Here is a 57,213-nt window from a genome sequence, read left to right as displayed (position 1 = left end):
CGCCACGGGCCAGCACGGAAGCGGTTTTGCCCAGCTCCGACGCGCCCTGCTCGGAGCAATAGATGATCGAGGAACGCTTCTGGAAATCGTAAACGCCCAGGGGCGAGGAAAACCGCGCAGTGCCGGACGTCGGCAGCACGTGGTTGGGGCCAGCACAATAATCGCCCAGCGCCTCTGACGTGTGACGGCCCATAAAGATAGCGCCCGCGTGGCGAACATGCGGCAGCCAGGCTTCAGGGTCAGCGACCGACAACTCAAGGTGTTCTGGGGCGATGCGATTGATGACCTCCAGCGCTTGTTGCATGTCGGCCACTTTGATCAATGCGCCGCGCCCTGTGATGGAGGTCTTGATGATCTCGGCGCGCTCCATGGTCGGCATCAGTCTGGCGATGCTGTCCGCGACTTTGTCGAGAAAATCGCCATCGGTGCTGATCAGAATCGCTTGCGCGTCTTCGTCGTGCTCGGCCTGGGAGAACAGGTCCATGGCGATCCAGTCCGGATCCGTCTGGCCGTCGCACACCACCAAAATTTCCGAAGGCCCGGCGATCATGTCGATACCGACTTGACCGAACACATGCCGCTTGGCCGTGGCGACATAAATGTTGCCTGGGCCGACGACCTTATCGACCTGCGGCACGCTTTCGGTGCCGTACGCCAGCGCAGCAACGGCCTGCGCGCCCCCGATGGTGAACACCCGGTCAACGCCGGCGATGCAGGCAGCCGCCAGCACCAGTTCATTGAGCTCGCCGCGTGGCGTCGGCACCATCATCACCACTTCGCCCACGCCTGCGACCTTCGCCGGGATGGCGTTCATCAGCACGGAGGATGGGTAGGATGCCTTGCCGCCGGGTACGTACAACCCTGCGCGGTCCAGCGGCGTGACTTTCTGGCCCAGCACCGTGCCATCGGCTTCGGTGTAGCTCCAGGAGTCCTGTTTCTGTTTTTCGTGATAGATGCGCACGCGGTCGGCGGCTTTTTCCAGCGCTTGGCGCTGGGCCGGGGTGATGCGTGTGAGCGCCAGTTCCAGACGTTCACGGGGCAGAATCAGCTCTGCCATCGATGCTACTTGCAGGCCGTCAAAGCGCTGCGTGTACTCCACCAGCGCTGCATCGCCGCGCTCACGCACGTTTTTGATGATGTCCAGGACCCGCTGATTCACCGAGTCGTCTGACACACTTTCCCAGCTCAGCAGATGATCCAGATGTCGTGCGAAATCCGGGTCAGCAGCGTTGAGTCGGCGAATGTCGGTGGAAGTGGTCATGGCGGGGCCTCAATGATTGGCGAATACTCGGGTGCCGTTTCTGGACGAATCCATAAACTACCAAGCTATCCGCGCGGGCACCTGAGATTTTGGCTATGACACGGATAGTTGGGCGCGGCCTGGGGCCACGCTATCGGTCAGCCGCGGTGTCGCGACTCCACTGCTTCACGCAGGGTGTCGATCAACGCCTGAATGCGGGCGTGCTGCATTTTCATGGAGGCCTTGTTGACGACCAGACGAGAGCTGATATGGGCGATCAACTCTTGAGGTTCAAGGCCGTTGGCACGCAGCGTGTTGCCGGTGTCGACGACATCGATGATCTTGTCGGCCAGCCCTACCAGCGGTGCCAGCTCCATCGAGCCGTACAGCTTGATGATGTCGACCTGACGACCTTGTTCGGCGTAGTAGCGCTTGGCGACGTTGACGAACTTGGTGGCCACACGCAGACGCCCCTTGGGTTCGGTAGCCCCCACAGCGCCTGCGGTCATCAGTTTGCATTGTGCGATCTGCAGGTCGAGAGGCTCGTACAGGCCCTGACCGCCGTATTCCATCAGAACATCCTTGCCCGCGACGCCCAGGTCAGCCGCACCGTGCTCGACGTAAGTCGGCACATCGGTGGCGCGAACAATCAGCAGGCGCACATCGGCCTGAGTCGTCGGGATGATCAGCTTGCGGCTCTTGTCCGGATTTTCGGTCGGCACAATGCCCGCAGCAGCGAGGAGCGGCAACGTGTCGTCAAGGATACGGCCCTTGGACAATGCGATGGTCAACATGGGAAACGTGAGTCCTTATCAGGAAACTTGCGTCGGATCGCAATCGGCGCCCGACAACCTCCGAGCCGGCGATGGCCCGAAGTGTAACGAATCAGAAAGTGATACTCGGCTTCGGCATCAGGCTCCGGCGTCTGCGGTGATCAAGATCACGCACCAGATGCCGGAGCCGGACAGCCCGCGCGGATCGACTAGCCCGGAACGCGACGGATCTTCGCGCCCAGCATCTGCAGCTTCTCTTCGATGCACTCATAACCACGGTCTATGTGGTAGATGCGGTCGATCAGAGTGTCGCCTTCAGCGATCAGCGCCGAGATGACCAGGCTGGCAGAAGCCCGCAGGTCGGTTGCCATCACTGGCGCGCCCTTGAGTTTCGTGCAGCCCGTGACGATGGCGGTGTTGCCCTCGACCTGAATCTGCGCGCCCATTCGGTGCATTTCATACACGTGCATGAAGCGGTTTTCGAAGATCGTTTCGATGACCGCGCCAGTGCCTTCGGCAATCGCGTTGAGCGAAATGAACTGCGCCTGCATGTCGGTCGGGAAAGCCGGGTACGGCGCGGTGCGCACGTTGACGGCCTTCGGACGCTTGCCGTGCATGTTCAGCTCGATCCAGTCCTTGCCGGTGGTGATTTCTGCGCCTGACTCACGCAGTTTTTCCAGCACGGCTTCAAGGATGGTCGGATCGGTGTCCTTGAGCTTGACGCGACCGCCCGTGGCAGCAGCAGCCACCAGGTAGGTGCCGGTCTCGATCCGGTCAGGCATGACTTTATAAGTCGCCGAACCCAGACGTTTCACACCGTCGATGGTGATGGTGTCGGTGCCTGCGCCAGACACTTTCGCGCCCATGGCATTCAGGAAATTCGCCAGGTCGACCACTTCAGGCTCACGGGCGGCGTTTTGCAGCACGCTGCGACCGTTGGCCAATGCAGCGGCCATCATGATGTTTTCGGTACCGGTCACGCTGACGGTATCGAAGAAGAAGTGCGCACCGCGCAAACCGCCTTCCGGCGCCTTGGCCTTGATGTAGCCGCCTTCAACGTCGATCACTGCACCCATGGCTTCAAGACCGCGGATGTGAAGATCCACCGGACGCGAACCAATGGCGCAACCGCCAGGCAATGCCACTTCGGCCTCGCCAAAGCGAGCGACCATCGGGCCGAGCACCAGGATTGACGCACGCATGGTTTTCACCAGCTCGTACGGGGCAATCAGGGTCTTGATGGTGCGTGGATCGATTTCAACACTGAGCTTTTCGTCAATGATCGGCTCGATGCCCATGCGGCCAAACAGCTCGATCATCGTGGTGATGTCGTGCAGGTGTGGCAGGTTCTGCACGGTGACCGGCCCATCGGCCAGCAATGTAGCGGCAAGAATCGGCAGGGCAGAGTTCTTTGCCCCGGAAATACGGATTTCGCCATCAAGACGAACGCCGCCAGTAATAATCAGTTTGTCCATTAGAATCTCGACGCCAATTGGTTCAGGTGCGCTCGGCCCATGCAGCGCGGCTGAAGAATTTCATGGTGACCGCGTGGATGCTGCCATCGGCGATCCAGGGGTTCAAATGCGCATAGATCTGCTGTTGGCGCTTGACTGGACTCAGTGTAGCCATCTCATCGCTGATCACGTTCAGCTGAAAGTTGCAGCCTTCGCCTTCAACTTCGACCTGAATCTGCGGCAACTTACCTTCAAGGAAGCTTTTCACTTCTACGGCCTGCATGCTTAACCTCAATCGGCGCCCTACGCGCGGGGGTCGGCCATCATACAAAAAAGCCCTCTCGTTGCGAACCCTACTTTGTAGGAGACGGACGAGGGGCTTGATCGATAACGGGTATCAATGATGCTGGAGCAGTTCGGTCAGTTCCGAGACCTTGGCGATTTCCTGCATGTCTTCCGGCAGGGCACGCACGCTCACTGTCTTGCCTGCTGCCGCACCGTCACGCATGAAACCCAACAGCAGGGCCAGGCCCACGCTGCTGGATTTCTCTACGCCTGCGCAGTCGATCACCAGGGCAGGCGCATCGCTGGCCTTGATGAGATCCGCGCCCTGCTTGCGCAAGGCGGGACCTGTCCGGTAGTCAATCACGCCAACGAGCCTGATTTCACCCGGACCACCGAGCAGAACGCTTGCCTGGCTCATTTAGTGGTCTGTTCGGACTGGGACGCTTCTTTGGCTTTGGCCACTTCGCCGGCCCAACCATTGATGGTCTTGTCCAGATCGTTGCCGTTGCGCTGCATGGCGTCTGCGAACTGATCACGGAACAGCTTGCCGATGTTGATGCCATTGATGATGACGTTGCGCACTTTCCACTCGTCATTGAGCTTCACGAGGGTGTAGGAAACGGGATAAACCGCGCCGCCGGTGCCCTTGACCTGCATGTCAACGGAAGTGCGGTCAGCCGCTTCTTCCTTGGCAGGAGAGACGGTGATGCCCTGGTTGTTGTATTCCAGCAGGGCGTTGCCATAGAACTGAATCAGGCTGCGCTTGAAGTTTTCCTGGAAGCGCTTCATTTGGTCAGGCGACGCATTACGGGAGTACTTCACCGTCATGATGCTTTTCGAGATGCCGTCCGCGTCGATGACCGGACCTACAATGCCGTTGAGCGCATCGTAGAACGCGCTTGGGTTGGTTTTGTATTCTTCTTTATGGGCGGCCAGATCGCTCAGCAAGCGCTTGGTCGTGTCGTCCACCAGATCATGGGCAGACTGGGTCGATACGGCAGCACTGGCCAGCATCGGCAGGGCCGCCAGCAAAACCAACAGCCCACGGCGCAGAATTGAAATCATGAAAAAAACTCCTTATTTGGCGTCTTTGCTGACGGTATTCATCAGAAATTTACCGATCAGGTCTTCGAGAACCAGCGCTGACTGCGTGTCGTGAATGGTGCTGCCGTCTTTAAGCAACTTGTCGTCACCACCCACGCTAATGCCGATGTACTTCTCGCCCAGCAGGCCTGCCGTAAGAATCGAGGCAGTGGAGTCGATGGGCAGGTTATTCACGCCCTTTTCGACTTCCATCGTCACACGGCCAGTGAAGGTATCGCGATCCAGATCGATGGCTGTGACCTTGCCGATGGTTACACCGGCCATGGTCACCTTCGCTCTGACAGTCAAACCGGCCGAATTGTCGAAGTAGGCGTAAAGTTTATAGTTGTCGTTGGTCGCGCTGGCTGTAAGACCGCTGACGCGCAGGGCCAGCAACAGCAAAGCCAGTATCCCGGCCAGCAGGAACAGGCCTACACCGGTTTCGAGGGTGCGGTTTTGCATCAGAAGTCTCCAAACATCAAGGCGGTCAAAATAAAGTCCAGGCCCAACACGGCCAATGAGGCATACACCACGGTTTTAGTCGTGGCCCGACTGATCCCTTCTGAAGTGGGCTCGCAGTCATAGCCTTGGAACACGGCAATCCAGGTGACCACGAAAGCAAAAACCACGCTTTTGATGACACCGTTGAGCACATCGTCAGTAAAGGAAACGCTGTTCTGCATGTTCGCCCAGAAGGAGCCTTCGTAGACGCCCAACCAGTCGACTGCGACCCAGGAGCCGCCCCAGATACCAACGACGCTGAAAATCATGGCCAGCAACGGCAGCGAAATGAAGCCTGCCCACAGACGCGGCGCGACGATGTATTTCAGGGGATCGACGCCGATCATTTCAAGACTGGACAGCTGCTCGGTGGATTTCATGTTGCCGATTTCAGCCGTCAGCGCAGAGCCGGCACGACCTGCAAACAGCAAGGCTGTCACCACTGGGCCCAGCTCTCGCAACAGCGTCAATGCGACCATCTGCCCGACGGCCTGCTCCGACCCGTACTTGGCCAGAATGCTGAAACCCTGCAGGGACAGCACCATGCCGATGAAGACGCCGGACACAACAATGATCGCCAGCGACATCACGCCAACCGAGTAAAGCTGACGGATCAATAACTGAAAGCCGCCGCCTATCCCGCCTCGCCCCAGCAAGGCATGGACCAGAAAAATCCCCGAACGTCCAAGCACTGCAACAATATCGATCGCCGCTCGCCCCATCAGGCGGATGCGATCCATTAACGACTTTCTGCGCATCAGCGCTTCCCCAAAAGATCTTCGCGATAATCCGCTGCCGGATAATGAAACGGGACAGGTCCGTCAGGATCGCCGGTCATGAATTGACGTATCCGCGGATTGTCCGACTCCATCAACTCCGCTGGCGTTCCCTGCCCGAGCACTTGCCCGTCACCGACCACATACAGGTAGTCAGCGATGCTGGCGGTCTCGGCAAGGTCGTGTGAGACCACGACACTGGTGATCCCGAGGGCATCGTTGAGCAACCGGATCAGGCGAACGAGCACCCCCATCGCGATCGGATCCTGGCCGACGAAAGGTTCGTCGTACATGAGGATCTGCGGATCCAGGGCAATCGCACGGGCCAGCGCGACACGACGTTTCATGCCGCCGGACAGCTCGTCGGGCATGAGTTCGACCGCGCCACGCAAGCCAACGGCCTGCAATTTAAGCAGGACGATGTCGCGGATCATGTCTTCGGGCAGCTCTGTATGAACGCGCAGAGGAAAGGCGACGTTTTCGAACACATCGAGATCAGTGAACAGCGCGCCGCTCTGAAACAGGACGCCCATCTGCTTTCGCGCATCGAAAAGATCGCTGCGGGAAAGATTTGGCAGGTTCTGACCATTGACCCAGACTTCGCCACTGCTCGGGCGGAGTTGCGCACCCATCAGCCGCAGGAGTGTCGTCTTGCCACTGCCTGACGGCCCCATGATGCCGGTGACTTTGCCCCGGGGAATGTGGATATCCACATTGTTGAAGATGCTTCGCGCACCGCGTTTGAAGGACACACCCTTCAATTCGACCGCGTAGGCGTTATCGGCACTCATCTAAACTCCTTGCGATACAGCCTGTCTCTCAGATGCCGCGTCCTTGACGAACGACACACTGTCTGGAGGGCCGAACAAGCGGCGAACTATACCACCGCTCCAACGTGTCGCCCAAGCGCGATACCTGCAACATTTTGAATGAAGACGAATATTGCAATTGCGCAGGAAGATTCCTGCATGGATCAACACCCTGTCTGGCACAAAGCCTGACAGAGCACTGCCTCTATAAACAAAGAGCGACAATGATGGGTGAGGGTTTTCAACATTGCCGTTATAATCGCCGCCTTTTCACCAGACCTACCTCTTTACGACATGAGCCAGTCCAGCGACCTGATTCAATCTGCCCAGCGCACGATCCGCCTTGAAGTAGAAGCCGTGGAAGGCCTGCTTGCGCATATAAATGCGGACTTCGTCAGCGCGTGCGAGATGATTCTGGCGAGCAAGGGCCGCGTAGTCGTAGTCGGCATGGGCAAATCCGGCCATATCGCCAGAAAGATCGCTGCCACGCTTGCGAGCACGGGCACACCTTCATTTTTCGTCCATCCCGCCGAAGCCAGTCACGGCGACATGGGCATGATCACCTCCACCGATATCATCCTCGCGCTGTCGAATTCCGGCACAACCGCCGAAATCGTAACGCTGCTGCCGCTGATCAAACGCCAGGGCATCAAGATGATCAGCATGACGGGCAATGCCGAATCGACCCTGGCAAAGGCCGCCGAGTTCAACCTGAACACGCACGTGGTACACGAGGCCTGCCCTTTGAATCTGGCGCCGACCTCCTCGACCACTGCTGCGCTGGCCATGGGCGATGCGCTGGCCATCGCTCTGCTCGATGCCCGCGGCTTTACCGCCGAAGACTTTGCATTCTCGCATCCGGGTGGCGCACTGGGCCGACGCCTGTTACTCAAAGTTGAGCACGTGATGCACAGCGGCGAGCATCTCCCGCAAGTGGCCCGCGGCACCTTGCTGCGCGATTCGCTGATGGAGATGACCCGCAAGGGGCTGGGCATGACTGCTATTGTCGAAGCCGATGGCCGCCTCGCCGGGATCTTCACCGACGGCGATTTGCGTCGCACGCTGGATCGCCCCATTGATATCCGGCTGGCCAGCATCGACGAGGTCATGACCGAACATGGCAAGACCGTCCGCCCTGATATGTTGGCGGCCGAGGCACTGAAAATCATGGAAGACAACAAGATCGGGGCCTTGATCGTGGTTGACGAAGACGACCGTCCCGTCGGCGCGTTCAACCTGGGTGACCTTCTGCGCGCTGGAGTGATGTAAATGAGCCACGACACAAAAGATTTGATGCAACGCGGCAAGCACATCAAGCTGGCGGTGTTCGATGTCGATGGCGTGCTGACCGATGGCCGCCTGTATTTCCTTGAAGATGGCAGCGAATTCAAGACTTTTAATACGCTGGACGGCCAAGGCATCAAAATGCTTATTGCGTCTGGCGTCACGACTGCCATTATCAGCGGCCGCAAGACGCCGGTCGTTGAGCGCAGGGCCAGGAACCTGGGAATCGCTCACCTGTACCAGGGTCGCGAAGACAAGCTGGTTGTGCTTGACGAGCTGTTGTCCCAGTTGGGCCTGAACTACGAGCAGGTGGCGTACCTGGGCGATGACCTGCCGGACCTGCCGGTGATTCGCCGGGTGGGATTGGGCATGGCGGTTGCCAGCGCGGCCGGCTTTGTCCGCCAGCATGCACACGGGGTTACTCAGGCACGCGGCGGCGAAGGCGCGGCCCGTGAGTTTTGTGAGCTGATTCTGAGCGCTCAGGGCAATCTCGAAGCGGCTCATGCCGCCTACTTATAGAAGTCCACTATGTTCAGTAAAAAAATTCGTACGTTTCTGATATTCGGCGTGCTGGCGGTGCTGCTTGCTGCTGCCGGCTACTGGAACATCAGTCCGGAAAGCTTCATGGATCAGCCCAAATCCGCGGTGGATGAGAGCGCCATCGACTTCTACGCCATCAATGCCCACAGCGTTCAGTTTCTCCCGGACGGTGGCATGCAATACGAAATGACGGCCGACAAGGTCGAACACCTCAAGGCATCCGACGTGACATTGCTCACAACGCCGAACCTTGAGCTGTATCGCGGCTCGACCTTCCCATGGCATGTCGAAAGCAAGACTGCCGAGGTGTCGCCGGGGGGTGATCACGTCGAGCTCATCGACGCCGTGCGTATCAACCGCACCGATGAAAAGAGCCGCACCACTATCATTACCAGCAGCCGCATGACCGTATTCCCTCAGAAGCAATATGCGGAGACCCAGCAAGCCGTTAGAATCGACGGCCTGGGCGGGGTGACCACAGCCACCGGCATGAAAGCATATTTGAAAGACAGCAGGATGAACCTGCTCTCCAATGTAAGAGGACAGTATGACGCTCGTTAAAACCCTTCCTTTATTGCTCGGCCTGGGCGCAGCACTGGGAAGCGCGAGCGCCTGGTCTTTGCCGACAGACCGCGATCAGCCCATCCACATTCAGTCGGACGACGCGCAACTCGATGACAAACAGGGCGTTGCCACCTACAAAGGCAATGTGATCATCACCCAGGGCTCGATGAAGATCACGGGCAATACCGTGACCATCACCCGTAACGCTCAGGGCGAAGTCGACGTGTTCACGTCCGTCGGCAACCTGGCGTACTACGAGCAGAAGCCTTCCGTGGACAAGCCGATCGTTCAGGCTTACGGCGTGACCATTCAGTACTTTGCGGCCCAGGATCGCATCGTGCTGATCGACAAGGCGAAGGTCATCAACGACGGCAACACGTCCGAAGGCGAGAAAATCGTCTATGACACCGTGAAGCAGGTGGTCAACGCCGGCCGCGCCAACGGCACGAAGATCACGACGCCGCGGCCACGGATCGATATGGTTATCCAGCCGAAAAAGAAAACCGACCAGCAGAAGGCCCAGTAATGGCAACGCTGAAAGCTCAGCATCTGGCTAAAAGCTACAAGGGTCGTCAGGTCGTCCGCGATGTGAGCCTGTCCATCGAAAGCGGTCAGATCGTCGGTTTGCTGGGGCCTAACGGCGCTGGCAAAACCACCTGTTTCTACATGATCGTCGGCCTGGTTCAGGCCGAACAGGGTCGTGTGCTGATCGACGACCAGGATGTCAGCCACCAGCCGATGCATGGCCGGGCCCGCGCGGGCATCGGCTATCTTCCTCAGGAAGCGTCGATTTTCCGCAAGCTGTCCGTTGCCGATAACATCATGGCGATTCTGGAAACACGCAAGGAACTGGATCGCCCGGCACGCCGCAAAGAACTGGAGAGTTTGCTGCAGGAATTCCACATCACGCACATCCGCGACAACCTGGGCATGAGCCTGTCAGGTGGCGAGCGCCGCCGCGTCGAGATCGCACGGGCCTTGGCGACCTCCCCCAAGTTCATCCTGCTCGATGAGCCGTTTGCCGGGGTCGACCCGATCTCCGTTGGCGACATCAAGCAAATCATTTATCACCTCAAGGCCAAGGGCATCGGTGTCTTGATCACCGATCACAACGTCCGCGAAACGCTGGATATCTGTGAAACAGCGTACATCGTCAATGATGGTCAACTGATCGCTGAAGGCGACTCGGACACCATTCTGGCGAACCAGTTGGTGAAAGAGGTATACCTCGGCCACGAGTTCCGCCTGTAAGCGTTGCGATGACGGCCGTCTGACGGGGGAGCGGGAGTACCGCGCCATCCTCCGATCAACTTAATTGTCATCGCACCCTAGGCAAACACCCTGGTTTCAGGCATATAATTTGCTTAAGTTGGCGCCTCAGCGCCCTGTAGTGGATGGCGCGCGTATGCGCCGGCGAACGAATAAGGTGTTTAGCCCCTGCCATGAAACCTTCGCTAGTCTTGAGAATGGGCCAGCAGCTGACGATGACGCCGCAGCTGCAACAGGCCATCCGCTTACTCCAACTGTCGACTCTGGATCTCCAACAGGAAATTCAGGAGGCACTGGAGTCCAACCCTATGCTCGAGCGCCAGGAAGAAGGCGACGATTTCGATAATGCAGACCCTATGGCTGACAATATCGAGCAAAAACCCAATCCTGATGTGCAGGAACCGACCTACCAGGAATCCGCCCCCACCGTCGACAACCTCGAAGACGGCGAATGGAGCGAGCGCATTCCCAACGAGCTGCCCGTCGATACCGCGTGGGAAGACGTTTACCAGACCAGCGCCAGCAGCCTGCCCAGCAATGATGACGACGAGTGGGATTTCACCACGCGCACCTCGGTGGGCGAGAGCCTGCAGAGCCACTTGCTGTGGCAGCTCAATCTGGCGCCGATGTCGGACACCGACCGCCTGATCGCAGTGACGTTGATCGACTGCATCAACAATCAGGGTTACCTGGACGAATCCCTCGACGAACTGCTCGACGCCTTCGATCCAGAGCTGGATATCGAACTGGATGAAATCGAAGCCGTCCTGCGCCGCATCCAGCAATTCGAACCCGCCGGTATCGGCGCCCGCAACCTGAGCGAGTGCCTGCTGCTGCAATTGCGCCAATTACCGGCGAAGACCAAGTGGCTGGCCGAAGCGCAGCGTCTGGTCAGCGACTACATCGACCTGCTGGGCAGTCGTGATTACGCTCAGTTGATGCGCCGGATGAAGATCAAGGAAGACGATCTTCGTCAGGTCATCGAGCTGGTGCAAAGCCTGAATCCGCGTCCGGGCTCGCAGATCGAATCCACGGAAGCTGAATACGTGGTGCCCGACGTGATCGTGCGCAAGCACAACGAACGTTGGCTGGTCGAGCTCAATCAGGAATCGGTGCCCCGCCTGCGCGTCAATCCGCAGTACGCGGGATTCGTGCGCCGGGCCGATACCAGCGCAGACAACACCTTCATGCGCAATCAGCTGCAGGAGGCGCGCTGGTTCATCAAGAGCCTGCAGAGCCGCAACGAGACACTGATGAAGGTGGCCACGCAGATTGTCGAACATCAGCGCGGTTTCCTCGAGTATGGCGACGAGGCGATGAAGCCGCTGGTGCTGCATGACATCGCCGAAGCGGTGGGCATGCACGAATCGACGATTTCGAGGGTCACGACCCAGAAGTTCATGCACACGCCGCGCGGCATTTACGAACTGAAATACTTCTTCTCCAGCCACGTCAGCACTTCTGAAGGCGGTGAATGTTCGTCCACGGCCATTCGCGCAATCATCAAAAAACTGGTTGCCGCCGAAAATCAGAAAAAGCCATTGAGTGACAGTAAGATCGCTGGTTTACTGGAGGCACAAGGCATTCAGGTGGCCCGACGCACAGTCGCGAAGTACCGCGAATCTCTAGGGATAGCGCCTTCCAGTGAACGCAAGCGATTGATGTAGAGGGGTCACACGCCACAGCGTTCCAGCGGCAGGCAACACAGCCTGCCTCTTAATGCACTGGCAACGAAGGAGAAGCTGTATGCAAGTCAACATCAGTGGACACCAACTTGAAGTGACCAAGCCCCTGCGTGAATACATCGAGCTGAAACTCAAGAAGCTCGAAGGGCATTTTGACAAGATTACCAATGTGCAGGTGACGATGGCCGTCGAGAAACTCAAACAGAAGATCGAGGCCACACTGCATATCCCTGGTGGAGAGGTGGTTGCCAATGCGGAGCATGACGATATGTACGCGGCGATTGACCTACTCACTGACAAGCTCGACAGACAATTGCTCAAGCATAAGGAAAAGCAGCAAAGCATCCTCAAAGGTGCGGCCGCTCGCTGACACTCCCTACTCATGATCCGACTTGAAAATATCCTGACCCCTGGCCGTTCCCGCGTGAACGTGCCAGGTGGCAGTAAAAAAGCTGTACTCGAAGAGATTGCCAAAGTGATTGGGCAGCAGGTGCCCGAGCTTGACCAACAAACCGTCTTCGAGAGCCTGATAGCCCGTGAAAAAATGGGCTCCACTGGTTTCGGCAATGGCATTGCCATCCCGCATTGTCGCCTCAAGGGCTGTTCAAGCCCGATCAGCGCACTCCTCCACCTCAGTCACCCGGTCGATTTCGACGCCATTGACGGCGCGCCGGTGGACTTGCTCTTTCTCCTGCTGGTCCCTGAAGCAGCGACCGATGAGCACCTGGAGCTTCTACGCCAGATTGCCAGCATGCTTGACCGCAAAGAAGTGCGCGAACGGCTTCGCACAGCGCCAAGCGGCGAAGCACTCTATCAAGTGGTACTCGACGAGCAGACCGGGCACTAATCATGCGCATGATCATCGTCAGCGGCCGCTCTGGCTCAGGCAAGAGTACGGCTCTGGATGTGCTGGAAGACAGCGGCTTCTACTGCGTCGACAACCTCCCTGCCGGTCTGCTTCCCGAGCTGGCGGATCGTGCACTGATCCACAGTGAACTGGCTGAACCGCTGCTGGCGGTGTCCATCGATGCCCGCAACCTCCCCAGCCATCTGACCCGTTTCCCAAAATTGCTTGAAGAGGTACGGGGGCGTCATATCCAGTGCGATGTGCTGTTTCTGGATGCTGACGAGCCGACCTTGCTCAAGCGTTTCTCCGAGACCCGTCGTCGCCATCCGCTCAGCAACGCTACCCGCTCGCTGGCCGAAGCCATTCGTGACGAGAAAGCCTTGCTCGGGCCGATCATCGACCTGGCCGACTTGACCATCGACACCACCAGCCTGAACCTCTATCAGCTGCGTGATGCCCTCAAGCTGCGCCTGTTGAACAAACCCGAACCGGGCACCGCCTTCCTCGTTGAATCTTTCGGTTTCAAACGGGGCATGCCCGTGGACGCTGACCTGGTGTTCGACGTGCGGTGCCTGCCCAATCCCTACTGGAAACCCGAGTTGCGTGAGCAATCCGGGCTCGATAAGCCGGTGGCCGATTACCTGGCAGCGCAGCCGGACGTCGAAGAAATGTTCCAGGACATCTTTGCCTACCTCAACAAATGGTTGCCACGCTTTGCGGCCAGCAACCGCGCTTACGTCACTATCGCCATTGGCTGCACCGGCGGGCATCACCGCTCTGTCTACTTGACCGAGCGACTGGGCCAGGTCCTGCAACAATCGCTCAAGAATGTCCAGGTTCGCCACCGCGACCTAAGCTGAAAGGATCCCCTCTGCGATGCCCGCTCTCCACATCACCATCATCAACAAGCTAGGCTTGCACGCCCGCGCTGCCGCCAAATTTGTCGGCGTCGCAGGCAAGTACACCTGCCAGATCCGCGTCGGTCGGAGTCCTGAGAGCATGGTGGATGGCAAAAGCATCATGGCCGTGATGATGCTGGCGGCAGGGAAAGGCACTGAGCTGCAACTGAGCACCGAAGGTGAAGACGAACAACCGGCGCTGGATGCGTTGGTTGAGTTGATCAACAACAAGTTCGACGAGGGCGAGTGACGTCGCTTGTCGCCGCGCCCTTCTGATCAGTTGTTCGATCCCATGAAAAAGCCCCGACTCGCAAGAGCCGGGGCTTTTTCGTACAGGCGACAGAGCAATGACTATCAGCCCTTCTTCACAAACTCTGACTTGAGCTTCATGGCGCCGATGCCGTCAATCTTGCAGTCGATGTCGTGATCGCCGTCGACCAGACGGATGTTCTTCACTTTGGTGCCGACTTTGACCACCAGGGATGAACCCTTGACCTTGAGGTCTTTGATCACGGTGACGGTATCGCCGTCCTGCAGGGTATTGCCGACCGAATCCTTGATGACTTTGACATCGTCAGCCGCTTCGACGGCGCTGTCAGTCGTCCACTCGTGGGCGCATTCCGGGCAAACCAACTGGGTGCCGTCTTCGTAGGTGTACTCGCAATTGCATTTTGGGCACGGTGGTAAGGTCACGACGATTCTCGCATCAGCAGATAATAGGCGCAGGATTATAAGGGTTTTTAACCGGCCACGGGGCTCGTGTTCAAAAGCTTGAGAGAAACGTGCACGCGGGCAGTCACACCAGATAAGCGTCCGCAGTGGGCGTCACTGACAGCGTGGTGAAGAAGATGAACGACACTTATGACCTGCAGCGATTTGTCGAGGCACAACAGGGCGTGTTTGAGGACGCGCTGGCGCAACTGCGCAATGGCCGTAAAACAACGCACTGGATGTGGTTTGTCTTCCCGCAGCACAAAGGACTGGGCCACAGTGACATGGCGCAGCGTTATGCGATCTCGGGTCGTGACGAAGCCCTGGCCTATCTGTATCACCCGCAGCTGGGTCCACGGCTTGAAACCTGCAGCCGCGCATTGATCGAATGGCGTGAACGTTCGGCAAGGGAGATCATGGGCTCGCCCGATGACCTGAAATTGCGATCCTGCATGACGCTGTTTGCCAGCGTCGCGCCGGACAACAACACGTTTCAGGACGTGCTTGAGGCGTTTTTTGCGGGGGAACCCGATCCGAAGACAATGGCGATTGGGACTAAAGGCTTAGCGACACTGTAAGTCTGTGGGAGGGAGCTTGCTCGCGATAGGGCCAGTACATCCGCCGCATCGAGTCGGCGCCCAGTGTCATCGCGAGCAAGCTCCCTCCCACAGCTCGATTTCACCTAAGGATATGTTTCTGGCGGCAAAGGATTAAGCGCGCTTGATACTTAACCCAACGCAGTGTCCATCACCATCATCACGCAGAACCCAGAGACTAGCCCCAGGCTGGCGATTCGGTGGTGACCATTGCGCCGCGATTCAGGGATGATTTCGTGAGTCACCACCAGCAGCATCGCACCAGCGGCCAAGGCCAGGCCGATGGGCAGCAACAGTTCGGCGATCGCCACCAGCCAGGCGCAGAGCACGGCAAACACCGGTTCTACCAGGCCTGAAGCGGCGCCAATCAGAAACGCCTTGAAGCGCGACATCCCGGCGCCCGCCAGTACCAGCGCAATCACCAAACCTTCCGGGACATCCTGAATCGCGATGCCCATGGCCAGACTGTCAGCGTGCGCCAGACCACCGCCCGCCGACACACCCACCGCCATGCCCTCCGGGATGTTGTGCGCGATGATCGCGATCACGAACAGCCAGATATTCGACGGGATGGCCGGGTGTTCCAGCGACGGCGGAAGGTTTGAATCCTGCCGCGAGACAAGGCTGTCCACCACAAACAGTCCGACGGCGCCCAGCATGATGCCGAAGCTGATCAGCCCACCGGCGCCCCAGGGCGTGAACCCCAAGCCTTCGGCAGCGCTGAGGCCCGGCACGATCAGCGAGAACGCTGTGGCGGCGAGCATGATGCCGGCACCAAAGCCCAGCAATCCGTCGGACACCGCGATCGGCATGCCACGAATCACCAGCACCGGCACGGCGCCCAGCGCGGTCCCCAATGCGCAGATCGCGCCGCCCTCCAGGGCCCTCAGCATCCGCGGTTCAAGGCTCAGCCACGAGAAACCCTGAGCGATCAGTAGCCCCATACCGGCGAGGACCAGCATCAAGCCCAACGCCAGACGAAGCAATCGCCCACTGCTGATCGTGAGTAATTCCGAACGCATAAACCGCCTTACTGCCTGTTGTTATCGAAAGTTAAGCCAGTGCCGCCTGATATTTGCGGGCAACTTCGGCCCAATTGACGACGTTATAGAACGCATTGATGTATTCAGGCCGACGGTTCTGATAGCGCAGGTAGTACGCGTGCTCCCAGACATCCAGCCCCAGGATTGGCGTGTTGCCGCTCATCAGTGGACTGTCCTGATTGCCGCTGCTTTCCACGATCAGTTTCTTGTCCGGGGTCACGCTCAACCACGCCCAACCGCTGCCGAAGCGGGTCAGTGCAGCTTTGGTGAACGCCTCTTTGAACGCCTCGAAACCGCCAAGTTGATCATCGATTGCCTTGGCCAGCGCGTCGGAAGGCAGGCCACCGCCATCAGGGCTCATTACTTCCCAGAATAGCGAGTGGTTGGCATGTCCGCCGCCCTGATTGATCACCGCCGGGCGGAGTTTTTCTGGCAACTGCTGCACGCCGGCGACCAGTTTCTCAATCGGCCACTGCGCGTATTCAGTGCCTTCAACGGCTGCGTTGAGGTTGTTGATGTACGTCTGGTGGTGCTTGCTGTAGTGAATTTCCATGGTTTGCGCATCGATGTGCGGTTCCAGGGCATCGTAGGCGTACGGCAAAGCAGGCAACGTAAATGGCATTTCAATGAACTCCGAATGAAAGGCTGCCTGCAACGGTGGAATTCTGAACGAGCGAAGAACGCGAATGTTCACCACTGCTGCTGAGCAGACGTTGGGTACGGGGGTATTCGCCGTGTTCGTTGATGAAGCCCAACAACTCGGCGTAAGTCTTATGACTGTGATTGAACGCTGCTTGACGCAAAGCAGGTGACAAACGGGGGGTTTGAATGGCAAGCAGCAGCCGCTGGTGGGCAGAACAGAGATACTCGGCGCTTTCTTCTGGCTGCTTGAGGGCCAGGTGCAGATCGGCCAGGTTGTGGTGTGAAATCACGAACGCCGCCACCGCTTCGTCGGCCACACTCCAGCGCTCAAACAGCACTTGGGCCAACGCCAGGGCTTGCAGATAAAGCTCTCGGGCCTCGATCAGCTCTCCGGCATTGAAGCAACTGTTGGCCTTAACGATGGTACGTTTCCAGTGCTCCATGGCATGCCTCCCGAGGCGTTGGTAGCGGCTATCACACGCCGCCAGCGATGACGATTCTGCAATTAATGATATTCATTATTAAATGAGTTTAAGAATCAAAACAAGGCTCCCCTTCAATGTGAGGACTGATATCTGGAAACGCATATCCCTTGTAGGAGCTGACGAGCCGCCGAAGGCTGCGATCGCGATTACCCTGATACACCGCACTTCGCAGCCTTCGGCGGCTCGTCAGCTCCTACAGGGTTAGATCTTTGCCTATAAAAAAGGCCTGCACACCGAATCGGTGGCAGGCCTTCCTGACTGCGATGAGCGCTGACTGAATTCAGCTGCCCGCTACGGTCATCTTCTCGATCAGCACCGAGCCGGTGCGGATGTTGCTGCGCATCTCGAGATCGCTACCAACGGCGACGATCTGCTTGAACATGTCCTTCATGTTTCCGGCAATGGTCACTTCCTGGACGGCGAACTGAATCTCGCCATTCTCGACCCAGTAGCCAGCCGCCCCGCGAGAATAGTCGCCTGTCACCATGTTCAGGCCGCTGCCCATCAGCTCGGTCACCAGCAAGCCGCGTCCCATGCGACGGATCAACGCCGCCTGGTCTTCCGTGCCGTGGGACACGAACAGGTTGTGCACGCCGCCTGCATTCGCGGTGCTCGGCAGGCTGAGCTTGCGCCCTGAATAGGTGCTGAGGATGTAGGACACCAGGTCGCCATTCTCGACGAACGGCTTGGCGTAGGTGGCCAGGCCATCGCCATCGAACGCTGAACTGCCCATGGCACCGACCAGGTGAGGACGCTCGTCGATGGTCATCCATTCGGGAAACAACCGCTGCCCCATGGCGCCTTCAAGGAAAGACGACTTGCGGTACAGGTTGCCGCCGGAAATCGCTCCCAGGAAACTGCCGAACAGACCGCCCGCCAGTTCGGCGGAAAACAGCACCGGCACTTCGCAGGTTGGCACCGGCCGCGCGCCCAGGCGGCTCGCGGCGCGTTGCGCGGCTTTCTCACCGATCAGTTTGGCGTCCATCAACAGCTCGCCACGACGATTGACGTCATACCAGTAATCGCGCTGCATCTGGCCGTCGCCCTCGGCGATCATCACGCAGCTCAGGCTGTGACGGGTCGACGCATAGCCACCGATGAAGCCGTGGCTGTTGCCGTAGACGCGGCAGCCCTGATGAACGCTGAGGGTCGTGCCGTCGGCATTCTTGATGCGCGGGTCGGCGTCAAACGCAGCGGCCTCGCAGATCAGCGCGCGTTCGATGGCCTGCTCCGGGGTGATGTCCCACGGGTGAAACAGATCGAAATCCCGCAAATCCCTGGCCATCAAAGCGGCGTCAGCCAGACCCGAGGCTTCGTCTTCGGAGGTGTGTTTGGCAATCGCCAGCGCTGCGGCCACGGTTTCGCGAATGGCGTCGGGCCCGCTGGCCGAGGTGCTGGCAGAGCCTTTGCGCTGCCCCACGTACAGGGTGATGCCAAAGCCCTGATCGCGGTTGAATTCCACGGTTTCCACTTCGCGCTGCCGGACCGAGGTCGACAGGCCCTGCTCCAGCGATACGGCCACTTCGCAGGCACTGGCGCCCTGACGCCTGGCCTCGGCGACGATCTGTTCGACCTGCTCCTGCAACGCAGGCAGGGCCTGCGGGCCGACGCTTTCTGATGCACTCATGACTTTCTCCATCAAATTCTGATTTCGGACTGACCGAAGACCGACGGGGCCGGACAACAGACCCCTGACTGGTTATCATGGCGGCGTTTATTTGCGGACTGCCCCCATGGTTGATTCTTACGACGACTCCTTCGACGGAGAGAAAAGCAAAACCCAGGTCAAGCGAGAGCTGCATGCTCTGGTTGAGCTTGGCGAACGCTTGACGACTTTCAAGGCCGATGTACTGGCCAAACTGCCTTTGACCGACCCGTTGCGTCGAGCACTGGCCGATGCGCCCAAGCACACCGCGCACATCGCGCGTAAACGCCACATCCAGTTCATCGGCAAGCTGATGCGCGATCAGGACCTGGACGAGATTCTGGTGCTGCTCGATCAACTCGACGCCTCTACACGCCAATACAACGAACGCTTCCACAATCTGGAGCGCTGGCGTGATCGCCTGGTGACCGGCGCCGACGATGTCCTGGACAAGTTCGTCACCGAGTACCCGGAGGCCGATCGTCAGCAATTGCGTTCGCTCATCCGTCAGGCTCAGCACGAAGCCGCGCAAAACAAGCCACCGGCTTCGACCCGTAAAATCTTCAAATACATCCGCGAACTGGACGAAGCCAAACGCGGACTGCGCTAACAACGACGCGCCGGGCAAGCCACTTGCCCGGCGCCGCTCAATTCATTTTTCGCCCGTCAAGAACCGGTACCGCCCACGGTGATCGCATCGATCTTCAGGGTCGGCTGACCGACGCCCACCGGCAATGACTGCCCGTCCTTGCCACACGTGCCCACGCCACTGTCCAGCGACAGATCATTACCGACCATCGACACCCGGCTCATCGCTTCAGGGCCGTTGCCGATCAACGTCGCGCCTTTGACCGGCGTGGTGATTTTGCCGTCTTCGATCAGATAGGCTTCGCTGGTGGAGAACACGAACTTGCCACTGGTGATGTCGACCTGACCGCCGCCCAGATTCGCGCAGTAGATCCCGCGTTTGACCGATGCAATGATTTCCGCCGGATCGCTCTGGCCCGCCAGCATGTAGGTGTTGGTCATGCGCGGCATCGGCAGGTGTGCGTACGACTCGCGACGGCCATTGCCGGTTCGGGCCACACCCATCAGCCGCGCGTTCAACTTGTCCTGCATGTAGCCCTTGAGCACGCCGTTTTCAATCAGCGTGGTGCACTCGGTCGGGGTGCCTTCGTCGTCGACGCTCAACGACCCGCGACGGCCGGCCAGGGTGCCGTCGTCGACAATGGTGCAGAGCTTGGACGCGACCATCTCGCCCATGCGGCCGCTGTAGGCCGAGCTGCCCTTGCGGTTGAAATCGCCTTCCAGGCCGTGCCCGACCGCTTCGTGCAGCAGCACGCCGGACCAGCCGGAACCCAGCACGACCGGCAACGTGCCCGCCGGCGCCGGGATGGCTTCCAGATTGACCAGCGCCTGACGCAACGCCTCGCGGGCATAACCCATGGCGCGGTCGTCGCTGAGGAAATAACGGTAATCGGTGCGTCCGCCGCCGCCATGCCCGCCGCGCTCGCGACGGCCATTCTGCTCAACGATGACGCTGACGTTGAAACGCACCAGCGGCCGCACGTCAGCGGCCAGGCTGCCATCGGTGGACGCCACGAGAATACGTTCCCAGACCCCGGCCATGCTGACCGTGACCTGTTGAATGCGTGGGTCCAGCGCGCGGGTCGCAACGTCGATGCGCTTGAGCAGCTCGACCTTCTCGGCGCGGGTCATGACTTCAAGCGGATTGTCAGGCCCGTACAGCTGGGCGACGTCCTGGGTGGTGAACGCCTGAACCCGGCCGTTCTGCCCGGCGCGGGAAATCGAACGGGCGGCACGCGCGGCCAGGGTCAACGCTTCGGGGGTGATGGCGTTGCTGTAGGCGAAGCCGGTTTTCTCGCCCGACTGGGCGCGCACGCCGACGCCTTGATCGAGGTTGAAGCTGCCTTCTTTGACGATGCCGTCTTCCAGGGCCCAGGATTCGGAAATCTGCCCCTGAAAATACAGGTCAGCGGCGTCGATGCCGGGTCCGGCCAGCTCGCCCAACACCGATTGCAGGCTGTCGATGCTCAGGCCGCCGGGCGCCAGAAGGTGTTCGCTGACAGAGGACAAGTCGCTCATATTCACTCCGGGGTATTAGCAGGCCGCACAGCGTCCTGCGAAAAAAATCGCCGGTGATTCGACACCGGCATCCGCGCCCGTATGGACGCTTGCTCTTGACTGTCTCTGTCGGCCAGCAGCACGGCTTCACCCTGTGCCTGCTCGGCCAGCACGCGGCCCCATGGATCTATGATCGCCGCGTGACCAAATGTTTCCCTCGGCCCTGGATGTACCCCGCCTTGCGCGGCTGCCAGCAGGTAGCACTGGGTTTCGATAGCACGTGCGCGGAGCAGGATTTCCCAGTGCGCCGCACCGGTGACGGCGGTAAAGGCCGACGGTGCGGTAATCAATTCAGCGCCCGCTTCCCGCAGCGAGGTGTACAGCTCGGGAAAGCGCAGGTCGTAACAAACCGTGAGTCCCAGTTTCCCCACCGGCGTATCGACCACCACCACGTTGTTGCCGTGGGCGTAATCGTCGGATTCCCGGTAACGCCCGCGGCTGTCGGCCACGTCTACATCGAACAGGTGCAGCTTGTCGTAGCGCGCTGCGGTTTCGCCATGTTCGTCCACCAACAGGGAACACGCTGTGACTTTGCCGTCCGGCCGATCATCGGGCGGCAGCGGTAACGTCCCGGCCACTATCCATAACTTGAGGTCGCGAGCGGCCAGTTTCAACCATGGCAGGATCGGTCCTTGGCCACGGGCCTCCGCGCGACCGATCTCGGCGACGTCGCGGCGGCCCATGGCGGCGAAGTTTTCCGGCAACACCGCCAGCCTGGCGCCGGCGTTCGCCGCCTTCTCCAGCAGGCCACGCGCCTGAGCCAGATTGCCCAAAACGTCGCTCTGGCTGACCATCTGAATCACGGCAAAGGACATAGCGGCTCCTTGAAAGATAGACCTGCACTCTACTCCAAGCGTTGCGGGTCGGCTTGTTTGGTGACCCATCACCCGCCTGTGTGACGATGGTGTCTGTAGGAGCGCGCTTGCCCGCGATGAGGCCGGTACATTCGTTAGAGCCGTGGTGGATGTGCCAATGCTTTCGCGGGCAAGCGCGCTCCTACAGGGGGGTTCGAGACCGTGTCCCGCTACTTCGGCGCCTTAAACGGGCTGTCGAAGGTGATTTTCGGCTCTTTCAACGGGCCTTCTACGTTGTATTGCACGCTGGCCATGCGCGACACGCGGTCGCCCAGCAGCTTGTCGACCAGGAACAACGCGCCGCCAATGGCCGGCGCACCGACAATCAACGCAGCAATCGGCAGGTTATTGGTCACCGGCAGGGTCACCAGCACCTTGGCATCGACGCGGTCCTTGACCATGTCCAGCGTCCCGTTTAGTTCAAGGTTGCTGGAGGGGCCTGTCAGGGTAATGGGGTCGCGCGTGACGTAAACGCCGTCGCTGGCGACCAGCAGGCCCTTGACCTTGTCGTAGCTCAGGCCCTTGCCGAGCAGGTCCGAGAAGTCCAGGCGCAGGCGCCGGCCGATGGAGTTGAAGTTCAGCAGACCAAACACGCGCAACGCCGCCGCCCCGCCCTCGACTTCGACAAACTGGCCGCTGCGCAACGTGGCATCCAGGTTGCCGGAGTACCGCTTGAGCCCGACCCAGGCAGGCGACCCGGGCCAGCGGCCGTCGGCATTCATTTCGAATTCCTGACTGGTGACGGTAGGCGCAAAACCCCATGCCTTGAGAATGTCCGCCAGATTCTTGCCCGTCACCTGGCCCTTGAACCAGCTGCTGGTGGCGCCCGGCGCTCCCTCCCAGCCGCCGCTGCCCTTGAGCAGCATGCCTTTGAGGCCCATGTCCATGTCGGCCAGTTGCAGGCCGTTGGCGGTCGGGCGAATTTTCAGCGACCAGGTGCCGAGCAGTTGATCACCCTGAAACACCTGGGTGATCTTGATGTTCATCGCCGGAATCTTGCGTGGGTCAACGTCAGCCAGGGGATCCGGGGCGTTTTCCACCACGGCCGCGTTGGGGTCCGGCGCGGGCAGGCGGACGTACAGCAAGTTGATGTCAACCGGCGAGGTGGCGCTGTCGGGCAGCGTCGCGGTGCCCTTCATCAGTGAGCTGTCCAGCGCCAGCGCCCAGGCGGCGTTCTGCCGATTGAGCTGAACACTGGCCTGATTCAGCGTCGAGCCGAATGCCGTGAGCGCGCCAATTTGCACGTCAACGCTGTTGAGCAGCTTCTTGGCGCTGTCGCCTGGGTCTTCACCGGTGTATTTGGTCACCGTCGCCTGCCATGGCGCGATGTCCAGAGTGGGCAACGATCCCCGCACTCTCAGGCCCTTGGCGTCGGGGACAATCGCCCCGCCCTCGCCCAGGAACAATTCACCTCGACCGTCCGCGAACTTGCCGCCGGGCGCAGCGAAGGCGAAGTTGGCCAGGTTGCCGTAACCCGCGTTCAACCGCCGCTCGGCGCCTTGCAGGTTCATGCTGAAATCGCTGTCGCGGACATCGTCCGCCGTTTTACCGAAAGGCGCCGGCAGATCGATTGCCAGCCCCTTGAGACTGGAGTTGATCTGCAGCTTGCTGTCGGCGCCATTGAGCGTGACCTGCAATTGATACGGCAGCTCGCCGGATACCGGCAGCGATTGGGTCACCCCGAGCCAGTCAGTCAGGGGCTTGACGCCGATCAGGCTGCTGGCGGTAATCCGTGTCACCGGCGCGCCGAGCTTGCCCTCGGCGAAGATTTCCGCCGCGACAGGTTTTTCGAAAGCGATCGCCTTGATGTTTTTACCGCTCAGCCCTTTGGCCAGGTCGAACCGGAAATCGCCCTTGAGTTGCGTCAGTTCCAGCACCGGTTCGGCGAGCTGCAGTCGCGCGGCATCGGTCTTGAAATCCACCGCGACTTTCGGCTCCTGGCCCTTGACCAGAGGGATGTCCAGGTTGATATGGCCCTGCAATGGGCCGTCTGCCTGCCAACCGGCAAACGTTTCGGCCGTCCCGATGGGCGCTTCCTGAAGGATTTTCACGCCATCGGCCAGCTTGCCGGCGAAGTCGCCATCCACCAGCAGGTGGCTGGGTTGACCCGCCGGGACGTGCGGCACATTCACCGACACCTTGCTGACCTGGGTATTGAGCAGTTGGCCTTTGGTGGCACGAATCCGCACCCCGCTGTTCTCGACAAACACTGTCCCGTCGACGCCCGTCAGCTGCGGCCAGCCCGGCTGGAATGCCAGATTGGCGTTGCGCACCTTGAAGAACAGGCTGATGACCCGGGACACGTCCGACGCGTTCTTGTTGATCGAGCCCTGATACTGGAAAAAACCCTGATCGACATTGCCACTCAGGATTGCCGTTCGCAGCCACTCGTCGAGGGCCGGGCTCAGCACTTCGGGCAGGTACTTGGAGGTGTAGCGACCATCGCCATCAACCATGCCGACGCGCAGGTCCAGGTAGTCTTCCTGGCTGTGGTCGAAATGCAGCCGAAGCATGAAGTCACTGGCGATTTTTCCTTCGTCGCCCAGCACTTTGATGTAGGGCGCGACCAGCGTCAGGCCTTCATCGTCCCGCGTGTACGTCAGGCGTGCTTCTGCATGCTTGTAGCGCCACTCGTTGGCGAAAATCGGGTCCAGGTGCAGCATGAAGTCGTCGGTGTTGACCCTCAGTTCGCCCTGCCCCAGATCGCCGCTGATCGCACCACTGACATTCGCGGCAGCCGGTGCGCCGCGGTAGGCATCGAACGCAACCTTGTCCAGATTGGCGGCAAAGCTCAAGCGCTTGGCGCCAGTGACATTGGGCCGATAATCGATGAGCGCGTTGCGCAGCCCGCCTTTGACGTTCAGGTGATCAATCACCACCATCACCTTGTCGGGTAACGGGGCGAGGGAATCAATCAGCGGCGTGATCGGCGTGAGATCCAGGCGATCAGCCTGTAGGTGCCACACCTCATCGCTGTCGGAAGTTGCGACGGTCTGTTGAAGCTGCAGGCGGCTTTCCCAGCGCTTGTCGCCCAGGTTCATGGCCAGCGAATCCAGCGTGATAGCGAGGCCCTGGTCGTTATGTTGAGCCCAGGCATTGAGCGACAGGTTCTCTATCTTGCTGGCCTTGCGGTTCGCGTAGGCACCTTCAAACAACGGCGCGTTCAGCCGCGCGGCCGCACTCTGGACCGTGCCCTTGCCCCAGTTCACCCACAATTCGCCCCCAGCCTTGAGGGTGTTCAGTTTCCAGTCGCGGGTCAGGCTTTTCGGCAACCAACGCGCCCAGTCTGTCTGCGGCAGGCTCAAATAGGCATCCGCCTCGCCATCACGCCAGTCTTTTGCCCGCACGCGGGATGCGATGTCCAAGGCCAGCGGCTGGCCGTCCGGCAAGGTCAAACGGGCATCCAGGCGCTGACGGGCGCTGCCGGTTTTGAGCGTCAGGCTGACATAGGTCAGGGCCATGGGCGCCTGGCCAAACGGTTTGAGGGTGATCTGGCTGTCGAACACCGACAGACGCGAGACCATTTGCATCCGGGTCAGAATCTGTTCGGGGTCCAGGAGTGTGTCGGGGCTGAGCGGCAAGCCCTGCAAGGACCAATGCCCGGCCTGGTCTTCACTGAGGCTGATCTGCAAACCGTCGAGCTCGACGTTGGCAATGCGCACCTGACGGGCCAGCAGCGAGGCCCAGAGGTTGGGCAGGGCGCGCACCTGATCGAGCCGCACGGCGCTGGCACCCTCGCCCAGCGTCACGTCATGGGCGACGAACACCGGGACGAAACCGCTCCAGCTGCCCTCCAGACGGCCGATGCGCAGTGGCATGCCGATGGCGGCCTGGGCTTTGTTTTGCACCTCGACACGGTATTCGGCCACCAGCGGCGCGAGTTGGCGTCCGACGCTCACGTAAAGCGCGGTCAGCACCACCACCAGGGCGCACAGGATCAGGCCCCAGCGCAAAAGAGTGGCGATCAGACGGGTCAGACGCTCCATGTCGCCGCGCCTCCGATCAGGACGAACAGCATCCGCTTGGGTCCTGCAGGTGTCGGTGCGTCCGGGAGGTGCTCATTTGCCACGCAACATTCTCTTTAAAGGGCTTCCATGCCGTCTGAGCACTGGGCTCGGTGTCGTGATCTTCATCGCCCCGCCATTCCCGGCAGAGCGCGTGCAAGCACAGTCAGAGCAGTACAACGTCGTATTGTTCCTGCGAATACATGGTTTCTACCTGAAACCGGATCGTACGTCCGATAAAGGCTTCAAGCTCGGCCACATTGCCGGACTCTTCGTCCAGCAATCGATCCACCACCTTCTGGTTGGCCAGCACCCGGTAGCCCACCGCCTGATAGGCACGCGCCTCGCGCAGGATCTCGCGGAAGATCTCGTAGCAGACCGTTTCAGGGGTCTTGAGCTTGCCTCGGCCCTGACAGCTGGCGCACGGTTCACACAACACTTGTTCCAGGCTTTCACGGGTGCGTTTGCGCGTCATCTGCACCAGGCCCAGCTCGGTGATGCCGATGATATTGGTCTTGGCGTGGTCGCGTTCGAGCTGTTTTTCCAGGGTGCGCAGGACCTGACGCTGATGCTCGGCGTCTTCCATGTCGATGAAATCGATGATGATGATCCCGCCCATGTTGCGCAGGCGCATCTGCCGGGCGATGGCGGTCGCGGCTTCCAGGTTGGTCTTGAAGATGGTCTCTTCGAGATTGCGATGGCCGACGAACGCCCCGGTGTTGACGTCGATGGTGGTCATGGCTTCGGCTGGATCGATCACCAGGTAACCGCCGGATTTGAGCGGGACCTTGCGCTCCAGGGCTTTCTGGATTTCGTCTTCGACGCCGTAAAGATCGAAGATCGGTCGTTCGCCAGGATAATGCTCCAGGCGGTCGGCGATTTCCGGCATCAGTTCAGCCACAAACTGGGTGGTCCTCTGGAAGGTTTCACGGGAATCGATGCGGATTTTTTCGATGCGCGGGCTGACGAGGTCGCGCAATGTGCGCAGCGCCAGGCCGAGGTCTTCGTAGATGACGCTGGGCGCGCCGATGGTCTTGATCTGATCGCCGATCTGATCCCACAGCCTGCGCAGGTAGCGGATGTCCATCAGGATTTCGTCGGCGCCAGCTCCTTCGGCCGCCGTGCGCAGGATGAACCCGCCCGCTTCCTTGATGCCTTCCTGGGCCACGCAGTCGCTGACCACTTTCTTCAGGCGCTCGCGTTCGGCTTCGTCTTCGATTTTCAGGGAAATACCGACATGCGCCGTGCGCGGCATGTACACCAGGTAGCGTGAGGGGATCGACAGTTGAGTCGTCAATCGCGCGCCTTTGCTGCCGATCGGATCCTTGGTGACCTGCACCACGAGGCTCTGGCCGTCGTGGACCAACGAGGCGATGCCCTCCACCGCCGGGCCTTCGCGCATGGAGATTTCGGAGGCATGAATGAACGCGGCGCGGTCCAGACCGATGTCGATGAACGCCGCCTGCATCCCGGGCAGGACGCGCACCACCTTGCCCTTGTAAATATTGCCGACGATGCCGCGGCGCTGGGTGCGCTCGACGTGGACTTCCTGCAACACGCCGTTCTCGACGACGGCCACACGCGACTCCATCGGCGTGATGTTGATCAGAATCTCTTCACTCATGACTTGTTACCTTCCAGGCATTGCCAACAGGGTATGCCGAAACGCTGGAGGATTTCTGCGGTTTCGCACAGCGGCAAACCGACCACGGCCGAATAGCTGCCGTTCAGGCTTTCAACGAAAACCGCGGCCAGCCCCTGGATGGCGTAGCTGCCGGCTTTGTCCTGCGGCTCACCACTGGCCCAGTAGGCGCGCGCTTCTTCGGGCGCGAGGGCGCGAAACTTCACGCGGCTGCTGACGGTGCGGGTTTCGCAGCGCTGCTCATCAACCACGGCGACGGCGGTCAACACCTCGTGCTCGCGGTCCGACAGCGCCGTCAGCATGGCCAGGGCGTCTGCCTCGTCGACCGGTTTGCCGAGAATCTTGCCGTCGAGGACCACGGCGGTGTCCGCACCCAATACACAGGCGCTGGAGTAGGCAGGATCATTGGCCAGAGACAACAGGCCAGCGTCGGCCTTGCCCCGCGCAAGGCGCTCGACATAAGCGGTGGGGGTTTCGTCGAGGCGGGGGGTTTCGTCGATGTCGGCGCTGAGCGTGGTGAACGTCACGCCGATCTGGGTCAGCAATTCACGACGTCGAGGGGAGCCAGAGGCCAGGTGAAGTTGGGGCATGGGACGTCTCCGTGTCAGTGAATATCAGCTTGATGGCTTGAAGGGCAGTCGATACCAACTCGCTCATGTACAACAGGCACCCTGTGCGGATTCTGTGGGAGCAAGCTTGCTCGCAAAGTGCCTGTCCGGTTCTCCAGCATCCAGCCCCAGAGCATCGCGAGCAAGCTCCCTCCCACCCGGCAGGCGGGTCTTCACATCCTCAATTTATCTTCAATCGCATGCGCAGCCCGCGCAAACCATAGCTCACCCACGGCCAGAGCAGCGCACTGACCAGCGCCGGCAAGACCAGCGCCAGGGTCGGTTGGCGGTTGCCGGTCAGGGCGCTGAGCCACAGCTGGACCAGCTGCGCCAGGCCGAAGATCACCAGAATCACCAGGCATTGCTGCCACATCGGGAACATCCGCATACGCTGCTGAAGAGAGAGCACCAAGAATGTGATCAGGGTCAGGATCAATGCGTTCTGGCCCAATAAGGTCCCGTACAACACGTCTTCGGCCAGACCGAGCATCCAGGCGGTGACCATGCCGACCTTGTGCGGCAGCGCCAGCGCCCAGAACGCCAGCAGCAGGGCGAGCCAGAGCGGACGGAAGATTTCCATGAATTGCGGCAGCGGTGAGACGCTGAGCAGCAGGCCGACGGCGAAGGTCAACCAGACGATCCAGCCGTTATTCGGGGGGGCATGACGAGCCATTTATTCTTCCCTCTGCCGTGACGTTTCAGGCGCGGACGTCGCGGGCGCAGCCGCCGGTGTTTTGGTCGCGGCGGGTTTGGCGGGCGGCTTGGCAGGCGGTTTGGAAACGGTTTTGGTGGCGGGCGTCTTGGTGGCCGCAGCAGCGGGTGTGGCGGCTGGCGCGCTGGCCGCCGCCGGGGCTGCATGGCTGGCCGATCCCGGCTTGGACGGCGTCGTGGCGGCCGGTTTCGTCGCCGCTTCCGCACCGGCGGGCAGCGTCGCCGACGGCACCACCGCAGGGTCCGTCGCCTGACGCTCAAGGGATTCCTGCTGCTGTGCGGCATCGGCGGCGCGCTCTTCGGGCGAGCGCCCGTCAGAGAACACCAGCAGCAAATAACGACTGCGGTTCAATGCAGCCGTCGGGACGGCCCGCACGATGGCGAACGGCTGACCGGAGTCATGAATCACTTCCTTCACCGTTGCCACCGGGTAACCGGCCGGGAAACGCTGACCCAGGCCGGAACTGACCAGCAGATCGCCCTCTTTGATGTCGGCGGTGTCCGCCACGTGGCGCAATTCGAGGCGCTCCGGGTTACCGGTGCCGCTGGCGATGGCGCGCAGGCCGTTGCGGTTCACCTGGACCGGAATACTGTGGGTGGTATCGGTCAGCAGCAGCACACGGGAGGTGTACGGCATTAATTCGACGACTTGGCCCATCAAGCCTCGGGCATCGAGCACCGGCTGGCCGAGTACGACGCCGTCGCGCTCGCCCTTGTTGATGATGATGCGGTGCGTGAAGGGGTTGGGGTCCATGCCAATCAGCTCGGCGACCTCGACCTTTTCGTTGACCAGTGCCGAAGAGTTGAGCAATTCGCGCAGACGCACGTTCTGCTCCGTCAGGGCCGCGAGTTTTTGCAGGCGCCCTTGCAGCAGCAGGTTTTCGGTCTTGAGTTTTTCGTTGTCGGCGGCTAATTCCGTGCGGCTGCCAAACTGACTGGCGACGCCTTGATAAAGGCGCTCCGGCAGATCAGCGATCCAGTAGGACTGCATCAGCACCAGCGACATCTGACTGCGGACAGGCTTGAGCAAGGTGAACCGCGCATCCACCACCATGACCGCAACGGACAGCACGACCAGCACCAGCAGACGAACGCCCAGAGACGGGCCTTTTGAGAAAAGCGGTTTAATAAGCCGCTCCTTCCAGGCATGCGTTCGAGGGATTTCGCTTCGATTGGCTGTGCTTATTCATGCGACTTGAAACCGGCCCGGTGCAGATTGACGGAAAGTACAGACTGACAGACTTTGGACGCCATGGGTGGCATCTACAAAACGAACACACAGGCAACACCGGGGGTGCCGCCTGTCGGGTTCATCACAGGTGCAACTCTAGCGCGTTACTCGCTGGAGAGCAGGTCCATGGTGTGTTTGTCCATCATTTCCAGGGCACGACCGCCGCCACGTGCAACACAGGTCAGCGGGTCTTCGGCGACGATGACCGGCAAACCGGTTTCCTGGGCGAGCAACTTGTCCAGATCGCGCAGCAACGCGCCGCCACCGGTCAGGACCAGACCGCGCTCGGCGATGTCCGATGCCAGTTCAGGTGGAGACTGCTCCAGGGCGCTCTTCACGGCCTGCACGATGGTTGCCAGGGATTCCTGCAACGCTTCGAGCACTTCGTTGGAGTTCAGGGTGAAGGCACGTGGGACGCCTTCGGCCAGGTTACGACCGCGTACGTCGACTTCACGTACTTCGCCGCCTGGATAGGCAGTGCCGATTTCCTGCTTGATGCGCTCAGCGGTGGATTCACCGATGAGGCTGCCGTAGTTACGGCGTACGTAGGTGATGATCGCTTCGTCGAAGCGGTCGCCGCCAACGCGGACGGATTCTGCGTAAACCACCCCGTTCAGGGAGATGAGGGCGATTTCAGTGGTACCGCCGCCGATGTCGACCACCATCGAACCGCGTGCTTCTTCAACCGGCAGACCGGCGCCGATAGCGGCAGCCATGGGCTCTTCGATCAGGAACACTTCACGGGCACCGGCGCCGAGAGCCGATTCGCGGATGGCACGACGCTCAACCTGGGTGGATTTGCACGGAACGCAGATCAACACGCGCGGGCTTGGCTGCAGGAAGCTGTTTTCGTGAACCTTGTTGATGAAGTACTGGAGCATTTTTTCGCAGACGCTGAAGTCGGCGATGACGCCGTCCTTCATCGGACGAATGGCGGCGATGTTGCCCGGGGTACGGCCCAGCATCCGCTTGGCTTCCATCCCGACAGCAACCACGCTCTTCTGATTTCCGTGGGTCCGAATGGCCACAACCGATGGCTCGTTAAGGACAATACCGCGCTCACGCACGTAAATAAGGGTGTTGGCAGTGCCCAGGTCGATGGAAAGATCGCTGGAAAACATGCCACGCAGTTTCTTGAACATGGGAGATGGACCCTAGGGAGCGCGTGGGTAAAAAAGTGCGGCAAACTCTAACAACGACAGGGATTTTGGGCAAGGAGCCAATATGTTAAATTGGCTGTTTTTCCAAGCACTACCCTCGACGTTCGCGGCCTTATGACCGGTTAAAGCGTGTAGTGTTCCGCAATCTGACGTACGGCGATGGCCTACGCATTCCACTGGAGAACCCCATGGCGCTTGATCGCTCCGACGTGGAAAAAATCGCTCATCTGGCCCGACTGGGTCTGAATGACGCCGATATACCACGTACTACCGAGGCACTTAACAGCATTCTGGGGCTCGTCGACCAGATGCAGGCGGTCGACACCACCGGTATCGAACCCCTTGCACACCCGCTTGAAGCGTCTCAACGCCTGCGTGAAGACACCGTCACCGAAGGCAACCACCGTGACACGTATCAAGCCATCGCACCAGCGGTCCAAGACGGCCTTTATCTGGTTCCGAAAGTCCTCGACTAAGGGAATGTGCCTGCAATGCATCAAATGACACTGGCAGAGATCGCTCGCGGCCTCGCTGAAAAAAAGTTTTCCTCCGAAGAATTGACCCGCACGCTGCTGGCGCGAATCGCTCAGCTCGACCCGCAGATCAACAGCTTCATCACCCTCACCGAAGACCTGGCCGTCACTCAGGCCCAGGCCGCTGATGCCCGACGTGCCGCTGGCGAGAATGGCGCGTTGCTCGGCGTTCCGCTGGCCCACAAGGACTTGTTTTGCACCAAAGGCATCCGCACCAGCTGCGGGTCGAAGATGCTCGACAACTTCAAGGCGCCGTACGATGCCACCGTGGTTGCCAAACTGGCCGCTGCCGGCACCGTGACCCTGGGCAAGACCAACATGGACGAGTTCGCCATGGGTTCGGCCAACGAGTCCAGCCACTACGGCCCGGTGAAAAACCCGTGGAACCTGGACCACGTCCCCGGCGGCTCGTCCGGTGGTTCGGCGGCGGCAGTGGCCGCGCGTCTGTTGCCTGCCGCAACCGGCACCGACACCGGCGGTTCGATCCGTCAACCGGCCGCACTGACCAACCTGACCGGCCTGAAACCGACTTACGGTCGCGTTTCGCGCTGGGGCATGATCGCCTACGCGTCGAGCCTTGATCAGGCCGGCCCCATGGCTCGGACCGCCGAAGACTGCGCCCTGCTGCTGCAAGGAATGGCCGGCTTCGACACCCATGATTCCACCAGCATCGACGAACCGGTGCCCGATTACGCCGCCAGCCTCAACGGCTCGCTGCAGGGTCTGCGCATCGGCGTGCCGAAGGAATATTTCAGCGCCGGTCTCGATCCACGCATCGCCGACCTGGTCATGGCCAGCGTTGAAGAGCTGAAAAAGCTCGGCGCGGTGGTCAAGGAAGTCAGCCTGCCGAACCTGCAGCACGCGATCCCGGCGTACTACGTGATCGCCCCGGCTGAGGCATCCTCCAACCTGTCGCGTTTCGACGGCGTGCGTTTCGGCTACCGCTGCGAAGACCCCAAAGACCTGACCGACCTGTACAAGCGCTCCCGCGCCGAGGGTTTCGGCCCGGAAGTGCAGCGCCGGATCATGGTCGGTGCCTACGCGCTGTCCGCCGGTTACTACGACGCGTATTACCTGCAAGCGCAGAAAATCCGTCGCCTGATCAAGAACGACTTCATGAACGCGTTCACCGAAGTCGACGTGATCCTCGGCCCGACCACGCCGAACCCGGCCTGGAAGATCGGTGCCAAGAACAACGACCCGATTTCCGCGTATCTGGAAGACTTCTACACCATCACCGCCAACCTCGCGGGCCTGCCGGGCTTGTCTATGCCAGCCGGTTTCGCTGACGGTCTGCCGGTGGGCGTGCAGTTGCTCGCGCCCTATTTTCAGGAAGGCCGTTTGCTGAACGTTGCCCATCAGTATCAGCAGGTCACTGATTGGCACACGCGTTCGCCGGCCGGCTTCTAAGGAGAAAACACATGCAATGGGAAGTCGTGATCGGGCTGGAGATTCATACCCAGCTCACCACCCAATCGAAGATTTTCTCCGGTAGCTCTACAACGTTCGGCTCCGAGCCCAACACGCAGGCCAGCCTCGTCGACCTGGGCATGCCCGGTTCGCTGCCGGTGCTGAACAAGGAAGCCGTGCAAATGGCGGTCAAGTTCGGCCTGGCCATCGACGCCGAGATCGGCCAGCACAACGTGTTTGCGCGCAAGAACTACTTCTACCCGGACCTGCCCAAGGGCTACCAGATCAGCCAGATGGAATTGCCGATCGTGGGCAAAGGCCATTTGGACATCACCCTGGAAGACGGCACCATCAAGCGCGTCGGCGTGACCCGTGCGCACCTGGAAGAAGACGCCGGCAAAAGCCTGCATGAAGATTTCAGCGGCATGAGCGGCATCGACCTGAACCGCGCCGGCACGCCGCTTCTGGAAATCGTTTCCGAGCCGGACATGCGTTCGGCCAAGGAAGCGGTGGCGTACGTCAAGGCGATGCACGCGCTGGTTCGTTATCTGGGCATCTGTGACGGCAACATGGCCGAAGGCTCGCTGCGCTGCGACTGTAACGTGTCGATCCGTCCGAAAGGCCAAGTCGAGTACGGCACCCGCTGCGAGATCAAGAACGTCAACTCGTTCCGTTTCATCGAGAAGGCGATCAACAGCGAAGTCCAGCGCCAGATCGAACTGATCGAAGACGGCGGCCGGGTCATCCAGCAGACGCGTCTCTACGACCCGGCCAAGGATGAAACCCGCGCCATGCGCAGCAAGGAGGAAGCCAACGACTACCGTTACTTCCCCGATCCTGACCTGTTGCCGGTGGTCATCGAGGATTCGTTCCTCGATCAGGTCCGTGCCACGCTGCCGGAGCTGCCGCCGCAAAAGCGCGAGCGCTTCCAGTCGCAGTTCGGGCTGTCGGTCTACGACGCCAGCGTCCTGGCGTCCAGCCGCGAGCAGGCCGATTACTTCGAGAAAGTCGTCAGCATCGGCGGCGACGCCAAGCTGGCGGCCAACTGGGTGATGGTGGAACTGGGCTCGTTGCTGAACAAACAAGGCGTCGAGATCGATGAGTCGCCGGTCACTGCCGAGCAACTGGGCGGCATGCTGCTGCGCATTACCGACAACACCATTTCCGGCAAAATCGCGAAGATGGTCTTCGAGGCCATGGCCAATGGCGAGGGCAGTGCTGATGAGGTCATCGAAAAGCGCGGCCTCAAGCAAGTCACCGACAGCGGCGCCATTGAATCAATGCTCGACGAAGTGCTGGCGGCCAACGCCGAACAGGTGGAGCAGTACCGCGCGGCAGACGAAGCCAAGCGCGGCAAGATGTTCGGCTTCTTTGTCGGTCAGGCGATGAAAGCGTCCAAAGGCAAGGCCAACCCGCAGCAGGTCAATGAGCTGCTCAAGAGCAAGCTGGAGGGTTGAAGAGCAATTGATCTGTAGGAGCGCGCTTGCCCGCGATTGCGTTGTATCAGACGCCAGACCCATGGCTGACCCACCGTAATCGCGGGCAAGCTCGCTCCTACATGTCTACCGACACCCAAAAGGACTTCCCCCATGCTGCGGCTCCTCAGCGCTTGCGCCCTGCTCTCCCTGCTGGCCGGTTGTGCCAGCGACGGCATCATCGATCCACACGGTTACAACGCCACCGGCAGCGCGTCCTATTACGCGGCCCGTCACCAAGGCCAGCGCACGGCCAGCGGTGAACGCTACGATCAAACCAGCCTGACGGCGGCGCATCGCCAACTGCCGTTCGGCACCCGCGTGCAGGTCACCAACCTGGACAACGACAAACAAACCGTGGTCCGCATCAACGACCGTGGCCCGCACACCCGTGGACGCCTTATCGACGTGTCACGCGCGGCCGCCGAGCAGTTGGGTATGCTACGCAGCGGCACCGCCAAGGTCCGCGTGCAAGCACTGGACTGACCCACCTCCCTGAACGCTGAAGGTACCCGCAATTCTCGAATTATCGACCCTGCCGCTGCCCAATCTGCTTGAGCTCGTGGGCGGCCTGCTGTTACTCGTCATTGGCGCAGAACTGTCGGTGCGGGCCGCCGTGGGGCTGGCGGTCATTTTGCAAACCCGCCCGCTATTCCTCGGCCTGACCGTGGTGGCGCTGGGCAGCAGCGCGCCGCAAATGGCGGTCGGCCTGCAGGCCGCGTTCTCCAGCAGCAGCGACATCGCGGTGGGAAGCGTCATCGGCAGCACCATCTTCAACGCGTTGGTGACCCTCGGTCTCTCGGCGCTGATCATTCCGCTGCGGGTCGCGCGGCAACTGGTCCGGGTCGATATTCCGCTGATGATTGCCGCCACGGCGCTGGTGGCCGGGCTGGCGTGGAACGGCGTGCTCAGCGCGCTGGACGGTGTGATTCTGCTCGTGGCCCTGGGCGGCTATCTGATGGTGGTGCTGCGTCAGTTCGCCCACGGCACCCGCCAGACCAGTCCGGTCGCGGATCGCTCACGCCGCAAGGCCGGTCCGCTGGCCATGCGGCTGTCGATGATGATCGGCGGGCTGGTATTGATGATTTACGGCAGCCATTTCCTGGTCAGCGCGGCCACGGTGATCGCGCAGGACCTGGGGCTGTCCGAGCGTGTGATCGGCCTGACGGTCATCGGCATCGCCACCTCGCTTCCGGCATTGATGACCTCGCTGATTGCCGCCCTGCGCGGCGAGCGCGACATTGCCGTGGGCAACGTGATTGGCAGCAATCTGTTCAATCTGCTGGGGGTGTTGGGCGCCACCGCGCTGATCAGCCCCGAGCCGTTGTCGATCTCACCCAATGCGCTGGATTTCGATCTGCCGGCGATGCTCGCCGCGGCGGCATTGACGCTGCCGCTGTTCTATTCGGGCTATCGGGTCACGCGGCTTGAAGGGTTGCTGCTGCTGGCGCTGTACGTGGTGTACGGGCTGCACATCGTGTCGTTCACCACCGGCATGCCATTGGCTGATCGGCTGGAAACACTGATGGTGCATTACGTGCTGCCGGTGCTGGCGGTCGGCATTGCGATCAGCACATTCCGCGCGTGGCGGCGGCAGCATTGACGTCGGATGGCCTTTGTAGGAGCGCGCTTGCCCGCGATTGCGGTGGGTCAGATATCAATCATGGGAATGACACACCGCAATCGCGGGCAAGCGCGCTCCTACAGCCGTGAGGGACCTTTAAATCCACCCACCCCACTGCAAAACGAATATCCCGATATTGGTGGTCACCGCCGCCGCCAGGGTGGTCATGACGATGATCGCGGCCGCCAGTTCGTGATTGCCGTTGGCCGCGCGGACCATGACGTAACTGGCGGACGCCGTCGGCGCGCCGAAGTACAGGAACAGGATCCCCAGCTCCGCGCCGCGAAACCCCAGCACCCAGGCACCGAAGGTGCAGATGATCGGCAGCCAGACCATCTTCATCAGGCTGGCGCTGACCACCAGCTTGCCGCTTTCGCGCAGCGACTTGACCGACAGCGTCCCGCCGATGCACATCAAAGCCAGCGGCAGGGTCATCTGCGCCAGGTAGCTGCCGGACGCGTCGAGCCACTTGGGAAACGGGATCTGGAAATAGGCGAACGGCGTGGCCAGCACAATGCTGATGATCAGCGGGTTGGACGACACGCTTTTGAGGATGCTCCACGGGTCGGACTTGATCACCGGGCTGTACACCGCCAGCACCACCGTCGACAGGGTGTTGTAGAACAGGATCACCAGCGCTGCGAGGATCGCCCCCAGCGAAATGCCGTAATCGCCATACATACTGGCGGCCAGCGCCAGGCCGATGACGCCGTTGTTGCCGCGAAACGCGCCTTGGGTGTAGACCCCGCGCTCGGCGAACGGCACGCGATAGATCGCCCAGCCCCAGGCAATGGCGAAGCCGAACAGGGTGGCGATGATGAAGTAGATCAGCACGCCCGGCTGCAGCGCGGCGTGCAGGTCAGCGTGGATGATGCCCAGGAAGAGCAACGCCGGCATGGTGCAATTGAAGACGAGGGCCGACGCGGTGTGGATGAAGCTGTCGTTGATCCAGCCAACGCGCTTGAGGACGACGCCCAGGAACAACATGGCGAAGACCGGCGCCGTGATCGCCAGGGTCTGATAAAAAATGTCCAGCATTCGGCAAACCCTGTCCCGTCGTTAGGTGGCTAATGATAGGCCAGCGGGGACGGTTGTGGGGTGGGGAATTGCTTAGTTATCGTATGACCTCACCCCGTGTAGGAGCGCGCTTGCCCGCGAACGCATTCTGTCTGTCGACGGAAATGTAGCTGATCCACCGCAATCGCGGGCAAGCGCGCTCCTACAATTGCGTCATATCACGCGTTGGCAGGCACAAGCTTCTTCTCAAACACCGACACCCCGTCCAGATCACGCAGCGTCACAGTCAGCTCGGACGTCTGGCCGTCGATGTTCACTTCCCCGAAAAACTGATACCCGGCAAACGGTGACATGTTCTGCGCCGTCGGGGCTTTTTGAAACACCAGTTCGGGGCCGAAGGTCTTGTCCAGCGGATTGGGGCCGTAGGTCCCGGCATTCAGCGGGCCGGCGACGAACTCCCAGAACGGATCGAAATCCTGGAACACCGCCAGGTCCGGCTGATAGTGATGCGCGGCGCAGTAATGCACGTCAGCCGTCAGCCAGACGCAGTCCTTGATCTTCTGCGCCCGCAGATAGCCCAGCAGCTCGGCCACTTCCAGCTCACGGCCTTTCGGCGCGCCGTTGTCAGCGTTGGCGATGGCTTCCCAACGCGCCACGCCCGGGCTCACCTCCCCGTCCGGCACGCCGAGGCCAATGGGCATGTCAGCAGCAATGATCTTCCACTGCGCGCCCGAGGCCGCGAGTTCGCGCTTGAGCCAGTCCAGTTGTTCGCGACCGAGAAAGGCGGTGGTCGGCCCCGGTTTGTCGGCGAGGTTGGCGTCGTTGCCGTCGCGGTAGCTGCGCATGTCGAGCACGAACACATCGAGCATCGGGCCGTAACTCAGCTTGCGATAAACCCGCCCGCCGTTGTCGGCACTCTGCAACCGCATGGGCGCGTATTCCAGAAACGCCTGACGCCCGCGGGCGGCGAGCACCTGAATGTCTTTGACCTTGTAGCGGTCATCCAGCTGCTTGGTCGCCGACCAGTTGTTGCAGACTTCGTGGTCATCCCACTGCCAGATCTGCGGCACCTCGGCGTTGAAGCGGCGCAGGTTGTCGTCCAGCAGGTTGTAGCGATAGGCGCCGCGATACTCGTCCAGGGTCTCGGCGACCTTGCTCTTGGCTTCGGTGGTGATGTTGCGCCAGACGCGGCCGTTCTCCGCGACGATCTCGGCGGGCACCGGGCCGTCGGCGTAGATGGTGTCGCCGCTGTGGATGAAGAAGTCCGGCAGGCGCAGGCGCATGGCTTCGTAAATGCGCATGCCGCCGATGTCCGGGTTGATGCCGAAACCCTGGCCGACGGTGTCACCGCTCCAGACGAAGCGGATGTCGCGTTTGGTCTGGGGGACGCTGCGCAGGTGGCCGAACCAGGGTTCACTGGCGACCCCGGTCTGGGCGTCTTCGAAGGACACGCGGTAGAAGATCGCTTGATCGGTGGGCAGGCCGGTGAGTTCGACGCGGGCGGTGAAGTCGGTGCGCTGATCGGCCAGCAATGAAACGCTGCGGCGGGGGTTGGTGAACATGCTGCGCGTGTCCCACTCGACCACCATGCGGGAGGGACGGTCGCTGCGGCTCCAGACCATGGCCCGGTCGCCCTGCAGGTCGCCGGACTGCACGCCATCGGTCATTTTCGGGCGGTCTTTGACGGACGCGATGACCGCTGGGGCCAGCCCCGGAAGCAGCAGACCCGCGCCAGCGGCTTGAATGATGCGTCGGCGCGTCAGGTCGAATTGAGTCATTTTTATCCCCATCAGACGAATGCGAAGGGATAAAACCTACAGCGTGATGTTGGCTGGAATGTGACAGCAGTGAAGACGATCAGATTTCGATGTGGGAGCGGACCTGTCCGCGAAGGCGCCTTTACGAACGCCGCATTTCTATCGGCTGGACAATTGCTATCGCGGGCAAGCGCGCTCCTACAGGAGACCGCGCTCCGTCTGTAGGAGCGCGCTTGCCCGCGATGGCGTCAGGTCAGCCAACATCAAGCCCCCGCCGGCACCGCATCGATCTCAACCACTTCCGGCCGCTTCAAGATCGCGTACAACACGCCGGTCACCAGACTGCCCGCCACGATCGCCAGCAAATAGAGCAGCGCGTGGTTGATCGCATTGGGGATCAGCAGCACAAACAGGCCGCCGTGGGGCGCCATCAGTTTGCAGCCGAAGTACATCGACAGCGCGCCAGTCAGCGCCCCGCCCGCGATGCTCGCCGGAATCACCCGCAGCGGGTCCTTGGCGGCAAACGGGATCGCGCCTTCAGAGATGAAGCACAACCCCAGCACCAACGCCGCCTTGCCCGCTTCGCGTTCGCTCTGGGCAAACTTGCGACGGGCGATGAGTGCGGCGATGCCCATGCCGATCGGGGGCACCATGCCGGCCGCCATGGTCGCGGCCATCGGCGCCCCGCTGCTGGACGCCAGCAACCCCACCGAAAACGCGTACGAGGCCTTGTTGATCGGCCCGCCAAGGTCGACACACATCATCGCGCCGAGGAGCACGCCCAACAGCACGGCGTTGGCGGTGCCCATCGTGTCGAGGAAGTGCGTCAGGCCTTCGAGCAGGTCCGCCACCGGCTGGCCGACCACGTAGATCATCACCAGCCCCGTGAAGGCGCTGGCCAGCAACGGGATGATCAGAATCGGCTTCAGCGCTTCGACGCTGGGCGGCAGCTTGGCGTAGCGATTGACCGCCCACGCACTGTAGCCCGCAAGGAAACCGGCAATGATGCCGCCGATAAAACCGGCACCCAGGGTGCTCGCCAGCAGGCCGCCGATCATGCCGGGCGCGAGGCCAGGACGATCAGCAATCGAGTAGGCGATGTAGCCCGCCAACAGCGGCACCATCAACTGAAACGCGGCGCCGGCGCCGATCTGTTTCAGCGCTGCGGCCAAGGTGCCGGGCTCTTCGGCCGCGTGGATGCCGAACACAAACGACAGCGCGATCAACAAACCGCCCGCCACCACCATCGGCAGCATGAACGACACACCGGTCAGCAGGTGCTTGTAGACGCCGGTTTTCTCTTGCTTGACGGGGGTGGCTGAGGCGCCGGCCCCGGACTCGACCTGCGCTTCGGCCAGTGCCTTTTTCAGCGTGGCATCGGGCTGCTTCAGCGCGATACCCGTGCCGCAGCGATAAATGCGCTTGCCGGCAAAACGCTCGGTGGCCACTTCGATATCAGCGGCGAGCAACACCACGTCCGCCTCGGCAATCGCCTGAGCGGTGAGTGGATTGCGCGCACCCACCGAACCCTGGGTTTCGACCTGCAACTCGTAACCGAGTTTCTTGGCTGCCTGCTGAATCGCCTCGGCCGCCATGAACGTGTGCGCGACACCCGTAGGGCAGGCAGTCACCGCCACCAGTCGCGGCTGTGCAGACATGCTCACCGGCGCTGTTTCAGACGCCTCAGGCGCAACGTACGGTTTGGCCTGCTCCATGGCGCTGCGCAAAAAGTTATCCACGTCCTGCAACGCTTGCGCGGGGGTTGCCTGGTGCAGCTTCTTGCCTGCAAAACGCGTCAGGTCCAGCGGCCCGGTGTTGACTACCAGCACCCAGTCGGCGGCCAGAATATCGGCGGCGGTCAGGCGCTCTTCCGGATTGCGCGGGTTGTGCACCTCAACGCTGGTGCTCCAGCCCTGGCGCTGCGCGGCGGCGTCGAGCAGACGCGCGCTCAGGACACTGCTGATCTTGCCGTTGGGACAGGCGGTAACAATCGCTAACTTCATCACAATCCCTCTTACTGTTCGGTCAGCGGGCGAACGTTGACGCCACTGGCCAGCCGCTTGAGCTGGGTCACGTCGTTGATGCCAAAACCAATCTGGGTCACGGCCATGGCGGCAATCGCGGTGGCGATGCGCAAGGTTTGTTCTGCCGGATGGCCACTGAGCAGGCCGTGGACCATGCCGGCGAGCAGCGAATCCCCTGCGCCGACGGTGCTGGCGACCGTGACTTTCGGTGGCAGCGCCTGCAGTGCAATGGTGGAACTGAACCAATGCACGCCTTCGGAGCCCTGGGAAATCACCACGTGCTCGATGCCGCCCTGGCGCAAACGCGCGGCGGCCTCGGCCTGGGCGGCAATGGAAATGATCGGCGCATCCAGTGCGTCTGCCAGCTCTTCGGTGTTGGGTTTGATCAGCCACGGCGAGGCTTCGAGCCCTGCGCGCAACGCTTCACCGCTGGTGTCCAGCGCCACTTTCAGGCCCTGTGCATTCAGGCGCAGCAGCAACGCTTTGAGCCACTGCGCATCGACGCCGCGCGGCAGGCTGCCGGCCACCACCACCGCGTCGAAACCCGGCGCGATCTGCTCGATCCGGGTCGCCAACGCTTGTTGTGCCTCGACACTGACCTGGGGGCCTGCGCCGTTCACGTCGGTGATGCGACCGGTGCTTTCGGCCAGCTTGATGTTGCTGCGGGTTTCCCCCGGCACGCGCACGAACTCGTCGATGAAACCGCGCTGGGCAAACAGGGTTTCAAACGGCTGCTGGTTGTCCACGCCGAGAAAGCCCGCCACCGTCAGTTCATGACCGAGATCGGCCAGCACTTGCGCCACGTTCAGGCCTTTGCCGGCAGCGTGACTGAGCATGGCCTCGCTGCGGTTGACCTGGCCGACCTGCAACGGGCCCAACTGCACCGTCAGATCCAGCGCCGGGTTCATGGTCAGTGTCAGAATCTTCGCCATTTACAAACCCTCCACGAGCGCACGAACGTCACGGGCGCTGCCGACGGACAAGGCCGCCTGCGCCAATTGTTTTGCGCCGATCAAATTCAATTCGCGCACGCAGGCTTTGACTTCGCCGATGCTGCGCGCCGATACGCTTAATTCGTCCACACCCAGACCAACCAGGATCGGCACGGCCGCAGGGTCTGCCGCCAGCTCGCCGCACACGCCGACCCATTTGCCATGGGCGTGGGCGGCGCGAACGGTGATGTCGATCAGTTGCAGCACCGCCGGGTGCAGGCCGTCCGCCTGGGCCGACAGCGTCGGATGCCCACGGTCGATGGCCAGGGTGTATTGCGTCAGGTCGTTGGTGCCGACGCTGAAGAAGTCCACTTCTTTGGCCAGCACCGGCGCCAGCAACGCCGCCGAGGGCACTTCAATCATGATCCCCAGCTGCAAATCGGCGACGGGGATTTCCAGGCGCAAACGTTCGGTCATGTCCCGCGCTGCACGCCACTCTTCCACCGTGCCGACCATGGGAAACATGATGCGCAGCGGGCGATTGTCTGCCGCGCGCAACAAGGCACGCAGCTGGCTTTCCATGACATCCGGGCGCTGCAGGGTCAGGCGGATGCCGCGCACGCCGAGGAACGGGTTTTCTTCTTTGTCGATCGGCCAGTACGGCAGCGGTTTGTCACCGCCGACGTCGAGGGTCCGCACCACCAGCGGACGGCCTTGCAGGTCGTCCAGCACGCGGCGGTATTCGGCTTCCTGGGTCGCTTCGTCGGGCGCAGCGCTGTGGGCCATGAACAGCAATTCGGTGCGCAGCAGGCCGATGCCTTCGGCGCCCTGCTCCACCGCAGCCGGCGTACCGGCGCTGTCGCCGATGTTGGCGAACACTTCCACTGCATGGCCGTCGCGGGTCACGGCAGGTTCGAAGCGCAACGCGGCGGCGGCCTGCAAACGCTGGTCGCGGATGTCACGCTCCTGAATCGCGCGCTGCACGGTGGCGTCATCGGGCGCCACGTTCAGGCGTCCGCGCTGGCCGTCGATCAACAGCGGCGTGCCGGACTTGATCAACAGCACTGCATCGCCGGCGCCAACCAGCGCCGGGATGCCCAGGGCGCGGGCAACAATGGCGCTGTGGGCCGTGGCGCCGCCGCGCGCGGTGAGGATGCCGGCAACCCGCGCCGGGTCCAGGCGTGCTACGTCCGACGGGCCGACTTCGTCCATCACCAGAATGTACGGTTGCTCGGGCTCGACCAGATCGTCGACGCCGCAGATTTGCGCCAGCACCCGACGGCCCACGTCACGCAGGTCCGCGGCGCGCTCGGCCAGCAGCGCGTCCGACAGCTGCTCCTGTTGAAGGGCCGCGGCTTCGATCACGCTGGTCCACGCCGCCGCAGCGCTTTCGCCTTTTTTCAGGCGCAGCGCGACTTCGTCAACCAGTTCGGGGTCGTCGAGCATTTCCTGGTGGGTGATGAAAATCTCACGGATCGCCTTGGCCGTGCTGCGCTGGATCAACCGCTGGATGTCCTCGCGCACCTCAAGCAGCGCCGATTGCAGGCGCGCGTGCTCGGCGGCGTGGGATTCGCCCAGCAGCGGGTATTCAAATACCGGCAGCACATGCACGTGCGCCGGGCCGATGGCGATGCCGGGTGACGCCGCGACCGCTTGAATCTGGCTGCCGGCAGCAGGCGCTACCAGGGTTTTGGCCACTGCCGCAGCAACGGGAGTCGGTGCCGCCGCCACGGTGGGCAGCGGCTCGATGTCTTCGCCCAGCCCTTCGCGCACGGCTGCGATGAGCGCGGGCAGCGCAACGTCGGCCACCGTGGGCTCAGCGATGAATTCCAGCACTTGCCCGCGCCGCACGCCCAGGCTCAGCAGCTTGCTCAGGCTTTTTGCGGAAACGGCGATGTCGCTGCTGTCGACGACCCGCACGCGGACGTCACCGTCAAAACTCTTCGCCAACTGGGCCAGGATCTTCGCCGGGCGGGCATGCAGGCCATGGGCGTTGGCCAGGGCGATACGCTCGGTGGGCCAGTCTTCTGGCAGCTCGCCGCCCAACACTTGCAACACGGCGCGGGTGTTGGTGGCGGCGCCCAGTTCAGGGCCGCGGCCTTCGATCAACAGCGCACACAGGCGTTCGAGCAGCGCTTGATGCGCTTCGCCCAGGCTGGCCAGGCAAAACAGACCGGTCAGCGGCTGGCCCAGGTGACGAAGGGGTTTGTCCGGCGTAACGAACGCCAGCCCCGGACGCTTGACCATTTGCTCGCTGTGCAACCACCACAAACCATCGCCCAGCGGCAGGGGCTCGACCTGGTGCAGCACGGCGGCGAAACCGTTGCTGGCGCATTCGGCCCGACGCAGCAGACGCGCGCCGTGCCAGACCAGCTCTTCAAAATCGTCCACTGACACGCCGAGGCTGACCATCTGTGCGTCCAGCGCCAGCGCTTGCGGCGCGCCTTGCAGCAGGACCAGCAGCGCTTCGGGGTCTTCGGCCTGACGCAGCGCCTGACCGATGTCTTCTTCGCCCAAGGCGCGGGTCAGCAGTTGCAGCAGGCGCAGGTGTTCGTCGGATTTGGCGGCAATGGCGATGGCGAGGTAGACGATCTGACCGTCACCCCAATCCACGCCCTCCGGGAATTGCATCAGCCGCACGCCGGTGGCAAACACCAGGTCGCGGGTGTCCGGGGTGCCGTGAGGGATGGCGATGCCTTGACCGAGGAACGTCGACCCTTGCTGCTCGCGCGCCTGGAGCCCGGCCAGGTAGCCCTCGGCAACCAGACCGTCGGCCACCAGCCGTTCGGCAAGCAGGTTCAGTGCAGCGGTTTTATCCACCGCGCGCTGCGCCATGGAGATTTGCCCTACGGTAAGTTCCAGCATGCCTTTCTCCCTGACAGCGCAGAATCGCGCCCGGTTCTTGTTGTTTAAATCAGTCATCAATGACCGACCGTTTCAGCGAATGAGCGATACCCATCCGACCGTCAATTCGTCAGGATTACAGCGCCATAAATACGCGTGCTGAATCGTTTAATCAAAATCGCCCGGCACGGTACTCGATAATCTCTTTGGGTTGAAGTCCAGCTGGTCGTTTGTAGGAGATTTCTGCTTATAGCCCTGTTGGAGCGAGGCTTGCCCGCGAATCGCGGTGTATCGGTGCCAGTTTTTATTGCCGACCCTACGCCTTCGCGGGCAAGCCTCGCTCCAACAATTTGGCGTCGGGCCCACGTCTGGTGTAATCATGACGCAGATCGGCGAAAATCCTGGTCTGATCAAACACCCCATGACACCGACTCATATAACAAAAGGATGTTCGGGTTGAAACTCAGTGATATTGCGCGTCTGGCGGGTGTCTCCGTCACTACCGCCAGCTACGTGATTAACGGCAAGGCCGAACAGCAACGCATCAGCAGCGCCACCGTCGAACGCGTGCGTGCGGTGGTGGAGGAACACGGTTTCAGGCCTAACGCCCAGGCCGCCGGTTTGCGCAGTCGTCACACGCGCACGCTGGGTTTCATTCTGCCGGACCTGGACAACCCCAGTTACGCGCGCATCGCCAAGCAGCTGGAACAAGGCGCCCGGGCCCGCGGTTACCAGTTGCTGATCGCCAGTTCCGACGACGACCCCATCAGTGAATTGCAGCTGTTGGGGCTGTTTCGCGCCCGACGCTGCGATGCGCTGTTTGTCGCCAGCTGCCTGCCGGCCAGCGATGACAGCTACCGCGAGCTGCAAAAACAGGGGCTGCCGGTGATTGCCATCGACCGGGAGATGGACCCCGCGCTGTTCTGCTCGGTGGTCAGCGATGACCATGACGCCAGCCAGCAACTCACCCGCAGCCTGCTCGAAACCCACCCGCGCCACATTGCCCTGCTCGGCGCACGGCCGGAGTTGAGCGTCAGCCGCGAGCGTACGGCGGGATTCAAGGACGCACTGGACGGGTTCACCGGCGAGGTGATCATTGAGCAAGGCGAGGCTTTCAGCCGCGACTGCGGGCTGCGGCTGGCCGGCGAACTGTTTGACCGGCTCGGTTATCTGCCCGACGCGTTGATCACCACGTCGTACGTACTGTTGCAGGGCGTTTTCGACTTGTTGCAGCAGCGTCAACTGAACCCGGATCAACTGCACTTGGGCACCTTCGGCGATACACAGCTGCTGGATTTCCTGCCATTGCCGGTGAACGCCATGGCGCAGCAGCACCAGATGATCGCCGACACCGCGCTAACGCTGGCGCTGGATGCGATTGAAAAAGACCTGTACGAGCCGGGCACACGCGCCATCGTGCGCACGTTCAGGCAACGAATCCACGGGGCTTGAACGTGAAGCTGATCGACACCCACACCCACCTGGACTTCGACAGCTTTGATGCGGACCGTCCCGCCGTGCTGGCGCACTGCAAGCAACTGGGCGTCGAGCGGATGGTGGTGCTGGGCGTCTATCAGCGCAATCTGCAACGGGTGTGGGATCTGGCCGTCAGTGAGCCGTCGATCTATGCCGCGCTGGGTCTGCACCCGGTCTACATCGATGAACACCTGCCCGAACACCTGGACCAACTCCGGGACCAATTGAGCCGTCTGGCCGGTCATCCGAAGTTGTGCGCCATCGGCGAAATCGGTCTGGATTATTACGTCGCCACCCTGGACCGCACGCGCCAGCAACAGGTGTTCGAGGCCCAGCTGCAAATGGCGGCGGACTTCCATTTGCCCGTTCTGCTTCACGTGCGCCGCAGCCATGCCGATGTCATCGCCACCCTCAAGCGCTTCAAGCTGGCGCGCGCAGGCATCGTCCATGCGTTTGCCGGCAGTCGCGAGGAAGCGCGTGAATACATCAAACTGGGCTACAAACTCGGTCTCGGTGGCGCCGCGACTTGGCCTCAGGCGCTGCGCATGCACCGGGTCATCGCCGAACTGCCGCTGGACAGCGTGGTGCTGGAAACCGATTCCCCGGACATGGCGCCCGCGATGTACCCCGGTCAGCGCAACAGCCCGGAACACTTGCCGGAGATTGGCGCGGCGCTGGCCGGGCTCATGGGTATCGAACCCGGCGCGTTGGCTGAAGCCAGTACCCGGAATGCAAATCAAGTGTTTGGCTGGGCCTGAATCTGTCACGGATTTCATTTTGTAATAAGAAATTTCAAAGCCACACCGCTGTCCCTTAGGTATCACTTTTACGCACCAGGGACACGCAATGAAATTTTCAAAGTTCGCTCAAGCATTATCGAAGTGGACGGGCAGTCCCAAGACGTTTCTGGTTGCTGTGCTGTTGATCATTGCCTGGGCGTGCACCGGGCCGTTGTTTCATTACAACGACACCTGGCAGCTGATCATCAACACCTCCACCACCATCATCACCTTCCTGATGGTGTTCCTGATCCAGAACACGCAAAACCGCGACACCGACGAATTGCACATCAAGATCGACGAGCTGCTGCGGGTGTCGAAAGACGCGCAGAATGCTGTCCTGAGTCTCGATAACCTCGACCAGAAAGAACTGCATGCGCTGCGCAAGAAGTATAAAGCGATGGGCGCCGCCGAGGAGATCGACCACACCCAGCCCTTCCCCGAGCCGTTGAGTGACGAACAAGTGGCCAACGCATCCGCTGATCACCGCTGAGGAACTCCATGCCGTAATGCGCTGCCTACCGTAGGAGCCAGCGTGTTGGCGAAACGGCTTACGCGGTCTTACCTAGAGATCGCTTCGCGAACAAGTTCGCTCCTACAGGGTAAGGTTTGCGTTGGATCTGTAGGAGCCAACTTGTTGGCGAACAGGCTTACGCGGTCTGATTTGTAATCGCTTCGCGAACACGTTCGCTCCTACAGAGACGTCGTGGTTCCATTTCCGAACAGGGAGTTTGTGCATGAGCGGGTCAGAAACCAGCACCGCAAAGTCCGATGTTGTTCTGCTCTCCACCCATAAAACCCTCGCAACACACGAAGTGGCCGTGCATTCAACGCTGGCGGCTCAGATCGCCACGCTGTTGGGCGCCAGGTTCTCCGGTCTCTATGACCCCGCCCTGCACAAGGGCCCTGGGCTTTACTTCATTCCTTCCGACACACTGATCGGCAAAGACGCTCGTAACGCGCTGAACATTCGCTCGGTGCGGGATTTCTTTGGCGGCTTGATTCAGCACCCCTTCATGGCCACAAAGGCGATCTCCCATCGGCTGCTCGATGACGCCACCGCCAAGCCCGAAGGCTGGTCCGACCGTTTTTTCGAAGACGCTGCCGACTCGGTCCTGCATGGCTTTACCGTGTTCAATCTGGCCGACGCGCACCGCGCCGGAAAACGCTTGCTGGCCGAGGGCCCGGTCCGGGTCAAACCCGTGCTGGCCACTGCCGGCCGTGGACAGATCGTTGCGCAGTCCCAGGCGGAACTCGATCAGGCCATCGACGCACAGGACAGCGCCGAGGTCGAAGAATGGGGGTTGGTGCTCGAAGAAGACCTGCACGACGTCATCACCTACAGCGTCGGGCAAATCCAGGTAGCGGGCATCGTGATCAGCTATCACGGCACGCAGAGCCTCACCCAGGATAACGACGGCGAAACGGTGTATGGAGGGTCAGAACTGTGGCTGGTACGGGGCGACTACGACGAATTGCTCAAACTCGATCTCGACGCGGATGTCAGAACGTCGGTCAATCAGGCGATGTGCTACGAAAAGGCAGCCCACGACTGCTTCCCCGACTTCCTTGCGTCAAGGCGCAATTACGACATCGCACATGGCACCAATTCCCGCGGGCAGGTGTGCTCCGGCGTGCTCGAACAGTCCTGGCGAATCGGCGGTGCGAGCCCGGCAGAAATCCAGGCACTGGTGGCGTTCGCCGCCGATCCGGGCCTGAACCGTATCAGCGTATCGACCCACGAAATCTACGGCGAAACCACCCTGCCCGCCGGGGCTAATGTCCTTTACGAAGGCCAGGACCCGGACGTCGGTTTCATCACCAAATTCACACAGGTCAAGCCTTATGACGGTACGCAGTGAAACCATCGACATCACGGTCGATGATCAAAGCATTTCCGGCACTATTCTCACGCCGGGCGCCAAGTTGCCCGGCATTCTCTTCGTCCACGGCTGGGGCGGCAGTCAACAACGGGACCTGGCACGGGCCAAGAACATCACGGGGCTGGGCTGCGTGTGCCTGACCTTCGACCTGCGCGGTCACGAGCGGACCCATGAAATGCGCGCGTCGGTCTCCCGGGAGCAAAGCATGGCGGACCTGCTGGCCGCGTACGACCGTCTGGCCAGCCACCCCGCCGTCGACAACAACGCGATTGCCGTGATCGGCAGCAGCTACGGGGGCTATCTGGCGACGATTCTGAGCGGGATCCGCCCAGTGCGATGGCTGGCCCTGCGGGTACCTGCGTTGTATTGGGATGCGGATTGGGACATGCCCAAGCAGGCGCTGGATCGCGACAAGCTGGCGCATTACCGCCGCTCCGCCGTGACGGCCGCCGACAATCGGGCGCTGGCCGCGTGCAAGGATTTCAAAGGGGATGTGTTGCTGGTGGAGTCGGAAACCGATGACTACGTGCCCCACGCGACGGTCATGAGCTACCGCACAGCCTTCGACCTCGCGCATTCGTTGACCTACCGCTTGGTGGACGGCGCCGACCATGCACTGACCAGTGATACCAGTCAGTTGGCGTACACTACGATGCTGACCAACTGGATCAGCGAGATGGTGATTGGCTCGCGGATCGTTGATTACCCGCATTCTGAGGCGTTTGCCTGAGAAGCAGAGCGCTGTAGGAGCGCGCTTGCCCGCGAATGCATTCTTTCAGCGCTGCACTTCTCGCTGACAAAACGCTTTCGCGGGCAAGCGCGCTCCTACAGGTAATCATTGCCGCTTAGGTTTACTGCACCACCACATCATTGGCCGACAGATCGGTACGGCTGTCGAAGCCCGGGGTCAGGATGATCTTGCGGCAATCTTCTTCTTTCTTGTCGAAGATCTTGTACCCGTCCGCCGCTTCTTCCAGCGACATCCGGTGGGTGACGATGGCTTCCGGCGCCAGCGCACCGCTTTCGATGTACTCCAGCAGTTCCGGCAGGTAACGCTGAACGTGGGTCTGGCCCATTTTGAAGGTCAGGCCTTTGTCGAACGCATCGCCGAACATGAAGCCATGGATGAAGCCTGCGTAGACGCCCGGCACGCTGACCGTACCGCCACGGCGCACGGCCGCGATGCACTGACGCAGCGCCTTGCCGCTGCTGCCTTCGAGCTTGAGCGTGGCCAGGATGGTTTCCGTGGTGCTGCCTTTGGCTTCGAAGCCCACCGCATCCACCACGCCGTCCACACCGCGCATGCCGGGGGTCTGGCGAATGATGGTGTCTGCCGGATCATCGTCTTCATCGAAGTTGATCGGGATTACGCCGTAGGTGAACTGCGCGTAGGCCAGACGATAGGCGTGGTGATCGACCATGAAGATCTTCTCGACACCGAGCATCTTCGCGACTGCAGCGGACAGCAGGCCTACCGGGCCGGCGCCGTAGATGGCCAGGCTCGAACCTTGCCCTACGCCCGCATTGAGCACCGCCTGATACGCGGTGGGCAGGATGTCTGACAGGAACAGCACTTTCTCGTCCGACAGATTACCCGGCACTTTGAAGGGGCCGACGTTGCCCTTGGGCACGCGCACGTACTCGGCCTGGCCACCCGGAATGCCGCCGTACAAATGGCTGAAGCCAAACAGCGCAGCACCCGGCGGAATCGATTTCTTGTTCATGATCGCGCCACGACCGGTGTTGGTGGTTTCGCAGGCGGCGAACAGGTCCATCTGGCAGAAGAAGCAGCCACCGCAGGCGATGACGAACGGGATCACCACGCGATCACCCGGCTTGACGGCCGTCACCTGGGGGCCGACTTCCTCGACGATGCCCATGAATTCATGGCCGAAGATATCGCCATGCTCGGTCGCCGGTATCTTGCCGCGGTACAGGTGCAGGTCCGAACCGCAGATCGCGGTGGCGGTGACTTTGAGCAGGACGTCGTCCGGCTCCTGGATAACCGGATCGGCCACGGTTTCGACACGCACGTCGTGGGCGCCGTGATAGGTCAGTGCACGCATGAACTTCTCCTGGTTTTAGTTATAAAAGTGCTGGTGTGCAACGAGTGGTGTGCTCGCCGCCTCTAGAAATAGGGAGGAGAGAACGCAGGATGAAGTTCAGGCGCGTTTAACGGGAAGCGGACAGGCGGGACATGTCGTCTCTGTAGGAGCGCGCTTGCCCGCGATTGCGGTGTGCCAAATGGCAAATCATGCGCTGGTACACCGCAATCGCGGGCAAGCGCGCTCCTACAGTTACGTCCCCCACTGGCGCTGACAACGAGGTTCAGGCCAAATTGCACAACCGGCAGGCCTCACGCAGCCGAAGTCCGACCCTCTGGAGCCGTTATGAATTCTTCCACCCTGCGCGTCTGCATTGCGGGCGCTGGCGCCATTGGTTGCACGCTGGCGGCACGCATCGCCATGAGCGGCCAGCCCGTCAACGTGTTCGCCCGAGGCAAAACCCTTGCCGCCCTGCAAGCCAACGGCATCCATCTGCACGACCTGGAGGGGCGCCATCACGTCACCGTCAACGCCAGCGACAACGCGCAGACACTGGGCGAACAGGACGTGGTGTTTCTCTGCACCAAGGCACCTTCACTGAGCACACTGTTGCCGCAGATTCAGCCGCTGATCGGCCCCGATACGCTGGTGGTCCCGATGATCAACGGCGTGCCATGGTGGTATTTCCATCACGAAGGCGGCCGTTTTGAGGGCGAACGCATTTCCGGCGTCGACCCCGATGGGGTGATCAACGCGTCACTGGATTTGAACCAGGTGATCGGCTGCGTGGTGTTCATGACCGCGCAATCCTCGGCGCCCGGTGTGGTCAGCACCCACAACCCGTATCGGATCATCTTTGGCGAGTTGAACAACGCACTGACGCCCCGGCTGGAAACGGTCTGCTCGCTTATCTACCGTGCAGGCATCGAAGCCCAGGGCTCGGACAGGATTCGCGATCAGCTGTGGACCAAGATCATCGCCAACCTGACGTCAAACCCGGTGTCGGTGGTGACCGGGGCAACGCTGGAGCAGATTTACGGTTTGCCGGAGATGCGGGAGTTGGCGCTGGCGACGTTCCATGAAGCCATGGCCGTGGCCACGGCGTACGACGCGCGATTGAGCATGGAGCCGACCACGTTCATCCAGTTCGGCGCCAGCATGGGCGCGGTGCGGACCTCGATGTTGCAGGACTTCGACAAGGGCCTGCCGCTGGAACTGGCGGCGATCGGCGATGCGGTGCTGGAGATGGCGGCAAGAGTGAACATCCCGATGCCCGTGACCCGCAGCATCGTGACCCTGGCCCGGTTTTGTGGCGAGCACCCGCACAAGGAGCATGGGCGGCATTGAGTGACGGCGTTGTGGGAGGGAGCTTGCTCGCGATGAGGCCATCCTGTTCACGAGAGATTGGCACCGAACAGCATGTCGCGAGCAAGCTCCCTCCCACAGATTCAGCGATGGGCTGTTGGAGCAAGGCTTGCCCGCGAAGCTGAGTCCCCGGTTTACCTGAGACTCCGCGTATTCATCTTCGCGGGCAAGCCTCCCAACAAGACCGGTGTTCGGCGCAAACCTTGCGCCGCAATCGAAAACTCAGGTAATCGGTGCCGGGTTGAACAGGGTGATGTCGTTGTGCAAACGGTAGTGCTCGGTCCAGGTCTTTTTCTTGCCGCTGGCCACGTCCAGGTAGAAGTGGAACAGCTCCCAACCCAGGTCTTCGATGCTCGCGCGCCCTGTGGCAATGCGCCCGGCGTCGATGTCGATCAGATCGGGCCAGCGTTGCGCCAGCTCGGTCCGGGTCGACACTTTCACCACCGGCGACATCGCCAGACCGTACGGCGTACCGCGTCCGGTGGTGAACACGTGCAGGTTCATCCCGGCCGCCAGTTGCAGCGTCCCGCAGACAAAATCGCTCGCCGGCGTCGCGCAGAAGATCAATCCTTTGCGTGAAACCCGCTCGCCAGGGCCCAGCACCGCATTGATCGCGCTGCTGCCGGATTTGACGATGGACCCCAGGGACTTCTCGACGATGTTCGACAACCCGCCCTTCTTGTTGCCCGGCGTGGTGTTGGCGCTGCGGTCGGCCTCGCCTTTTGCCAGATAACGGTCGTACCAGTCCATTTCACGAACCAGTTCTTCGGCGACGCCTACCGTCTCGGCACGCGCTGTCAGCAGATAGATCGCATCCCGCACTTCCGTTACTTCGGAGAACATCACCGTCGCGCCAGCGCGCAGCAACAGGTCAGACGCATAACCCAGGGCCGGGTTGGCGGTGATCCCGGAAAACGCATCGCTGCCGCCGCACTGCATGCCCAGGATCAACTCCGAGGCCGGCACGGTTTCGCGACGACGCAGGTCGAGTTTCTTCAGTCGGCTTTCGGCCAGCTCCATGATCTGCTCGATCATTTCGTTGAAGCCGTGACTGGAATCCTGCAAGCGGTACAACCAGGGATCGGTGAGATCCACAGAAGCATCGTCTTCGTGCATGACCTGCCCGGCCTGCAATTTCTCGCAGCCCAGACTGATCACCAACGCTTCGCCGCCCAGGTTCGGGTTGCGCGCCAGATTGCGCACGGTACGAATCGGGATGTACGCGTCCTTGGCCGTGATGGCCACGCCGCAGCCGTAGCTGTGGGTGATCGCCACCACGTCATCGACGTTCAGGTATTTGGGCAGCAGCTCTTCGCGGATGCGCTTGACGGCAAAGTCCAGCACGCCGGTGACGCATTGAACCGTGGTGGTGATCCCCAGGATATTGCGGGTGCCCACGGTGCCGTCCGCGTTGCGATAGCCCTCGAACGTGAAGCCTTCCAGCGGCTCGCCCCGGACCGGCACCGCGTCCGACATCGGCAGGCTGTCCAGCGAGGGCGCCGACGGCATTTGTAACTGATCTTCCCTGACCCAACTGCCCTTCGGAATCGGTTGCAGCGCATAGCCAATCGTATGGCCGTAGCGAATGATCGGCTCGCCCTGAGCGATGTCCACGGTATTGACCTTGTGGCTCTGGGGCACGTTGTCGATGGTCACCAGACCATTGTCGAATTCGGTCCCCGCCGGTACGCCCTGGTCATTGACCACGACGACGACGTTATCAAGCGCATGCAAGCGAATGTAACGTGGCGAGTCGGCATGTTGGATCAAGTTCATCACGGTTTTTCCTCAGAGTTTTGCTTGAGAAAGATCGGCTTCACTGGCCGGTTGGACGCCCTTCGTTGGGGCTTCCTTGAGTTCTACACGTTTGATTTCACCCACGATGAACAGGTAACTGATCACCGCCACCAGCGCGTTGGCGCCGACGAACACCAGCGCCCATTTGAACGAGCCGGTGGTGCTGATGATGTACCCAATCACGATCGGTGTGGTGATCGATGCGATGTTGCCGAACATGTTGAACAGGCCGCCGCTCAAACCGGCAATCTGTTTGGGCGATGCATCGGACATCACGGCCCAGCCCAGCGCGCCCACGCCTTTGCCGAAGAACGCCAGGGCCATGAAGCCCACGACCACCCATTCGATGTCGACGTAGTTGCAGGTGACGATGGAAGTGGAAAGCAGCAGGCCGCAGATGATCGGCGCCTTGCGGGCGAAGGTCAGCGAATGGCCCTTGCGCAGCAGGTAGTCGGAAATGACACCGCCCAATACGCCACCGATGAAGCCGCAGATCGCCGGCAACGAGGCGATGAAACCGGCCTTGAGGATGGTCATGCCGCGTTCCTGAACCAGGTACACCGGGAACCAGGTCAGGAAGAAATAGGTAATTCCGTTGATGCAGTACTGCGCCAGGTAAATGCCCAGCATCATCCGATTAGTCAGCAGTTGCTTCACGTAGTCCCATTTCGGACCGCTGGCCGACCCTTTGCCCTTGTCCTGATCCATGTCGACCATGCCGCCGTTGTTGGCGATGTGATCGAACTCTTCCTTGTTGATTTTCGGGTGATTGCGCGGGCTGTGGATTACTTTCAGCCAGATCAGCGAGAAGACGATGCCGATGCTGCCCATGACCACGAACACGTGCTGCCAGCCGAAGGTGTAGACGATCCAGCCCATGATTGGGGCGAACAGGACGGTGGCGAAGTATTGCGCCGAGTTGAAGATCGCCGAGGCAGTCCCGCGCTCGGAAGTCGGGAACCAGGCCGCCACGATACGGGCGTTGCCGGGGAAGGACGGTGCTTCCGCCAGGCCGACCATGAAGCGCAGCGCGAACAACAGGAAGATGGCGGTGGAGAGACCGAATTCACCGACGTAGCCTTGCAGCACGGTGAACAACGACCAGGTAAAGATGCTCAGTGCGTAGACTTTCTTGGAACCGTAGCGGTCCAGCAGCCAGCCGCCCGGGATCTGGCCGGCCACATAGGCCCAACCAAATGCAGAGAAGATGAAACCGAGAGTGACGGCGTCGATGCCGAGGCTTTTTTGCAGGCTGGAGCCCGCGATAGCGATGGTTGCACGGTCGGCGTAGTTGATCGTGGTCACCAGAAACAGCATGAGCAAGATCAAATACCGGACGTGAGTCGGCTTGGTTTTCTGCATGTTCGAAACTCCCACTAATTATTTTTTTGTGCGGGTTAAACGATCTTTTATGTGTGTGTACGACTCGCCGCTGCCCCTTTGTTCAGCTGCGATTGGAGCGGTCCTGCATGAAACCTTGGGTTCGACTATCACGCGTGTGGAATCCCTGCCAACGCGAACACCTGTTGCTTTCGAGCCTTGCGAACACGAATAGCCGACGGCAAAAAACCGCTGACTGATCAGCGGTTTCCAGTGCGGGCCGTACGGTTATTGCGCGCCCTGCTTGTCCATCAAGGCAGCGAGCATTTCGCACTCTTCTGCCGTCAGGTCAGTCAGTGGGGTACGTACCGGACCTGCGTCGTAGCCTGCGATTTTCGCGCCGGCCTTGACGATGCTGACCGCGTAACCGGATTTGCGGTTACGAATCTCCAGGTAGGGCAGGAAGAAATCGTCGATCAGCTTGCCGACGGTTTCGTGGTCGTCGCGCGCGATGGCGTGGTAGAAATCCATGGCCATTTTCGGCAGGAAGTTGAACACGGCCGAGGAGTAGACCGGCACGCCCAGCGCCTTGTAGGCCGCGGCGTAGACTTCAGCGGTCGGCAAACCGCCCAGGTAGGAGAAGCGATCGCCCAGACGGCGACGGATCGACACCATCAGTTCGATATCGCCCAGACCGTCTTTGTAACCGATCAGGTTCGGGCAACGCTCGGCCAGACGCTCCAGCAGCGTTGGCGTCAGGCGGCAGACGTTACGGTTGTAGACGACAACGCCGATCTTGACCGACTTGCAGACCGCTTCAACGTGGGCGGCAACGCCGTCCTGGCTGGCTTCGGTGAGGTAGTGAGGCAGCAGCAGCAAACCTTTGGCGCCCAGACGTTCGGCTTCTTGAGCGTACTGGATGGCTTGACGGGTCGGACCACCGACACCGGCCAGGATAGGCACGCTGTGTTCGCAGGTGTCGACGGCCGTCTTGATGACTTCGGAGTATTCGCTGGCGGCGAGGGAGAAGAACTCACCGGTACCACCGGCCGCGAACAGAGCAGTGGCGCCATACGGGGCAAGCCACTCGAGACGCTTGATGTAGCCCGCGCGATTGAAATCGCCCTGAGCATTGAAATCGGTAACCGGGAAGGACAACAGACCGGCAGAGAGGATGGACTTCAGTTCTTGTGGATTCATTATTCGAACACCCTGAGTAGCGAGTTTTTGTGGATGAAGCATCAGTCCTGCGCTGATGTCGTAAGTCATCGTACAACCGTAAATGAACGGACTCAATAGGGGGACGGGAATTTAATGTATGGGGCGGATAGGTGGTGGCTCGCCAGTCACGAAACCCGCGTTTTGCTAGCGCTTCGCGCTAGATCGCCGGCAAGCCAGGCTCCCACGCCCTGCGGGCAGAAGCAATGTGTGGGCAGATAGGTGGTG

The 57,213-nt window shown here is 61.0% G+C and carries 54 protein-coding genes (1 of these 54 cut by a window edge); 23 read left to right on the top strand and 31 right to left on the bottom strand.

Features of this window, described 5'->3' with window-relative positions; all coding sequences use genetic code 11:
* The 9 genes from hisD to ABQX22_RS16200 form a co-directional block, all read right to left on the bottom strand.
* Positions 1-1,261, bottom strand: the 5' portion of a protein-coding gene (gene hisD, locus ABQX22_RS16240) for a histidinol dehydrogenase (RefSeq protein WP_349800882.1). The gene continues 68 nt to the left of window position 1, outside the view; 1,261 of the gene's 1,329 nt are visible here — the first part of the coding sequence; its start codon is at positions 1,259-1,261; its stop codon lies off the left edge, out of view.
* Positions 1,262-1,398: 137 nt separating this feature from the next.
* Positions 1,399-2,034, bottom strand: coding sequence for an ATP phosphoribosyltransferase (gene hisG / locus ABQX22_RS16235; protein ID WP_349800881.1), 636 nt, complete (start codon positions 2,032-2,034; stop codon positions 1,399-1,401).
* Positions 2,035-2,222: 188 nt separating this feature from the next.
* A complete protein-coding gene (murA, locus tag ABQX22_RS16230) occupies positions 2,223-3,488 on the bottom strand; it encodes a UDP-N-acetylglucosamine 1-carboxyvinyltransferase (protein WP_349800880.1) in 1,266 nt (421 codons plus the stop codon).
* 22 nt (positions 3,489-3,510) lie between these two features.
* Complete coding sequence (locus ABQX22_RS16225) at positions 3,511-3,750, bottom strand: BolA family protein (protein ID WP_349800879.1); 240 nt, start codon at positions 3,748-3,750, stop codon at positions 3,511-3,513.
* A gap of 114 nt (positions 3,751-3,864) precedes the next feature.
* Positions 3,865-4,170, bottom strand: a complete 306-nt coding sequence (locus ABQX22_RS16220) for an STAS domain-containing protein (RefSeq protein ID WP_349800878.1) — start codon at positions 4,168-4,170, stop codon at positions 3,865-3,867.
* Positions 4,167-4,817 (bottom strand): MlaC/ttg2D family ABC transporter substrate-binding protein, encoded by a 651-nt coding sequence (locus ABQX22_RS16215; RefSeq protein WP_349800877.1) that lies wholly within the window; start codon positions 4,815-4,817, stop codon positions 4,167-4,169. Before ABQX22_RS16215 ends, ABQX22_RS16220 begins: the two co-directional genes overlap by 4 nt.
* A gap of 12 nt (positions 4,818-4,829) precedes the next feature.
* On the bottom strand, positions 4,830-5,297 hold the full coding sequence (gene mlaD / locus ABQX22_RS16210; RefSeq protein WP_349800876.1) for an outer membrane lipid asymmetry maintenance protein MlaD: 468 nt from the start codon (positions 5,295-5,297) through the stop codon (positions 4,830-4,832).
* Positions 5,297-6,076 (bottom strand): lipid asymmetry maintenance ABC transporter permease subunit MlaE, encoded by a 780-nt coding sequence (mlaE, locus tag ABQX22_RS16205; RefSeq protein WP_349800875.1) that lies wholly within the window; start codon positions 6,074-6,076, stop codon positions 5,297-5,299. Before mlaE ends, mlaD begins: the two co-directional genes overlap by 1 nt.
* A gap of 17 nt (positions 6,077-6,093) precedes the next feature.
* Positions 6,094-6,903, bottom strand: a complete 810-nt coding sequence (locus ABQX22_RS16200; protein WP_349800874.1) for an ATP-binding cassette domain-containing protein — start codon at positions 6,901-6,903, stop codon at positions 6,094-6,096.
* Between the two features lie 312 nt (positions 6,904-7,215).
* Here ABQX22_RS16200 and ABQX22_RS16195 point away from each other — a divergent pair, with 312 nt between their 5' ends.
* The 10 genes from ABQX22_RS16195 to ABQX22_RS16150 all read left to right on the top strand — a co-directional run bounded on the left by ABQX22_RS16195 (position 7,216) and on the right by ABQX22_RS16150 (position 14,259).
* On the top strand, positions 7,216-8,190 hold the full coding sequence (locus ABQX22_RS16195; RefSeq protein ID WP_349800873.1) for a KpsF/GutQ family sugar-phosphate isomerase: 975 nt from the start codon (positions 7,216-7,218) through the stop codon (positions 8,188-8,190).
* Positions 8,191-8,724, top strand: a complete 534-nt coding sequence (locus ABQX22_RS16190) for a KdsC family phosphatase (protein WP_349800872.1) — start codon at positions 8,191-8,193, stop codon at positions 8,722-8,724.
* Positions 8,725-8,733: 9 nt separating this feature from the next.
* Complete coding sequence (lptC, locus tag ABQX22_RS16185) at positions 8,734-9,306, top strand: LPS export ABC transporter periplasmic protein LptC (RefSeq protein WP_349800871.1); 573 nt, start codon at positions 8,734-8,736, stop codon at positions 9,304-9,306.
* On the top strand, positions 9,293-9,835 hold the full coding sequence (lptA, locus tag ABQX22_RS16180) for a lipopolysaccharide transport periplasmic protein LptA (RefSeq protein ID WP_349800870.1): 543 nt from the start codon (positions 9,293-9,295) through the stop codon (positions 9,833-9,835). Before lptC ends, lptA begins: the two co-directional genes overlap by 14 nt.
* Positions 9,835-10,560 (top strand): LPS export ABC transporter ATP-binding protein, encoded by a 726-nt coding sequence (gene lptB / locus ABQX22_RS16175; RefSeq protein ID WP_349800869.1) that lies wholly within the window; start codon positions 9,835-9,837, stop codon positions 10,558-10,560. The genes lptA and lptB overlap by 1 nt, the downstream gene beginning before the upstream one ends.
* Before the next feature lie 191 nt (positions 10,561-10,751).
* Positions 10,752-12,245 carry an RNA polymerase factor sigma-54 gene (locus tag ABQX22_RS16170; RefSeq protein ID WP_349800868.1) on the top strand — a complete coding sequence of 498 codons (1,494 nt, stop codon included), beginning with the start codon at positions 10,752-10,754 and terminating at the stop codon, positions 12,243-12,245.
* 79 nt (positions 12,246-12,324) lie between these two features.
* On the top strand, positions 12,325-12,633 hold the full coding sequence (gene hpf, locus ABQX22_RS16165; RefSeq protein WP_349800867.1) for a ribosome hibernation-promoting factor, HPF/YfiA family: 309 nt from the start codon (positions 12,325-12,327) through the stop codon (positions 12,631-12,633).
* A 12-nt stretch (positions 12,634-12,645) separates the two neighbouring features.
* The gene (gene ptsN, locus ABQX22_RS16160; protein WP_349800866.1) at positions 12,646-13,110 is read left to right on the top strand and encodes a PTS IIA-like nitrogen regulatory protein PtsN; all 465 of its coding nucleotides are present in this window, start codon (positions 12,646-12,648) and stop codon (positions 13,108-13,110) included.
* Between the two features lie 2 nt (positions 13,111-13,112).
* The gene (rapZ, locus tag ABQX22_RS16155; RefSeq protein WP_349800865.1) at positions 13,113-13,970 is read left to right on the top strand and encodes an RNase adapter RapZ; all 858 of its coding nucleotides are present in this window, start codon (positions 13,113-13,115) and stop codon (positions 13,968-13,970) included.
* A 16-nt stretch (positions 13,971-13,986) separates the two neighbouring features.
* The gene (locus ABQX22_RS16150) at positions 13,987-14,259 is read left to right on the top strand and encodes an HPr family phosphocarrier protein (RefSeq protein WP_349800864.1); all 273 of its coding nucleotides are present in this window, start codon (positions 13,987-13,989) and stop codon (positions 14,257-14,259) included.
* A 104-nt stretch (positions 14,260-14,363) separates the two neighbouring features.
* Here ABQX22_RS16150 and ABQX22_RS16145 read toward each other — a convergent pair whose 3' ends face one another.
* Positions 14,364-14,702 (bottom strand): zinc ribbon domain-containing protein YjdM, encoded by a 339-nt coding sequence (locus ABQX22_RS16145; protein WP_349800863.1) that lies wholly within the window; start codon positions 14,700-14,702, stop codon positions 14,364-14,366.
* A gap of 155 nt (positions 14,703-14,857) precedes the next feature.
* Here ABQX22_RS16145 and ABQX22_RS16140 point away from each other — a divergent pair, with 155 nt between their 5' ends.
* Complete coding sequence (locus ABQX22_RS16140; RefSeq protein WP_349800862.1) at positions 14,858-15,298, top strand: DUF1810 domain-containing protein; 441 nt, start codon at positions 14,858-14,860, stop codon at positions 15,296-15,298.
* A 149-nt stretch (positions 15,299-15,447) separates the two neighbouring features.
* Here ABQX22_RS16140 and ABQX22_RS16135 read toward each other — a convergent pair whose 3' ends face one another.
* From ABQX22_RS16135 to pmbA, 4 genes are all read right to left on the bottom strand, one after another.
* Entirely contained in the window at positions 15,448-16,338 is an 891-nt protein-coding gene (locus ABQX22_RS16135; RefSeq protein ID WP_349800861.1) for a ZIP family metal transporter, read from the bottom strand.
* A gap of 31 nt (positions 16,339-16,369) precedes the next feature.
* A complete protein-coding gene (locus tag ABQX22_RS16130) occupies positions 16,370-16,981 on the bottom strand; it encodes a superoxide dismutase (protein WP_349800860.1) in 612 nt (203 codons plus the stop codon).
* A 1-nt stretch (position 16,982) separates the two neighbouring features.
* Positions 16,983-17,444: a hypothetical protein gene (locus tag ABQX22_RS16125; protein WP_349800859.1), complete on the bottom strand. Its 462-nt coding sequence runs from the start codon at positions 17,442-17,444 to the stop codon at positions 16,983-16,985.
* 322 nt (positions 17,445-17,766) lie between these two features.
* Positions 17,767-19,113, bottom strand: a complete 1,347-nt coding sequence (gene pmbA, locus ABQX22_RS16120; RefSeq protein ID WP_349800858.1) for a metalloprotease PmbA — start codon at positions 19,111-19,113, stop codon at positions 17,767-17,769.
* 106 nt (positions 19,114-19,219) lie between these two features.
* On the opposite strand from pmbA, the gene yjgA reads away from it, so the two are divergent.
* Positions 19,220-19,741 (top strand): ribosome biogenesis factor YjgA, encoded by a 522-nt coding sequence (gene yjgA / locus ABQX22_RS16115; protein ID WP_349800857.1) that lies wholly within the window; start codon positions 19,220-19,222, stop codon positions 19,739-19,741.
* A 56-nt stretch (positions 19,742-19,797) separates the two neighbouring features.
* On the opposite strand, the gene tldD is transcribed toward yjgA, so the two are convergent.
* The 8 genes from tldD to mreB form a co-directional block, all read right to left on the bottom strand.
* A complete protein-coding gene (gene tldD / locus ABQX22_RS16110; RefSeq protein WP_349800856.1) occupies positions 19,798-21,237 on the bottom strand; it encodes a metalloprotease TldD in 1,440 nt (479 codons plus the stop codon).
* Positions 21,238-21,239: 2 nt separating this feature from the next.
* Complete coding sequence (locus tag ABQX22_RS16105) at positions 21,240-22,091, bottom strand: carbon-nitrogen hydrolase family protein (protein WP_349800855.1); 852 nt, start codon at positions 22,089-22,091, stop codon at positions 21,240-21,242.
* 209 nt (positions 22,092-22,300) lie between these two features.
* The gene (locus ABQX22_RS16100; protein WP_349800854.1) at positions 22,301-26,116 is read right to left on the bottom strand and encodes a YhdP family protein; all 3,816 of its coding nucleotides are present in this window, start codon (positions 26,114-26,116) and stop codon (positions 22,301-22,303) included.
* A 184-nt stretch (positions 26,117-26,300) separates the two neighbouring features.
* A complete protein-coding gene (rng, locus tag ABQX22_RS16095; protein WP_349800853.1) occupies positions 26,301-27,758 on the bottom strand; it encodes a ribonuclease G in 1,458 nt (485 codons plus the stop codon).
* Positions 27,755-28,366, bottom strand: a complete 612-nt coding sequence (locus ABQX22_RS16090) for a Maf family protein (RefSeq protein WP_349800852.1) — start codon at positions 28,364-28,366, stop codon at positions 27,755-27,757. Before ABQX22_RS16090 ends, rng begins: the two co-directional genes overlap by 4 nt.
* Before the next feature lie 199 nt (positions 28,367-28,565).
* Positions 28,566-29,057 carry a rod shape-determining protein MreD gene (mreD, locus tag ABQX22_RS16085; RefSeq protein ID WP_349800851.1) on the bottom strand — a complete coding sequence of 164 codons (492 nt, stop codon included), beginning with the start codon at positions 29,055-29,057 and terminating at the stop codon, positions 28,566-28,568.
* A complete protein-coding gene (mreC, locus tag ABQX22_RS16080) occupies positions 29,058-30,224 on the bottom strand; it encodes a rod shape-determining protein MreC (RefSeq protein ID WP_349800963.1) in 1,167 nt (388 codons plus the stop codon).
* A 206-nt stretch (positions 30,225-30,430) separates the two neighbouring features.
* A complete protein-coding gene (mreB, locus tag ABQX22_RS16075; protein WP_020292894.1) occupies positions 30,431-31,468 on the bottom strand; it encodes a rod shape-determining protein MreB in 1,038 nt (345 codons plus the stop codon).
* A 206-nt stretch (positions 31,469-31,674) separates the two neighbouring features.
* Between mreB and gatC the strand changes: the two genes are divergently transcribed.
* From gatC to ABQX22_RS16050, 5 genes are all read left to right on the top strand, one after another.
* The gene (gene gatC, locus ABQX22_RS16070) at positions 31,675-31,962 is read left to right on the top strand and encodes an Asp-tRNA(Asn)/Glu-tRNA(Gln) amidotransferase subunit GatC (RefSeq protein WP_349800850.1); all 288 of its coding nucleotides are present in this window, start codon (positions 31,675-31,677) and stop codon (positions 31,960-31,962) included.
* 15 nt (positions 31,963-31,977) lie between these two features.
* Positions 31,978-33,429: an Asp-tRNA(Asn)/Glu-tRNA(Gln) amidotransferase subunit GatA gene (gene gatA / locus ABQX22_RS16065; protein ID WP_349800849.1), complete on the top strand. Its 1,452-nt coding sequence runs from the start codon at positions 31,978-31,980 to the stop codon at positions 33,427-33,429.
* 11 nt (positions 33,430-33,440) lie between these two features.
* On the top strand, positions 33,441-34,886 hold the full coding sequence (gene gatB, locus ABQX22_RS16060) for an Asp-tRNA(Asn)/Glu-tRNA(Gln) amidotransferase subunit GatB (RefSeq protein WP_349800848.1): 1,446 nt from the start codon (positions 33,441-33,443) through the stop codon (positions 34,884-34,886).
* 132 nt (positions 34,887-35,018) lie between these two features.
* On the top strand, positions 35,019-35,390 hold the full coding sequence (locus ABQX22_RS16055; protein WP_349800847.1) for a septal ring lytic transglycosylase RlpA family protein: 372 nt from the start codon (positions 35,019-35,021) through the stop codon (positions 35,388-35,390).
* Between the two features lie 76 nt (positions 35,391-35,466).
* Positions 35,467-36,507: a calcium/sodium antiporter gene (locus ABQX22_RS16050; protein WP_349800846.1), complete on the top strand. Its 1,041-nt coding sequence runs from the start codon at positions 35,467-35,469 to the stop codon at positions 36,505-36,507.
* 117 nt (positions 36,508-36,624) lie between these two features.
* On the opposite strand, the gene ABQX22_RS16045 is transcribed toward ABQX22_RS16050, so the two are convergent.
* From ABQX22_RS16045 to ptsP, 5 genes are all read right to left on the bottom strand, one after another.
* Entirely contained in the window at positions 36,625-37,566 is a 942-nt protein-coding gene (locus tag ABQX22_RS16045) for an AEC family transporter (RefSeq protein ID WP_349800845.1), read from the bottom strand.
* A 197-nt stretch (positions 37,567-37,763) separates the two neighbouring features.
* Complete coding sequence (locus ABQX22_RS16040) at positions 37,764-39,323, bottom strand: alkaline phosphatase D family protein (RefSeq protein ID WP_349800844.1); 1,560 nt, start codon at positions 39,321-39,323, stop codon at positions 37,764-37,766.
* Positions 39,324-39,565: 242 nt separating this feature from the next.
* Complete coding sequence (locus ABQX22_RS16035) at positions 39,566-41,305, bottom strand: PTS fructose-like transporter subunit IIB (protein ID WP_349800843.1); 1,740 nt, start codon at positions 41,303-41,305, stop codon at positions 39,566-39,568.
* A gap of 11 nt (positions 41,306-41,316) precedes the next feature.
* Positions 41,317-42,258, bottom strand: a complete 942-nt coding sequence (gene pfkB, locus ABQX22_RS16030; RefSeq protein WP_349800842.1) for a 1-phosphofructokinase — start codon at positions 42,256-42,258, stop codon at positions 41,317-41,319.
* A complete protein-coding gene (gene ptsP / locus ABQX22_RS16025) occupies positions 42,259-45,123 on the bottom strand; it encodes a phosphoenolpyruvate--protein phosphotransferase (protein ID WP_349800841.1) in 2,865 nt (954 codons plus the stop codon).
* 435 nt (positions 45,124-45,558) lie between these two features.
* Between ptsP and cra the strand changes: the two genes are divergently transcribed.
* From cra to ABQX22_RS16000, 5 genes are all read left to right on the top strand, one after another.
* Positions 45,559-46,554 carry a catabolite repressor/activator gene (cra, locus tag ABQX22_RS16020; RefSeq protein WP_349800840.1) on the top strand — a complete coding sequence of 332 codons (996 nt, stop codon included), beginning with the start codon at positions 45,559-45,561 and terminating at the stop codon, positions 46,552-46,554.
* A gap of 2 nt (positions 46,555-46,556) precedes the next feature.
* Positions 46,557-47,336 carry a TatD family hydrolase gene (locus tag ABQX22_RS16015; RefSeq protein WP_349800839.1) on the top strand — a complete coding sequence of 260 codons (780 nt, stop codon included), beginning with the start codon at positions 46,557-46,559 and terminating at the stop codon, positions 47,334-47,336.
* Between the two features lie 88 nt (positions 47,337-47,424).
* Positions 47,425-47,850, top strand: coding sequence for a low affinity iron permease family protein (locus ABQX22_RS16010; protein ID WP_349800838.1), 426 nt, complete (start codon positions 47,425-47,427; stop codon positions 47,848-47,850).
* Between the two features lie 244 nt (positions 47,851-48,094).
* A complete protein-coding gene (locus ABQX22_RS16005; protein ID WP_349800837.1) occupies positions 48,095-49,219 on the top strand; it encodes a DUF3182 family protein in 1,125 nt (374 codons plus the stop codon).
* A complete protein-coding gene (locus ABQX22_RS16000) occupies positions 49,203-49,970 on the top strand; it encodes an alpha/beta hydrolase family protein (protein ID WP_349800836.1) in 768 nt (255 codons plus the stop codon). The genes ABQX22_RS16005 and ABQX22_RS16000 overlap by 17 nt, the downstream gene beginning before the upstream one ends.
* 121 nt (positions 49,971-50,091) lie before the next feature.
* On the opposite strand, the gene ABQX22_RS15995 is transcribed toward ABQX22_RS16000, so the two are convergent.
* Positions 50,092-51,306 (bottom strand): zinc-dependent alcohol dehydrogenase, encoded by a 1,215-nt coding sequence (locus ABQX22_RS15995; protein ID WP_349800835.1) that lies wholly within the window; start codon positions 51,304-51,306, stop codon positions 50,092-50,094.
* A gap of 324 nt (positions 51,307-51,630) precedes the next feature.
* Here ABQX22_RS15995 and ABQX22_RS15990 point away from each other — a divergent pair, with 324 nt between their 5' ends.
* Positions 51,631-52,632: a ketopantoate reductase family protein gene (locus tag ABQX22_RS15990; protein WP_349800834.1), complete on the top strand. Its 1,002-nt coding sequence runs from the start codon at positions 51,631-51,633 to the stop codon at positions 52,630-52,632.
* Between the two features lie 240 nt (positions 52,633-52,872).
* Here ABQX22_RS15990 and garD read toward each other — a convergent pair whose 3' ends face one another.
* The 3 genes from garD to kdgD all read right to left on the bottom strand — a co-directional run bounded on the left by garD (position 52,873) and on the right by kdgD (position 56,967).
* Complete coding sequence (gene garD, locus ABQX22_RS15985) at positions 52,873-54,426, bottom strand: galactarate dehydratase (RefSeq protein ID WP_349800833.1); 1,554 nt, start codon at positions 54,424-54,426, stop codon at positions 52,873-52,875.
* A gap of 12 nt (positions 54,427-54,438) precedes the next feature.
* Positions 54,439-55,809: an MFS transporter gene (locus tag ABQX22_RS15980; protein WP_349800832.1), complete on the bottom strand. Its 1,371-nt coding sequence runs from the start codon at positions 55,807-55,809 to the stop codon at positions 54,439-54,441.
* Between the two features lie 246 nt (positions 55,810-56,055).
* On the bottom strand, positions 56,056-56,967 hold the full coding sequence (kdgD, locus tag ABQX22_RS15975; RefSeq protein WP_349800831.1) for a 5-dehydro-4-deoxyglucarate dehydratase: 912 nt from the start codon (positions 56,965-56,967) through the stop codon (positions 56,056-56,058).
* Between the last annotated feature and the right edge of the window lie 246 nt (positions 56,968-57,213).

The organism is Xanthomonas sp. WHRI 1810A (assembly GCF_040202885.1).
Lineage (GTDB): Bacteria > Pseudomonadota > Gammaproteobacteria > Pseudomonadales > Pseudomonadaceae > Aquipseudomonas.
The sequence above is the reverse complement of the archived record's forward strand: the minus strand, read 5'-3'. Positions and strand labels throughout refer to the sequence as shown.

Excerpts from the sequence above, each read along its gene's own strand:
- lptA (WP_349800870.1), top strand. The coding sequence starts at position 9,293 with ATGACGCTCGTTAAAACCCTTCCTTTATTGCTCGGCCTGGGCGCAGCA.
- lptB (WP_349800869.1), top strand. The coding sequence starts at position 9,835 with ATGGCAACGCTGAAAGCTCAGCATCTGGCTAAAAGCTACAAGGGTCGT.
- gatA (WP_349800849.1), top strand. The coding sequence starts at position 31,978 with ATGCATCAAATGACACTGGCAGAGATCGCTCGCGGCCTCGCTGAAAAA.
- mlaD (WP_349800876.1), bottom strand. The coding sequence starts at position 5,297 with ATGCAAAACCGCACCCTCGAAACCGGTGTAGGCCTGTTCCTGCTGGCC.
- mlaE (WP_349800875.1), bottom strand. The coding sequence starts at position 6,076 with ATGGATCGCATCCGCCTGATGGGGCGAGCGGCGATCGATATTGTTGCA.
- yjgA (WP_349800857.1), top strand. The coding sequence starts at position 19,220 with ATGGTTGATTCTTACGACGACTCCTTCGACGGAGAGAAAAGCAAAACC.
- ABQX22_RS16005 (WP_349800837.1), top strand. The coding sequence starts at position 48,095 with ATGAGCGGGTCAGAAACCAGCACCGCAAAGTCCGATGTTGTTCTGCTC.
- ptsN (WP_349800866.1), top strand. The coding sequence starts at position 12,646 with ATGATCCGACTTGAAAATATCCTGACCCCTGGCCGTTCCCGCGTGAAC.
- ABQX22_RS16140 (WP_349800862.1), top strand. The coding sequence starts at position 14,858 with ATGAACGACACTTATGACCTGCAGCGATTTGTCGAGGCACAACAGGGC.
- ABQX22_RS16135 (WP_349800861.1), bottom strand. The coding sequence starts at position 16,338 with ATGCGTTCGGAATTACTCACGATCAGCAGTGGGCGATTGCTTCGTCTG.
- ABQX22_RS16055 (WP_349800847.1), top strand. The coding sequence starts at position 35,019 with ATGCTGCGGCTCCTCAGCGCTTGCGCCCTGCTCTCCCTGCTGGCCGGT.
- pmbA (WP_349800858.1), bottom strand. The coding sequence starts at position 19,113 with ATGAGTGCATCAGAAAGCGTCGGCCCGCAGGCCCTGCCTGCGTTGCAG.
- kdgD (WP_349800831.1), bottom strand. The coding sequence starts at position 56,967 with ATGAATCCACAAGAACTGAAGTCCATCCTCTCTGCCGGTCTGTTGTCC.
- ABQX22_RS16220 (WP_349800878.1), bottom strand. The coding sequence starts at position 4,170 with ATGAGCCAGGCAAGCGTTCTGCTCGGTGGTCCGGGTGAAATCAGGCTC.
- ABQX22_RS15980 (WP_349800832.1), bottom strand. The coding sequence starts at position 55,809 with ATGCAGAAAACCAAGCCGACTCACGTCCGGTATTTGATCTTGCTCATG.
- rng (WP_349800853.1), bottom strand. The coding sequence starts at position 27,758 with ATGAGTGAAGAGATTCTGATCAACATCACGCCGATGGAGTCGCGTGTG.
- ptsP (WP_349800841.1), bottom strand. The coding sequence starts at position 45,123 with ATGCTGGAACTTACCGTAGGGCAAATCTCCATGGCGCAGCGCGCGGTG.
- mreB (WP_020292894.1), bottom strand. The coding sequence starts at position 31,468 with ATGTTCAAGAAACTGCGTGGCATGTTTTCCAGCGATCTTTCCATCGAC.
- ABQX22_RS16150 (WP_349800864.1), top strand. The coding sequence starts at position 13,987 with ATGCCCGCTCTCCACATCACCATCATCAACAAGCTAGGCTTGCACGCC.
- ABQX22_RS16035 (WP_349800843.1), bottom strand. The coding sequence starts at position 41,305 with ATGAAGTTAGCGATTGTTACCGCCTGTCCCAACGGCAAGATCAGCAGT.
- tldD (WP_349800856.1), bottom strand. The coding sequence starts at position 21,237 with ATGAGCGACTTGTCCTCTGTCAGCGAACACCTTCTGGCGCCCGGCGGC.
- ABQX22_RS16215 (WP_349800877.1), bottom strand. The coding sequence starts at position 4,817 with ATGATTTCAATTCTGCGCCGTGGGCTGTTGGTTTTGCTGGCGGCCCTG.
- ABQX22_RS16225 (WP_349800879.1), bottom strand. The coding sequence starts at position 3,750 with ATGCAGGCCGTAGAAGTGAAAAGCTTCCTTGAAGGTAAGTTGCCGCAG.
- rapZ (WP_349800865.1), top strand. The coding sequence starts at position 13,113 with ATGCGCATGATCATCGTCAGCGGCCGCTCTGGCTCAGGCAAGAGTACG.
- murA (WP_349800880.1), bottom strand. The coding sequence starts at position 3,488 with ATGGACAAACTGATTATTACTGGCGGCGTTCGTCTTGATGGCGAAATC.
- ABQX22_RS16000 (WP_349800836.1), top strand. The coding sequence starts at position 49,203 with ATGACGGTACGCAGTGAAACCATCGACATCACGGTCGATGATCAAAGC.
- ABQX22_RS16190 (WP_349800872.1), top strand. The coding sequence starts at position 8,191 with ATGAGCCACGACACAAAAGATTTGATGCAACGCGGCAAGCACATCAAG.
- ABQX22_RS16100 (WP_349800854.1), bottom strand. The coding sequence starts at position 26,116 with ATGGAGCGTCTGACCCGTCTGATCGCCACTCTTTTGCGCTGGGGCCTG.
- garD (WP_349800833.1), bottom strand. The coding sequence starts at position 54,426 with ATGAACTTGATCCAACATGCCGACTCGCCACGTTACATTCGCTTGCAT.
- ABQX22_RS16125 (WP_349800859.1), bottom strand. The coding sequence starts at position 17,444 with ATGGAGCACTGGAAACGTACCATCGTTAAGGCCAACAGTTGCTTCAAT.
- pfkB (WP_349800842.1), bottom strand. The coding sequence starts at position 42,258 with ATGGCGAAGATTCTGACACTGACCATGAACCCGGCGCTGGATCTGACG.
- ABQX22_RS15995 (WP_349800835.1), bottom strand. The coding sequence starts at position 51,306 with ATGCGTGCACTGACCTATCACGGCGCCCACGACGTGCGTGTCGAAACC.
- gatC (WP_349800850.1), top strand. The coding sequence starts at position 31,675 with ATGGCGCTTGATCGCTCCGACGTGGAAAAAATCGCTCATCTGGCCCGA.
- hpf (WP_349800867.1), top strand. The coding sequence starts at position 12,325 with ATGCAAGTCAACATCAGTGGACACCAACTTGAAGTGACCAAGCCCCTG.
- mreD (WP_349800851.1), bottom strand. The coding sequence starts at position 29,057 with ATGGCTCGTCATGCCCCCCCGAATAACGGCTGGATCGTCTGGTTGACC.
- ABQX22_RS16010 (WP_349800838.1), top strand. The coding sequence starts at position 47,425 with ATGAAATTTTCAAAGTTCGCTCAAGCATTATCGAAGTGGACGGGCAGT.
- ABQX22_RS16130 (WP_349800860.1), bottom strand. The coding sequence starts at position 16,981 with ATGCCATTTACGTTGCCTGCTTTGCCGTACGCCTACGATGCCCTGGAA.
- ABQX22_RS15990 (WP_349800834.1), top strand. The coding sequence starts at position 51,631 with ATGAATTCTTCCACCCTGCGCGTCTGCATTGCGGGCGCTGGCGCCATT.
- lptC (WP_349800871.1), top strand. The coding sequence starts at position 8,734 with ATGTTCAGTAAAAAAATTCGTACGTTTCTGATATTCGGCGTGCTGGCG.
- ABQX22_RS16105 (WP_349800855.1), bottom strand. The coding sequence starts at position 22,091 with ATGTCCTTTGCCGTGATTCAGATGGTCAGCCAGAGCGACGTTTTGGGC.
- ABQX22_RS16045 (WP_349800845.1), bottom strand. The coding sequence starts at position 37,566 with ATGCTGGACATTTTTTATCAGACCCTGGCGATCACGGCGCCGGTCTTC.
- ABQX22_RS16195 (WP_349800873.1), top strand. The coding sequence starts at position 7,216 with ATGAGCCAGTCCAGCGACCTGATTCAATCTGCCCAGCGCACGATCCGC.
- ABQX22_RS16170 (WP_349800868.1), top strand. The coding sequence starts at position 10,752 with ATGAAACCTTCGCTAGTCTTGAGAATGGGCCAGCAGCTGACGATGACG.
- ABQX22_RS16090 (WP_349800852.1), bottom strand. The coding sequence starts at position 28,366 with ATGCCCCAACTTCACCTGGCCTCTGGCTCCCCTCGACGTCGTGAATTG.
- gatB (WP_349800848.1), top strand. The coding sequence starts at position 33,441 with ATGCAATGGGAAGTCGTGATCGGGCTGGAGATTCATACCCAGCTCACC.
- ABQX22_RS16200 (WP_349800874.1), bottom strand. The coding sequence starts at position 6,903 with ATGAGTGCCGATAACGCCTACGCGGTCGAATTGAAGGGTGTGTCCTTC.
- ABQX22_RS16040 (WP_349800844.1), bottom strand. The coding sequence starts at position 39,323 with ATGACTCAATTCGACCTGACGCGCCGACGCATCATTCAAGCCGCTGGC.
- hisG (WP_349800881.1), bottom strand. The coding sequence starts at position 2,034 with ATGTTGACCATCGCATTGTCCAAGGGCCGTATCCTTGACGACACGTTG.